This window comes from Modestobacter sp. I12A-02662 (assembly GCF_041028325.1).
In the GTDB taxonomy this organism is placed as follows: domain Bacteria; phylum Actinomycetota; class Actinomycetes; order Mycobacteriales; family Geodermatophilaceae; genus Modestobacter.
The window spans coordinates 1-55,539 of record NZ_JABGDE010000006.1 but is presented as its reverse complement, the minus strand read 5'-3'; the positions used below and the strand labels follow the sequence as shown (position 1 = coordinate 55,539).

Below are 55,539 nucleotides of genomic sequence, written 5' to 3'. Positions count from 1 at the left end.
GGACCGAAGCGGTCGTGCAGATGGGCGAGGAGGTCGAGTGCCTCCGGGGTGAGGACCTCCTCGCCGCGGGGCAGCCGAGGACCGAGGACGTCGATCCGGCCGTGCGGGGGCCGGTGCTCGGGCGGGGCGGCGGCGGGGGGCAGGGAGAGGGTGGGCGGGGTCTCGAGCGTGGTCATGGCGGAGCTCCTTCGGGTGGGGGGGGGGGGAGCGCGGGTCAGTGGAACTGCTCGGACTCGGTGGACCCGACCAGGGCGAGGGTCGAGCTGGCCGGGTTGAGCGCGGTGGCGATGCGGTCGAAGTAGCCGGTGCCGACCTCGCGCTGGTGGCGGGTGGCGGTGTAGCCGTCGGCCTCGGAGGCGAACTCGGCCTCCTGCAGCTCCACGTAGGCGCTCATCTGCCGCTCGGCGTAGCCGCGGGCCAGGGTGAACATCGAGTGGTTGAGCGAGTGGAAGCCGGCCAGGGTGATGAACTGGAACGCGTAGCCCATCGCGGCCAGCTCGCGCTGGAAGCGGGCGATCTGGTCGTCGTCCAGGTGGCTCTTCCAGTTGAACGACGGCGAGCAGTTGTAGGCCAGCTTCTGGTCCGGGAACTCGGCGTGCAGCGCCTCCGCGAAGCGCCGGGCGAGCTCCAGGTCCGGAGTGGCGGACTCGACCCAGATCAGGTCGGCGTAGGGGGCGTAGGCCAGGCCGCGGGCGATGACCGGGTCCAGGCCGTTGCGCACGGTGTAGAAGCCCTCCGCCGTCCGCTCGCCGGTCAGGAAGGGCCGGTCGCGCTCGTCGTGGTCACTGGTCAGCAGCGTCGCGGCGAGGGCGTCGGTCCGGGCGATGACCAGCGACGGGACGCCGGCGACGTCGGCGGCCAGCCGGGCGGCGTTGAGCGTGCGCATGTGCTGGCCGGTGGGCACCAGGACCTTCCCGCCCATGTGGCCGCACTTCTTCTCCGAGGCCAGCTGGTCCTCCCAGTGCACGCCCGCCGCGCCGGCCGCGATCATCGAGCGCATGAGCTCGTAGGCGTTGAGCGGACCGCCGAACCCGGCCTCGGCGTCGGCGACGATCGGCACCAGCCAGTCCCGCTGGTCCCCGCCCTCGGCCGCCTCGACCTGCCCGGCCCGCAGCAGCGCGTTGTTGATGCGGCGGACGACCGACGGCACGGAGTCGACCGGGTAGAGGCTCTGGTCGGGGTAGGTCTGCCCGGCCGTGTTGGCGTCGGCGGCGACCTGCCAGCCGGACAGGTAGATCGCCTTCAGCCCGGCCCGGACCTGCTGCACGGCCTGGTTGCCGGTGAGCGCGCCGAGCGCGGAGACCCACTCCTGCCCGTCGGCGGCCTGGATCAGCTCGAACAACCGCTCCGCCCCCCGCCGGGCGAGCGTGTGCTCCTCCACCACCGGCCCGCGCAGCGCGACGACGTCCTCCGCGGTGTGGTCGCGGCGGATGCCGGCCCAGCGGGGGTCGGTCTGCCAGGCGAACGCCAGGTCGGTGGCGGTCTCGACGGCGTCGCCGGGGCGGGTGGGGTGCGGGCTCATCAGGGCTCCTTGCGGGTCGGGGAACTGCCTTGCTGCGATGAGCCTGCGGGGCGCGGAGTACGGCGAGTAGGGGTTGACCACGAGAACTTGACCGGTTCTTCCCGCACCGCGAAGATCCGCAGATGATCGACAGCTACGACCCACTGGTGGTCGGACGGCGGGTCCGGGAGCTGCGGAGCGCGGCCGGTCTCACCCTCAGCGACCTCGCCGGCCGTCTCGGGCGGGCGCCCTCGCACCTGTCGATGGTGGAGAACGGCAAGCGGGAACTGCGGCTGGGTGAGCTCCACGCGGTGGCCGGGGCGCTCGGCGTGGACGTCGCCGACCTGCTGTCGCAGGCACCGCGGTCACGCCGCGCCCAGCTGGAGATCGCGCTGGAGCGGGCGCAGCGCAGCCCGCTGTTCACCTCACTCGGACTGGCCCCGCTGGCGGTGCGCAAGACGCTGCCCGATCAGGCCATCGAGACGGTCCTCGCCCTGCTCAGCGAGCTGGAGAAGGTGCACGAGCAGCGGGCGGCGACGCCCGAGCAGGCGCGCCGGGCGAACACCGCGCTGCGCGCGGAGATGCGCCGGCGGGGCAACCACCTGGCCGAGCTGGAGACGACCGCCGCCACCCTGCTGGCCGCGGTCGACTACACCGGCGGCCCGCTGTCCCAGCGGGTCGTGGCCGACCTGGCCGGCCACCTGGGGTTCACCATCCACCACGTCGGCGACCTGCCCGCCTCCACCCGCAGCCTCACCGACCTGGAAGGCCGGCGCATCTACCTGCCGCGCCAGTCAGAGGCCGGTCGCGACCCCCGGTCGACCCTGCTGCAGGCGCTGGCGGGCGCCGTCCTCGACCATCGGCCGCCGGAAGACTACGAGTCCTTCCTCCGCCAGCGCGTGGAGAGCAACTACCTCGCCGGAGCCCTGCTCGTCCCGCAGGCGACCGCGGTGCCGCTGCTCAAGGCCGCCAAGGAGCGGCGGGAGCTGTCGGTGGAGGACCTCCGCGACGCCTACGCCGTCACCTACGAGACCGCGGCCCACCGGTTCACCAACCTGGCCACCGAGCACCTGGGCATCCCGGTGCACTTCCTGAAGGTGCACGAGTCCGGCACCATCGCCAAGGCGTACGAGAACGACGACGTGCGGTTCCCGAGTGATCCGCTGGGCACCGTCGAGGGCCAGCTGGTCTGCCGGTACTGGGCCGCCCGGCGGGTCTTCGCGGTGGAGGACCGGTTCAGCCCGTACCACCAGCTCACCGACAAGCCGGGTGGCACCTACTGGTGCACCTCCAGCATCCAGACCACCGGGCGGGGCGCGTTCTCCCTGTCGGTGGGCACGTCGTTCCCCCACGCGAAGTGGTTCCGCGGCATGGACGCCGACCAGCGGTTCACCTCGACTTGCCCCGACGAGAACTGCTGCCGTACGCCACCGGCCGCGCTCGCCCAGCGCTGGGCCGGCCGGGCGCTGCCGAGCCCGCGGCTGAACGCGTCCCTGTTCGCGACGCTGCCCACCACGCCCAGCATGACCTCGGCGTCCCCTCCGGGGGTCGACACCACCGACGCGTACCGCTTCCTCGACCGGCACTCCGGGGGCGGCCGACCCTGACCGCCCGGTCCGCCGCCGCGGAGGCTGCATCCATGAGCCCCGCGACCGGGGTCACACGTAGCACGGATCGGGGAGCCACTCGCCGACGTGGAGGAACCCGCCGGCATCGGTCTGCCACCAGTACTCGACGTAGACCTGGGCGTCGACGTCCCCGAGCCCGAACTCGGGGAACTCGAACGTGTAGGTGGTCCATCCCAGGGCCGGGTACTGGACGCCGCCGCGGAACTCGCTCACGGCGAAGTCCTGCCCGGTGGCGACGTCCCGGAGGAACACCCGGGCGCTGGCGCGTTCCGGGTCGGGCGAGGCCGTCAGCTCGATGGTGTTGGTGATCGCGATGCAGTCCGCGCGGGTGTGGACCTGGATGCCGTTGGGCGTGAGCACGTCCGCGTTCGCGGGGGGAGCGAGGGCCGCGAGTCCGGCAGTGGCGGCCGTGGTGGCCGTGACCAGGCCCAGGACCCTCCGGCGCCGCGCCACCGCGGAGTCGGGGTTGCGGTCGGTCGCAGAGGTGTGGCGGTGGATCATCGTGCTCTCCTCGGGTCCTCCGGGTGGCGCCCGGTCCGCTGCGGCGGGCGCAGTCCCGCTGGCAGAAGCCGTGACCACCGCTCGGGGACTGTCGGATCGCGGGCTGGAGACGGCCAGAGCCTCGTGCACCACGGGTTCCCGGGCCGGATCCGGAACCGGCGGGTCATCACGATCGGTGCGGGTCGGCTCATGGGTCGACGTCGTCCCTCGGTGGCGGTGCCGCAGCTCAGCGGCTCGATCCGCGCTCGTCCTTGTTGTCCCGCCCGCCAGTCACTAGCGTCCGCGGCGCGGGATCAGCGCAGCGACCGGGTCCGGGCGGACCGGTCGTCGTCCGCGGTGGTCGTCCGGAGAGCCTCTCCACCGGCGACCCCCTCGAGCGCACCCGCACCGTGGGAGCACACCGGCGCGCCCGAGCGCGGCGGTGACCAGGGCATCGGCACGTGCCGGTGCCGCGCGCCGGCGGCGGACCCGGACGCCGACGGACACGGAGAGATGGGGACGGATGAGCCAGCACCTCGAGGACCTCGCCGGCGAGCTCGACCAGCGGCTCGCTGCCGCGGACGCGGCCCTGCTGGCCCAGTACCCCGGTGACCGGGGTGGCCGGCAGCCGATCCACACGGTGTACGTCCCCGCCGACCAGTACGGCCCGGACACCGTGCCGACCTGGGGCCGCACGGCGCAGTCGGCGCTGGACGAGCACGCCGGCTCGGCCGCCGACCTGGCGACGGCGACCGGGCTGGCCGGGCCGCTCGTCGAGGAGCTGCTCCCGCGGGTGGCCGCCAAGCTGGCGCGCGAGCCGATCGAGGACCTGCGCGTCGACTTCGAGGACGGCTACGGGCGCCGGCCCGACGAGCAGGAGGACGCCGCCGTCCGGGAGGCAGCGCGAGCGCTGGCCGACGCGGTCCGGGCGGGCACCGCGCCCCCGTTCCACGGTCTCCGCTTCAAGAGCTTCGAGGTGCCGACCCGTCGCCGGGGCCTGCGCACCCTCGACCTGTTCGTGGCCGAGCTCGCCGAGCGCGACGCGCTCACCGACGGGTTCGTGGTCACCCTGCCCAAGGTCACCTCGGTGGACCAGGTCGAGGCGATGGTGGTCGCGTGCGCCCGGATCGAGCAGGCGCGGCAGCTGCCGGCCGGGCGGCTCCGCTTCGAGATCCAGGTGGAGACGCCGCAGGCCATCCTCGGCGGGGACGGCACGGCGCTGATCGCCCGGATGGTGCACGCGGCCGGGAGCCGGTGCACCGGCCTGCACTACGGCACCTACGACTACTCGGCGTCCTGCGGCATCGCCGCGGCGTACCAGAGCATGGAGCACCCGGCCGCCGACCACGCGAAGGCGGTGATGCAGGTGGCCGCCGCGGGCACCGGTGTCGCGCTCAGCGACGGCTCCACCAACGTGCTGCCCGTCGGCGGGCGGGACGCGGTGCACGCGGCCTGGCGGCTGCACGCCCGGCTGGTCCGGCGCTCCCTCGAGCGGGGCTTCTACCAGGGCTGGGACATGCACCCCGCCCAGCTGCCGACCCGCTTCCTGGCGACCTACGCCTTCTACCGCGAGGGCTTCGCCTCCGCGGCCGCCCGGCTGCGCGCCTACACCGGCGGCGGCGACTCCGGGGTCCTCGACGAGCCGGCGACCGCGATCGCCCTCGCCGGGTTCCTGCTGCGCGGGCTGGACTGCGGTGCCCTGGACGAGGGCGAGCTGGTCGACGGGGTCGGCATCGACGTCCCGGCGCTGGCCGAGCTGGCCCGCCGCGCGCGCCCGGCCTGACCGGTCCTCGCCGCCTGCCGCGGACGGGCAGGCCCGCGTAGCGTGCCCGCCATGCGGCTGGCAGCGGAGTTCACGACCGAGCCCTTCGTCGGCGAGGGGACCCCGCCGCCGCACGCCACCGAGACGCTGCGCCTCGTCGAGACGGCCGGACTGACCTGCGAGTTCGGCCCGCTGGGGACAACGGTCTCCGGTGAGGACGACGAGCTCCTGCCGCTGCTCGGCCGGGTCCTCGCCACGGCCCTCGCGCACGGCGCGACCCGGGTCTCCCTGCAGGTGGAGCGCGTCGACGGCTGACCCGGGCCGGTCGATCGCCGAGCTCCCTCCGCCAAGAACTTCAACAAACTGTTGACGTGACGCCGGTCACCTGACAACCTTCTCACTGCGCGGAAAGTTACTTCCGTCACACGAGAGGAGGGTCTGCGTGGATCTGCCCGACTTCAACTCCGCTCCGGCGGAGGAGGTCACTCCGGCGCTCCTGGCCTGCTGCGACGTCCCGTCCTGGGCCACCGCGGTCCGGGACAACCGGCCGTACGCCGACCTCGGCGCACTGCTGGCCACCGCCGACGCGGCAGCCCGGCAGTTCACCCGGGCCGACGTGGACCGCGCCCTGGCCGCGCACCCCCGGATCGGGGAGCGGGCGGTCGGGAACGGCGCCGAGGCGGCCTGGTCGCGGGAGGAGCAGTCCGCGGTCGAGCAGGACGCCGCCGTCCAGCGGGCGCTGGCCGAGGGCAACCGCGCCTACGAGGACCGCTTCGACCGGGTCTTCCTCATCTGCGCCACCGGCCGGTCCGGCGAGGAGGTCCTCGCCTCCCTCCGCAGTCGGCTGGGCAACGACGAGGCGACCGAGGCCGGCGTCGTCGCCGACGAGCTCCGCCGGATCGCCCTGCTCCGCTTGCGCCGGGTGGTCGGGGCATGAGCCTGATCAGCACCCACGTGCTGGACACCATGCTCGGCGAGCCGGCCGCCGGCCTGCTCGTCCGGCTCGAGCAGGTCGTCGGCAGCGAGCCCGCCGTCCTCGCCGCCGGCACCACCGACGACGACGGGCGGGTCCGCTCGCTGGGACCCAACCGCGTCTGCCCCGGCACCTACCGGCTCGTCTTCAACACCGCCGGCTACTTCACCCGCACCGGCCAGCCCTGCTTCTTCCCCGAGGTCAGCCTCGCGTTCCTGGTGGCCGACCCCGAGCAGCACCTCCACGTCCCGGTGCTGCTGAGCCCGTTCGCCTACTCCACCTACCGAGGGAGCTGAACCGTCCATGTCCATCAGCCTGGGCCCCAACCAGTACGGCAAGGCGGAGAACCGCCTCGTCCGCGTCTACCGGGACACCGCGCGCCACGAGATCCGCGACCTCAACGTCTCCTCGGCGTTGCGCGGCCGGTTCGGCGACGCGCACGTCACCGGCGACCAGAAGGACGTCCTGCCCACCGACACGCAGAAGAACACGGTCTTCGCCTTCGCCAAGGAGAAGGGCGTCCGCTCGATCGAGGAGTTCGGGCTCACCCTCGGCGACCACTTCCTGGAGGCGTCGCCGGCCGCCGACGGCGCCCGCATCGAGATCGAGGAGTACGCCTGGCAGCGCATCCCGGTCGACGGGGCCGGGCACGACCACTCCTTCGTCCGCTCCGGTGGGGGAGTGCGGACCACCGTCGTCAACGTCGACGGCCGCGGGGACGACCGGCGGGCGCACGTCGTCTCGGGTCTCACCGACCTGACCCTGCTCAAGTCCACCGGCTCGGAGTTCCACGGCTTCCTCAAGGACAGGTACACGACCCTCCCGGAGACGACCGACCGCATCCTCGCGACGTCCCTGGTCGCGCGCTGGCGCTACGACCACACCGACGTCGACTGGGACAAGTCGTACGACGCCATCAAGGCCCTGCTGCTGCAGCGGTTCGCCGAGATCCACAGCTACGCGTTGCAGCAGACCCTCTACGGCATGGGCCAGGCCGTCCTCCAGCAGCACCCCGAGGTCGCCGAGATCAAGTTTTCCGCACCCAACAAGCACCACTTCCTGGTCGACCTCTCGCCGTTCGGGGTGGAGAACCCCGGTGAGGTGTTCCACGCCGCGGACCGGCCCTACGGGCTGATCGAGGCCACCGTCGTGCGCGACGACGCGTCCGACCCCGGCTCGGCCTGGCACGGCGTGCCGGGCTTCTGCTGAGGAGGCCGAGATGTCGTTGCGCACGAGGTCGGCGGACGGGACGAGCCGCCGGACCACCGGTCGTCCCGAGGACGAGAAGCTGCCGGTCGGACAGCTGCTGGTCTACGGCACCCAGCACATCCTGACCATGTACGGCGGGGTCATCGCGCCCCCGCTCATCGTCGGTGGCGCCGCCGGGCTCTCCGGCACGGACCTGGCGCTGCTGGTGACCGCCGGGTTGTTCATCAGCGGCCTGGCCACCGTCCTGCAGACGATCGGCATCGGCCCGCTCGGCGCCCGGCTGCCGATCGTGCAGGGCATCTCCTTCGCCAGCGTCTCCACGATGGTCGCGATCGCCAGCGAGGGCGGCCTGCGCCCGGTCTTCGGGTCGATCATCGTGGCCGGCCTGATCGGCCTGGTGCTGTCCTCGTTCTTCGCCAAGCTGGTCCGGTTCTTCCCGCCGGTGGTCACCGGCACGATCATCACGGTGATCGGGCTCTCCCTGATGCCGGTGGCCTTCACCTGGGCCCAGGGCGGAGCGGGTGCTGCCGACTTCGGCTCGATGGGCAACATCGGGTTCGCCGGCCTGACCCTGCTGATCATCCTGGTGATCAGCCGGTTCTTCCAGGGCGCGATCTCCCGGCTGTCGATCCTGATCGGAATCGTGATCGGGACGGTGGTCGCCGCCGTGGTCGGCAAGGCGGACTTCTCCGGCGTCGGGGAGGGGTCGTTCGTCGCGCTGCCGCCGTTCATGCACTTCGGCAGCCCCACGTTCGAGATCGGGGCGATCATCTCGATGACCGTCGTGATCGTGGTGATCATGACCGAGACGACGGCGGACATCCTGGCCATCGGCGAGATCGTGGAGACCCCCGTGGACTCCCGCCGGGTCGCCGACGGGCTCCGCGCGGACATGCTCTCCACCACCATCGCGCCGTTCTTCGGCACCTTCCCGGCCAGTGCGTTCGCCCAGAACGTCGGGCTGGTGGCGCTGACCCGGATCAAGAGCCGGTACGTCGTGGCCACCGGTGGTGTCATCCTGGTCCTGCTGGGTCTGCTGCCGGTCGTCGGCCGGGTGGTCGCCGCCATCCCGCTGTCAGTCCTCGGGGGCGCCGGCATCGTCCTGTTCGGCACGGTCGCCGCCAGCGGCATCCGGACGCTGTCCCGCGTCGAGTACGGCGACGGCCTGAACCTGGTCATCGTGGCGACGGCCATCGGCGTCGGCATCATCCCGATCGCCGCCCCGACCTTCTGGGACGCCTTCCCGACCTGGTTCGCGACGATCATGCACTCCGGGATCAGCGCCGCGGCCATCGTGGCGGTCGTGCTGAACCTCGTGTTCAACCACTTCCGGGCGGGGACCAGGCCGGGCGCCTCGGTCATCGCCGCCGTCCCGGACGAGCGCGGCGTCGCCCCTGGCACGCCCGACGCCCCCGGCACCTCGCAGGCACCCGCGACCCGGCCGCGCAGCGAGCACTGAGGGCACCGAGCCCGCTGCCCGCCGGTCCTCCGCGACCCGGCGGGCAGTGGGAGCCTTCGTTCCACCCCGCCGCCCCGGCGGCATCGCACCCCGTCCCCGCGCACCACTCGAGAAGGGCAGCGACATGACCACCATCGCGTTCATCGGGCTCGGCATCATGGGCAGCCCGATGTCGGTCCACCTGGCCAAGGCCGGCCACGACGTCGTCGGCTACAACATCACCCCGAACCGCACCGGGCCGCTGGAGGAGGCCGGCGGCCGGGCCGCCGGCTCGACCGCGGAGGCGGTCGCCAACGCCGACGTCGTCGCCGTCATGGTGCCCGACTCGCCGGACGTGCAGGCGGTGCTCACCGGGGACGGCGGCGTCTTCAGCGCCGCCAAGCCCGGCAGCCTGATCATCGACTTCTCCAGCATCCGGCCCGACGTCACCGCCGAGCTCAACCGGGAGGCCACCGAGCGCGGCTTCCGGATGATCGACGCCCCGGTGTCCGGCGGTGAGGCGGGCGCGGTCAACGCGGCCCTGTCGATCATGGTCGGCGGCACACCGGAGGACTTCGCCGCCGCCAAGCCGTTGCTCGACACCGTCGGCAAGACCGTCGTGCACGTCGGCCCGGCCGGGTCGGGGCAGACGGTCAAGGCGGCCAACCAGCTCATCGTGGCCGCCAACATCCAGGTCCTGGCCGAGGCCGTGGTCTTCCTGGAGGCCTACGGGGTGGACACCACCGCGGCCCTGGAGGTGCTCGGCGGCGGGCTGGCCGGCTCGAAGGTGCTGGACCAGAAGAAGCAGAACATGCTCACCCGCTCGTTCGACCCCGGCTTCCGGATCGACCTGCACCACAAGGACCTCGGCATCGTGACCTCCGCCGCCCGCGAGGCAGGGGTCGTCGTGCCGCTGGGTGCGCTCGTCGGCCAGCTCATGGCCTCGGCCCGCGCCAACGGGGACGGCGGCCTGGACCACTCCGCGCTGCTCCGCGGGGTGGAACGGCTCTCCGGCCAGACGCCCCGCTGACCCCCGACCGACCTCTCGAGAGGAGCACGCCATGCCCCGCATGACTGCCGCCCGAGCCGCCGTCGAGATCCTCCGGCGGGAGGGCGTCACCCACCTGTTCGGCCTCCCCGGCGCGGCGATCAACCCGTTCTACGCCGCGATGCGCGACCAGGGCGAGCTCACCCACGTGCTCGCCCGGCACGTGGAGGGCGCGTCGCACATGGCCGAGGGGTACACCCGGGCCGCCGCCGGCAACATCGGCGTCTGCATCGGGACCTCCGGCCCGGCCGGCACCGACATGATCACCGGGCTGTACTCCGCGTCCGCCGACTCGATCCCGATCCTGTGCATCACCGGGCAGGCGCCGGTGGCCCGGCTGCACAAGGAGGACTTCCAGGCCGTCGACATCAGCGCGATCGCGGCGCCGGTGGCCAAGTGGGCCACCACCGTCCTGGAGCCGGCGCAGGTCCCCGGCGCGTTCCAGAAGGCCTTCCAGCTCATGCGGTCGGGCCGACCGGGACCGGTGCTGATCGACCTGCCGATCGACGTCCAGCTGGCCGAGATCGAGTTCGACCCGGAGACCTACGCTCCGCTGCCGGTGGCGACGCCGCGGGCCACCCGCGCCCAGGCGGAGAAGGCGCTGCGGATGCTGTGCGCCGCCGAGCGGCCGCTCCTGGTGGCCGGCGGCGGGATCGTCAACGCCGACGCCGCAGACCTGCTGGTCGAGTTCGCCGAGCTCACCGGCGTCCCCGTGGTGCCGACGCTGATGGGCTGGGGCACGATCCCCGACGACCACCCGCTGACCGCGGGGATGGTCGGCCTGCAGACCTCGCACCGCTACGGCAACGCCACGATGCTGGAGGCGGACTTCGTCCTCGGCATCGGCAACCGGTGGGCCAACCGGCACACCGGCGGCCTGGACACCTACACCCGCGGGCGCACGTTCGTGCACGTCGACATCGAGCCCACGCAGATCGGCCGGGTCTTCGCGCCCGACTTCGGCATCGTGTCCGACGCCCGGGCCGCCCTGGAGGCCTTCCTCGAGGTGGCCCGGGAGCTGGCCGCGGCCGGGGAGCTGCCGGACCGCGCGGAGTGGGCGGAGTCCTGCCGGCAGCGCAAGCGCACGCTGCAGCGCCGGACCGACTTCGACGCCGTCCCGATCAAGCCGCAGCGGGTCTACCAGGAGATGAACCGGGCGTTCGGGCCGGAGACGGTCTACGTCAGCACGATCGGGCTCTCCCAGATCCAGGCCGCCCAGCTGCTGCACGTGTACCACCCGCGGCACTGGGTCAACGCCGGCCAGGCCGGGCCGCTGGGCTGGACCGTGCCGGCCACCCTGGGGGTCGCGACCGCGCGCCCGGAGGCCACCGTGGTCGCGCTGTCCGGCGACTACGACTTCCAGTTCATGATCGAGGAGCTGGCGGTCGGGGCGCAGTTCCGCATCCCGTACGTGCACGTCCTGGTCAACAACGCCTACCTCGGCCTGATCCGGCAGAGCCAGCGGGGCTTCGACATGGACTACTGCGTGCAGCTGTCCTTCGAGAACCTCAACAGCCCGGAGGTCGGCGCGTACGGGGTCGACCACGTCAAGGTCGTCGAGGGGCTGGGGTGCAAGGCGCTGCGGGTGACCGAGCCCGAGCAGATCCTGCCGGCGCTGGAGCAGGCCAAGAAGCTGATGGCCCAGCACTCGGTGCCGGTCGTCGTCGAGGTGGTCCTGGAGCGGGTCACCAACGTCTCGATGGGCACCGAGATCGACGGCGTGGTCGAGTTCGAGGAGCTCGCCGAGCGGTCCGAGCACGCCCCCACGGCGATCGCCCTGCTGGACTGACTGTGAGCCTGGCCGGGCCGGCCTGGTGGTGACGGGCCGGCACCGGCCCGGCCGGCGGGGTCGGTCCGATCAGGACCTCGACCGCCGGTGGGCGCCGGCGTGCCCCGTCCCGGTCCGGCCGTCCCCGCACCGGGCCGGGGCCCGCCGCGGGAGGCGCCGCGGTCGCGCCGCCTCCCGCGTGGGCCGCGTCGGGAGGGGGCGCTCGAGCGACACCAGCTCGCTCAGACCGGTCAGCTGCAGCGGACGGAGCACCCTCCGGCGACTGCACCGGAGCACCAGCCGGGCGGCCCTGCTCCGGCAACGGCGGTGCGCCGAGGCCAGCGACGCGATCCCGGCCGCTCCCAGGAAGGTCACGCGGTCGAGCTCGACGACGAGCTCGGTGAGCCCGCGCCGGTCGGTCTGGGACTGCAGGCACGCCTCCAGCAGTGGCGCGGTGAAGGCGTCGACCTCACCGGCGACCTCGACGACCACCTGCCCGCAGGAACTCCCGGGCAGGGCGGTCACCGACAGCAGCGGCTCGCGCTGAGCGGCGGGCGGAGGGCGCAGCGCCATGGCACTCCTCGGGACGGCGGGCAGGGTGGTGCTCAGTGCGCCGGCGAGTGGCAGGCCACGCAGCCGGCGGCGAACGGGCGGAACTCCAGCCGCTCCTCCGGGATGGCGGATCCGCAGTGCACGCAGGTCCCGTAGCTGCCCGCGGCGATCCGGCCGAGGGCGGCGTCGATCTCCTCGATCGTGCGCAGCAGCGTGGCGGCCCGGCTCACCGCCACCGGGTCGGGAACGGAGGCCGCGGCCTCGGTCAGGGCCAGCTCACGCTGCCGGAGACACTCCTCGCGCTGGGTCTCGAGCAGGACGCGGAACGGCTCGAACGCCGTCGCGGGGACCGGTGCGGTGGTGCTGACCGTGGACATGGGTGTTCTCCAGGTGTGCCGAGGGCGCGTACCGCCGGGCGGGACGCGTCAGGACGGCCGGAAGGCCGTGCCCCGACCATCGCCCGCCCGGCTGCTGCCGGAACAGGACGGTCACCGGTCAACTGACCCCGATCGATCTTGCCGACGACCGGCAAGGACTCACCCCGGCGTGCCGACGAGGTCGTCCAGCGGGACGTCGGCGTCGGTCAGCCGGGCGGTGTCCACCGACCGGCCGCTGCGGATCAGCCGCTGCAGCGCGTCGGTCACGTCCCAGACGTTGACGTTCATCGCCGCGACGACCCGGCCGCGGGACAGCCAGAACGCGATGAACGCCCGCGACGCCAGCTCCCCGCGCAGCACCACCTGGTCGTAGTCGCCGGCGGCCGCGTGTCCGCTGTACTCCATGCCCAGGTCGTACTGGTCGGTGAAGAAGTACGGCAGCCGGTCGTAGGCGTCGGGCCGGCCGAGCAGCGTCCGCGCCGCCGTCCGCGGCTGGTTCAGCGCGTTGGCCCAGTGCTCGACGCGGACCCGGCGGCCGAGCAGGGGATGGGCCGCGTTGGCGACGTCCCCCACGGCGACGACGTCGCCGTGCGACGTCCGCAGGGCCGCGTCGACGGTGACGCCGTCGTCGACGGCCAGCCCGGCGCCGCGGGCGAGCCCGACCTCCGGGAGGACGCCCACCCCCACCACGATCAGGTCGCCGGCGACCTCGCTGCCGTCGGAGAGTGCCAGGACCCCGGCGGTGCCGCCGGCCGGTCCGGCCGGCCGGACGGCGGTGACGCCGACGCCGACGCGCAGGTCGACGCCGTGCTCCCGGTGCAGGTCGGCGAACACGCCGGCCACCTCGGGCCCCAGGACGCCCAGCGGGACGGCGGCCTGCTCCAGGACGACGACGTCGGCACCCGCCGTGCGGGCGGCGGAGGCGACCTCCAGGCCGATCCACCCCGCACCCACGATGACCACCCGCGCCCCGGGGCGCAGCGCGGCGCGCAGCCGGTCGCTGTCGTCGAGGGTGCGCAGGTACTGGAGGTCCACCAGGTCGGCGCCAGGGACGTCCAGCCGGCGCGGGGACGCCCCCGTCGCCAGTACGAGCTGCCCGAACGGCAGCCGCTCGCCGGTGTCGAGGACCAGTTCCCGGCCGGCCAGGTCGAGGGAGTCGGCCCGCACGCCCAGCCGCAGGTCGACGTCGTGCTGGGCGTACCAGCTCTCCGGCTGGACGAAGACCGACTCGCGGGCTGCCGAGCCGAGGAGGTAGCCCTTGGACAGCGGAGGCCGCTCGTAGGGCAGGTGGCGTTCGGCGCCGACGAGGACGATCCGCTCGGCGAAGCCCTCCTCCCGCAGCGCCACGGCAGTCGTGGCACCCGCCAGGCTGGCTCCGACGACGACGACCGTGTGCGACGACGTGGGCATGACGTCTCCTTCCGAGCCGGGGCGGGGTCTACCAGGCGGCGCCGAGCGTCGCGTGGGCGGTGGCGAGGCCGAGGAACTCGGCCCGGGAGCGGGCGTCCTCGCGCAGCGTCCCGAGCAGGCTGGACGTGACGGTGCTGCTCCCGCCCGCGCGGACGCCGCGCAGCGACATGCAGGAGTGCTCGGCCGCGACGACGACGCCGACACCGCGGGGGCGGAGGTGGGTCTGCAGCCAGCCGGCGACCTGGACGGTCAGCCGCTCCTGCACCTGGGGACGCCGGGCGAACAGCTCCACGACCCGCGCGAGCTTGGACAGCCCGACGATGCGCTCGCCGGGCAGGTAGCCGACGTGCGCGACGCCGGTGAACGGCAGCATGTGGTGCTCGCACAGCGACTGCACCGGGATGGCGCGGGCCAGGACCAGCTCGTCGTAGCCCTCGCCGTTGGCGAACGTCGTCAGGTCGAAGGGGCGCGGGGTGACCATCTCCGCGTAGGCCGCGGCCATCCGCCGCGGGGTGTCCGCCAGGTCGGGCCCGTCGGGCCGGATCCCGAGCGCGTCGAGGAACTCGGCGGCGGCGCGGGCGGCGCGGCGGAGGTCCGGGCCCGGGGTCCCGTGGCGGACCGGCTGCCGCACCGTGCCGCGCAGGACGGCGACGTCGTCCACTCCGGCGGTGGCGGTCATCGCTGCCTCCTTCTAAAGGACGATGAGAGGAACGATAGAAGCTCGGCGCTCTTACGGCAACAGTCTTCTCCGTTAGAATTCGACCGTGGACACCGACAACGACCTGGCCGCGCGGATCGCCGGCGTCAGCGTGCTGGCTGACCCCATCCGGCGGGGGCTGTACCGGTTCGTCGCCGCCCAGGACGAGCCGGTCAGCCGCGACCAGGCGGCCGCCGGGACGGCGCTGCCCCGGCACACGGCCAAGTTCCACCTGGACCGCCTGGTGGAGGAGGGGCTGCTCGACTCCGAGTACCGCCGGCTGTCCGGACGGCGCGGTCCTGGAGCCGGCCGACCGGCGAAGCTCTACCGGCGGTCGGCGCGGGAGCTCGACGTCAGCGTGCCGGAGCGGCGGTACGACGCGGCGGGGCAGGTCCTGGCCGACGCGGTCACCCGGGCCGCCGCCGAGGGGGTCCCGGTGATGGCGGCGGTGGAGGCGGCCGCGGCGGACGCCGGACGCCGGCTGGCCGCGAGCACCGCGGTCGCCGGCGCTGCGGACGGCGCCGACCGGCTGCTCGCCGTCCTGGCCGGGTGCGGCTACGAGCCCCGGGTCGACGGCGGGTCCGTCGTCCTGGCCAACTGCCCGTTCCACGCGCTCGCCCGGGACCACACCGCGCTGGTCTGCGGCATGAACCTGCAGGTGCTGGGCGCCCTGGTGGCGGAGCTGGGGCGCGCCGACCTGCAGGCGGTCCTCGATCCCGCGCCCGGCCGCTGCTGCGTGCGACTGGCGCCCCGCGCCGGGGGATGACCAGCGGAGCGACCCCCTGCCATCCCCGGGGATGCCCGTCCACGCGAGGTGACGGAGGAATTGGGGCGCTGCCTCACCGCCCGCGGCTCTTGCGCGCCGCGCTGTCCCGAGTAACGTACAACCCTGTGGTTGTACATCAGCTGGCTCCGGCGGACGCCGACCGGGTGTTCGCCGCCCTGGCCGACGCGACCCGCCGCGACATCGTCACGCGGGTGCTCCAGCAGGAGGCGTCGGTCTCGGTGCTCGCCCGCAACTACGACATGAGCTTCGCCGCGGTCCAGAAGCACGTGGCGGTGCTCGAGCGGGCGCAGCTGGTGAGCAAGCACCGCCGCGGACGCGAGCAGATCGTCCGCGGCGACGTCGGCACCGTCCGGGCGGCCGCACGGCTGCTCGGGAACCTCGAGGAGCTGTGGCGGGGCCGCATCGACCGCCTCGAGCAGGTCCTCGACGAACTCCCCGGAGGAGATCCGCCATGCCCGTCGTCAGCACCACGCCCGACACCGAGCAGCTGACCTTGACCCTCGTCGCCGAGTTCGCCGCTCCCCCGGAGCGGGTGTGGCAGCTGTGGACGGACCCGCGCCAGCTGGAGCGGTGGTGGGGCCCGCCCGGCTGGCCGGCCACGTTCACCGAGCACGACGTCACGGTCGACGGCAGCTCCCGCTACTTCATGACCGGCCCGAACGGCGAGAAGGCGCACGGTTGGTGGCGCGTCCTCGCGGTCGACGAGCCCCGCTCGCTGGAGTTCGAGGACGGGTTCTCCGACGAGACCGGGGCGCCGTCGCCGGACCTGCCGGTCGTCCAGGGGCGGGTCGAGCTGGCCGAGGCCGCGGGCGGCACCCGGATGACCGTGGTGTCCCGGTTCGCCACCGAGGAGCAGATGGCCCAGCTCGGGGAGATGGGCATGTTCGAGGGGATGAGCGAGGCGATCGGCCAGATCGACGAGCTGCTGCTCTCGAAGGTCTGAGGGCCGGCGGCCGGCCGGTCAGCGCGCGTCGCGCTCCTGGCGGAGCTGCTCCTCCAGCAGGCGCAGCGCGCGCTCCCCGGCCGGCCCCTCCTGCTGCAACCCGGCGACCATCTGCTCGCTCACCGACTCCCCGGCGGGCAGCGGCGGCAGCAGCGGCACCTCCGGGTCCACGACCGCCTCGAGCACGACGGGCCGGTCGGCCGCCAGGGCCTCGTCCCAGGCGGCGCCCACCCGCGCCGGGTCGTCCACCCGGATCCCGCGCAGGCCGAGCAGGTCGGCGTAGCCGGCGTAGGGGAAGTCCGGAAGCTGCTGGCTCGCCCGGAACCGCGGGTCGCCCTCGGTCTCCCGCTGTTCCCAGCTCACCTCGGCCAGGTCCCGGTTGTGCAGCACCAGGACGACGAAGCGCGGGTCGGCCCAGTCCCGCCAGCGGGCGGCCACCGTGATCAGCTCCGCGATGCCGTTCATCTGCATCGCGCCGTCACCGGCGAGCGCGACCACCGGCCGCTCCGGGGCGGCGAGCTTCGCGGCGAGGCCGTACGGCAGGGCCGAGCCCATGCTGGCCAGCGTCGAGGACAGGTGCGCCGGGACGCCGGGCGGCAGGACGAGGTGCCGGGCGTACCAGTAGACGACCGAACCGACGTCGATGCTGACCTGCGCGTCGGCCGGCAGCCGGGAGGACAGCTCGCGGACGACGAGCTCGGGGTTCAGCGGCTCCGCGGGCAGCTGTGCCCGCGCCGCGGCGAGCGCGCGCCAGCGGGTGACCTGCTCCGCCACCCGGTTAGGCCAGGCGACCTCGGTCCGCTCGCGCAGCAACGGCAGCAGCGCGCGCAGCGTCTCCGCGGCGTCGCCGGGGAGCCCGACCTCGACCGGGTACCGGTTGCCCAGCACCGCGGGGTCGAGGTCGACCTGGACGGCGCGGGCCTGGCCGGGGGCCGGGTAGAACTCGGTCCACGGGTCGTTGCTGCCGACCACGAGCAGGGTGTCGCACTCGGCCATCAGGAAGGCGCTCGCGCTGGTGCCCAGATGGCCCATCACCCCGGCGCTGCGCTCCAGTCGCTCGTCGACGAAGGGCTTGCCGAGCAGGCTGGTGGTCACCCCGGCGCCGAGCCGGTCGGCGACCTCCTGCACCAGGTCTCCGGCGTCGCGCGCCCCCTGGCCGACGAGCAGGGCGACCCGTTCCCCGGCGTTCAGCACCTCGGCCGCCTGCCGCAGGTCCTCGTCGTGCGGCCGCACCCGCGGTCGGCGCCACTCCGGCGTGGTAGGGACGACGCCGTGCTCGTGGGGGAGCGGCTCGCCGGCGGGCTCCTCCTGCACGTCGTGCGGCAGGACGACCGCGCACGGCGCCCGGGTGGACAGCGCGGTGCGGAACGCCTGGTCGAGCACCAGCGGGGCGTGCTCGGGGGCGAGCACGGTCTGCACGTAGCCGGTGGCGTTGCCGAACAGCGCCTGCAGGTCCAGGCCCTGCTGGTAGCCCGTCCCCAGCGCGGTGGTCTGCTGCTGGCCGACCAGGGCGACCACCGGGACGTGGTCGAGCTTGGCGTCGTACAGCCCGTTGAGCAGGTGGACGGCGCCGGGGCCCTGGGTGGCGAGGACGACGCCCACCGACCCGGTGTACTTGGCGTGTCCGACGGCCATCAGCGCGGCGTTCTCCTCGTGCCGAGCCTGGACGAACTCGATCTCGTCGCCCGCCCGCCGCAGCGCTCCCAGCACCGGGTTGATGCCGTCGCCGGCGTGGCCGAACAGCCGCCGCACGCCCCAGGCGCGCAGCCGCTGCACCACGAGGTCGGCGACGAGCTGCGGGTCGGACTGGTCAGTGCCGGGCTCGCCCACGCGTACTCCCTGTGCCTGCTCGGGCCGGTCCCGGGCGCCGTCCCCGCCCTACCCGGAGCCGGGCGCACCACGCGGGGGAGGCGTCAGGACGGCGGCAGCACGCGCGGCGCGAACACCTCGTCGATCGGCCGGGGCCCGATGTACTGCCGGCACGAGCACGCCACCCAGGTGTGCCCGGCCCACCGGCCGCGCTTGTTGTAGGTGTCACGGACGACCTCGGCGTGGCAGGTGTTCCGCTCGGGATCGTGCTGGCTGAGCGGGTGCCCGCAGCTGCACACCGCCTGCGGGGTGACCGGACCGGACGGACGCCGACGACCCAGCCGTCCGGCGACGAAACCGACCGCGAGCAGGACGCCACCGACCACCAGGCTCACCGGGTCCACCCGTGCACCACCTCCCGAAGGCCACCCACGGTAGCGCTCCGGGCGGAGGTCCGGCGGAACCGATGATTGGCCGCCTGTGACCCGGGGCACACACAGAGCGTGAGCACGTACGCCGTCGGGTTCGCCCGGCCAGACCGCCGTTCCTGGGCCCAGCCCGTCGACCAGCCGATGTCGTGGCACGCGGTCGAGGCGCACCGACCCGTCGACGAGCTGGACGGCGAGGTCGAGCTGGCGGTCTGCGGCGCCATCGTGCAGGTGTGGGGCAGCCAGAGCTGGGAGCGGGTCGGCACCGGTCGCTCCAGTTGCGCAGAGTGCGTGCGCCGCACCGCGCCGGCGCTCCGGCACGCCGGCTGAGCGCGGGTCAGATCGACTGCGGTGGCTCCGGCGGTGCTGGGCGGCGCGCCGCGCCCCGCCCGGTGATCGCCGAGATGCCGGTGATCTCCCGGCCGACGATCAGCGCCTGCACGTGGTCGGTGCCCTCGAAGGTGTAGATGGCCTCGATGTCGGCGTGGTGCCGGGCGATGTGGTGCTCCAGCAGGATCCCGTCCCCGCCGAACAGGTCGCGGGCGTCGGCGATGACCTGCCGGGCCTTCTTCGCGTTGTTCATCTTGGCCATCGAGGCCATGGCCGCGGTCATCCGGCCCTCGTCGGCGAGCGTCGACAGCCGCCAGCACAGCAGCCGCATGCCGGTGATCTCGGCGAGCATGCGCGCGAGCTTCTCCTGCACCAGCTGGTAGCCGGCGATCGGCTGCCCGAACTGCTCGCGGCGCAGCGTGTGCTGCAGCGCCAGCTCGTACGCGGCCTCGGCGATCCCCAGCGCGCGCCAGGCCACCGTGTAGCGGGTGCGGTCCAGCACGAGCGAGACGTCCCTGAACGACCGGCAGTTCGCCAGCCGGTTCTCCGCCGGCACCCGCACCCCGTCGAGGGTGATCTCGGCCTGCCAGACCGCCCGCAGCGCGGTCTTGCCGGTCATCCGGGCCGCGGTCCAGCCGGCCGACCCCTTCGGGACGACGTAGCCGCCGACGTCGCCCTGCTCGTCGCGGGCCCAGATGAGCACCAGGTCCGCGATCGTGCCGTTGCCGATCCACTTCTTGGCGCCGGTGAGCACGTACTCGTCGCCGTCCCGCCGGGCCCGGGTCTCCAGCGCCACCGCGTCCGAGCCGTGCTGCGGCTCGGTCAACCCGAACGCCCCGATCGTCTCCAGCCGGGCCATCGCCGGCAGCCACCGCTCGCGCTGCTCCTCGCTGCCCAGCATCGCGATCGACTGCATGGCCAGGAAGCTGTGCACCCCGTAGAAGGTGCCCAGGCTGCCGTCGGCGCGGGCCCACTCGGCGGCGACCAGCCCGGCGGCCACGGCGCTCATGCCGGGGGAGCCGTACCCCTGCACGGTGCCGCCGGCGATGCCGAGCTTGGCGATCTTCGGGACCAGCTCGTGCGGGAACTCCGCCCGCTCCCAGAAGTCGTTGATGACCGGGGTGACCTCGCGGGCGCAGAACTCGCGGACCCGGTCGCGGACCTCGATGTCGGCCGGGTCCAGCAGGTCCTCGACGGCGTAGAAGTCGGTGGTGGCGCTGCTCACCGTGCGGACGCTACGCGCGGCAGGTCAGCGTCGTTCCAGGACGCCGCGCAGGTAGCCGGCCTGCCCGGCGTGCTGCAGGTCGTCGGTGATCACGCTGACCAGCCGGACGCCGAGGGTCACCGGCGGGTCCCAGCGGCGGTCCACGACGCGGTCGAGGTCCTCGGCGGTCACGGTCTGCAGGAACTCCGCCGTCCGCCGGTGCACCTCGGCGTGGTACCCGACGAGCAGGTGCGGGTCCTCGACGTGGGTGGCCGCGACGTCGTCCGCGCTGAACCCGTAGCCGGTTGCCGCCGCGTCGAACGGCAGCGCGAAGCGGTCGGCCCACCCGCCCTCGCCGTAGCACTGGGGTCGCCCGGCCACCTCGGCGACGTGGTCGTCCTGGACCCGGGTGAGGTGCCAGACCAGCCAGGCGATGGTGTTGGCGTCCGGGCCGATGCGCGCGGTGAGCAGCCCCGGGTCGATGCTCTCGACGGCTCCGCGCACGGCCTCCTCGACGTTGTCGAAGGCGTTGAGCAGCAGTTCCCGGGACTCCACGGGCGGCGGCCCTCAGCGGCCGGTGACGCTCGGGAGGAGGTCGCTGTCGGCGGGCAGCAGGGTGCTGAGCAGCCGTGCGGTCATCTCCACGGTGGGCAGGTGGCGGGCGAGGCTGCGCGGCTGGGCCCGGGCGGAGACGCCGCACAGGGTGCCGAAGACCTGGCGGTCGTGGGTCACGAGCGGCACGCCGACGTATGCGGCGATGCGCTCGCCGAAGGTGTGCCCGGTGAGCAACCCGTGGTACGAGGGGATGGCGGCGGTGACCGTGGCGACCCGCGGGCCCATGCCCGCGACCATCTTCCGGCAGAAGGACTGGTCCCACGGCACGGTGGCGCCCACGAGCACCTCGTCCCGGGGGTGGGCGTCGATGATGGTCTGCCGCTCGTCCTCGAGGTGGGTGAGCAGCCACACGTCGAGCCCGACCGTGCGGTACAGGAACTCGAGCGTGCTGTGGGCAGCGGTCGGCCAGTCCTGGAACGGAGCGACGTCCTCGACGAGCAACGGGGCGGACATGGTCGAGTTCTAGGGCTCGGCCTTGGGTGGGTCAATGCTCGCCGGAGCGCTGTGACCAAAGCGTTTCGATACCGGGAAGGCTCTTACTCTGCGCAGTCATTTGCTCGCTCAACGCCGCTTTCGGCGACGCGGCGAGGGTCGCGGGTGCCGGCCCCGGCGGTGACGGTGGCGACTGCCCGGCGCATCGGCGCGGCTGACGACTACTGCGGCCTCGCTCTGCATTGCCGTTCCCGCTCAACGGCTGCCGGGCGGAGCTGACTCGATTTCTCGGTCGGCGGTCTCCGTGCACAATTGCGGCGGGTTCTGAATTGCGAGGTCACGGACGACGGGCAGCTGAGCGGTGTATTGCGGGGCGCTGCGATGTCGTCACGAGGGTACGTCGACGAGGGTGGCCGGACACGATGCTGATGACTTTCAGAGCGGCCGTTGCATTCACCGCGGAAAGGTCTCGACAAGGACATCCGTGAACTGGCAGCGGGCCGTCGAGGATGAACACCGGGCAAGGGCCCACTCCCTGCTCAGGGACGAGTCGACGTCTCGCTCCGGGCGGCGCCGTCCGTTCCACCGAGCGGCATCGTGACGCCCGCTCCCGTCGCCGGCCAGCATGCGTCAACCGCCGCGGGCCGCGTTCGCACCCGGCGCTTGCGCTGTGGTCGCTCGTGGGAACTCGGAGGTCGTGCCGAGCTGCACGGCTGCCGCGCCGAGCCATCGACTCGTCCTGCTGCGCCAGGCGATCCCGGCCGGCGTCCAGGGACGAGCGTGTCGAATTCGGCGTCGCCCCACCGTGAGGAACATGTGTCGGGATCCTCTTCCCGGCGTGGGGAGCCCCAATCGGCGGCACCATTCCGGACCGTTCATCGGCCGGTCGGTCGACCTCCGGGTCGGCGGGACCAGCGGCGTATCCGATCACCCTTTGTGCTCTGTCCGCGTCTTACGGTAGCCCGCGCCGACACGAGGTTTCCGTGAGGGTCGTCAGGGGCTGGTCAGCGAGGTCGTGTCGCTATACCTTCCGTCCCGGCTGGCAGTTGCCGTCTTCTACGACCGAGGGGCAATCGTGAGGAAGATCAACGTCGCGACGGGTATCGCGCTCGCGCTTGCTGCGCCGGTCATCGGCGCGGCGCCGGCCCTGGCCGACGAGAGCCGGACCTACGAGGGGACGGTCACCGAGATCGTCGACGGGGACTCGATCCGGGTGAGCGGGATCGCTGGCTCGGTGCGGCTCATCGGGGTCCACGCGCCCCACCCCGGAGGGTGCTACTGGGAGGAGTCGAAGAACTTCGCCGCGGACCAGCTGCTCGGTAGAGGGGTGACCCTGCGGACCGACTCCGTCAACGACCAGTCGGACCACCGGCTGTTCGCCTACGTCTACGTCGATGGCGAGCTGTACAACCAGAAGACGATCCGCCAGGGCTACACCCGAGAGCGCTCCTACGGGCCCGACTACGAGCTCCGCTCGGACTTCCGCGAGGCGCAGCGTCAGGCCAAGGCGGAAGACCTGGGTCGCTGGCACGACTGCTGACGCCTGGCCGTCATCCGTCGAGCCCTGGGTGATCGCCTGCTCGGCGTGCTCCGTCCGGGGCGTCGAAGAGGGTGACGGCGTCCGGCTCGGCGGTGAACGGGTTGGCCCACTCCGACGGCGCCGAGGTGATCGGCTGGGCGTCGGTGACCACCGTGAACGGGGAGCCGGGGTAGACCGCCAGGACCCGGGAGGTCGAGCTGAGGGTCCGGGTGTGCTCGACGACCTCCCCGCGGCGGAGCAGCCGCGTCGTCCGCCGGCCGCGCAGCTCCTCGCCGACCTCGGCGACCCACTCGGCTCCCTCGTGGGTGGTGAAGGAGATCGACCGCACGCGCTCGCGGGGCGGCGCGGGAGCGCAGCCGGCGAACTCGGCGAAGGCGTCGTAGAGCCGCTCGGCCTGCTCGTCGTCGCTGGCGCGGGGGATGAAGAAGGCGACCATGCCGGGGATCCTCGCCGGGGCCACCGACAGGACGCCACCTACCGCTCGGCCAGTCGCCGCCGGAGCAGGGTCTCCTCCCGGCGCAGGTCGGACAGCACCAGCTCCTCGACGGCGCCCTGGGCCTGCTGCTTGATGAACGGTGCGTCCACCTCCGCCACGCCGGTGACCGTGGAGCGCGTGCCGCCGTCGTCGACCGGGACGAGCCGCCGCTCGCCGCGGAGTCGCACCGAGCGGCCGAAGACCTGCGCCCGCACGTCCAGGACGGCGCGGTGACCACCGGCGCCGTCCGCCGACCACGTCTGCCGTTCGAGCACCGAGACCGAGTCGCCGACGAAGCGGGCGAACAGCGGTGGGATGCCGTCCGTCGAGGCCAGCAGCCGCAGCTCGGTGGACGGGCCGGGGCCGACCTGCAGGAACTCCACCGGGGTGCCGAGGTCGGCGGCGCGTTCCCGCAGGAACGTCTCGTCGCTGAGGACGGCGAGCACCGCGTCCGGGTCGGCCGGGAGGTCCGCGCTGGTGTCGATGGGCACGGCCCCATCGTCGGCCCGCCGGACCGGAGCCGCGCGCCGGTCACCCGGACCCCGCCCCCGGCCGAGCGCCATGATGGTCGCCGGGTCCGCATCGTCGTCACCCGGGCCGTGCACGAAGGCCTGGGCGCCGGCAGCATGCCCGTTCCCGCCGCCACGACCGGACCCTGAGCCGGTCCGGCCCCACGCGGCGGCGGGAGGTCAGGCGCCGAGGCCGGCCCACACCGCGTCGGCGTCCGGCATGGCGGCGATCTCGTCGCGGATGCGCCGGGCCGCGGCCCGGAAGGCCGGGTCGCCGGTCACCTCCGTGACCGCGGCCCGGATCGTGGGGACCGCGTAGTCCTCCGGAGCGACCACCACCCCCGCGCCGGCCCGGGCCAGCAGGGCGGCGTTCTGGGGCTGGTCGGTCCCGCGTGGCAGCGCCACCTGGGGCACGCCGTGCACGAGGCCGCCGAGCATCGTGCCCGACCCGCTGTGGGAGACCAGCAGGTCGGCCCGCTCGAGCACGGCAGCCTGCGGGACGAACTCCGCGACCACGGCGTTGTCCGGGACCGGTCCGAGCTCGCCCGGGGCGAGCCGGCGCCCGGTCGTGGCGACCACGACACCGTCGTACTCCGCCAGGGCCGCGAGCCCGGTCGCGAGGTCGGCGCCGGCGGCGTTCTTGACCGTGCCGAGGGTGAAGTAGGCGACCGGCCGGTCGCCCGCGAGGACGTCGGCCACCTCCGGCGGCACCGGGCCGGGCTCACCTGCGCTCGGCCGGAGCGGGAGCGCGCCCGGCCACGGCGGCGGGCCGTCGGGCTGCAGCGAGGGCGGGCAGAGGTCGAGGGCCCGCTCCGTCGAGAGCTGCGCCCACAGTCCGGGCTCGCCGATCGCGGCCCCCGCGGGGTCGATGAGCTCGGGGTAAGACGGGAACATCGGGCCGATGCCGTGCACGACGCCGGGCACGTCGAGCTGTCGGCAGAGCAGCGGCGCCGCCGTCTCGAGGACCTCGTGGACGACGAGGTCGGGGCGCCACGCCTGCGCCATGGCGATCAGGTCGGTGAGCCGGGCGAGGGCCGGCGTGCCGAACAGCGCCACCACCCCGTCCATCATCTTCTGCTGCACGGGCGTGCCCGGGTCGGCCCAGGCCCGCTCGTGTGCCGACCAGATCTCCGCCCAGGCCGGTCCGACGGCGTGGACGTCGAGCCCCCGGGCGGTCAGCGGGCCGACCAGTTCCGGGCCGGTGGCGATCCGTACGTCGTGGCCGGCGCGCTGGGCCGCCCGGATCAGCGGCAGCGTCGGGAGGACGTGGCCGTACGCCGGGCACGAGGTGAAGAGCACCCTCGCCATGCCGGTCAGGGTGGCAGGTCGGACGCCTGCCGTCGACGCAGCCGCGCGCGACCGCGGCGCGACCCGGCGGTGGGGCGGGTGGGGCTCGAACCCACGCTGATCCGCAACAGCAGCGGCTGTACGACCGGGATGCCGAGGACACGTCAGGCGCAGCCGGTCGGCACGGTGGTCACTCTCCTCGGCACATCCAATCGAGGCGTGTCGTAGAAGGAGAAGGCCGCGTCCGCGGTCGAGATCACGCCGATGAAGTGCTGGGGACCGTTGGCGCTGTGCACCACGCGGAGTGCGATGCCATCGGGGTCCACGAACTCGATCCAGGCGCCGTCCGCGTGTTGACCGCTGGTGGACGCCACCCCGAGCTCGGCTGCCCTGGCACGCACCCGCTCGGCTGCCTCCGCGTCGACGGCTTCGACGATGATGGGGTGCTCGCCACGCAGGTCTGCGTGTCCCGCAGTGGCGTCTCGTCGGCGCAGAGCGACCATGTAGTGCGCCGCGAAGTCCGCGAGGGCACATCCGGTGACCGTGTTCTCGTCCCCGAACTCGCGGACCAGCTCGAGATCCAGCAGGTCGCAGTACCACGCCGCGCTCACCGCGAGGTCCGTGACGGGGATGGACACCACGACGATGCCGGTGAGGTCGCGGGTGATGGCATGCGTCGTCGGGACGACTCCGCCGAGGCTGGTCATGTGCTGCTCCTGGGGGGTTCTCCGCCGGTCGTCCGGCGATGTCTCGACGCTAGGAGCCGTACCGGGCGACGATGAATGCGCGACGGTCCTGGCTTCTTCATCCGTCGTCTCCGGTGGAGGGGTCTCCGGTGGAGGGGATGTGGGTGGACGTCCTGAGTTCGGTTCTGCGCGAGCTCCGCCTCGAGAGCGCCAGCTACCGTCGGCTGGAGCTGCGTGCGCCGTGGCGGCTCCGCTTCGACGGCGGCTTGCGCGGCGTGCACGTCCTGGTTCGCGGCGCCTGCAGCATCACGTTGGACGAGGGGCCCCCGCGGCTGCTGGAGGCGGGCGACCTCGTCGTGCTCCCGCGCGCGGGCGCTCACCAGATGAGCTCCGTCGGCGACGAACGAGGACCAGCAACCTCCGCCCTCGACCTCGCACGGCGCACGACCGGGTCGGAGCTGCAGGCGGGTGGCGGAGGGGCGGGGACGACCGTCCTGTGCGGCGCGTTCTTCCTCGGTGACGAAGGGCATCCCGCCATCGCCGGGTTGCCCCGCTTCATCCACGTTCCCGCGCAGGGGGGACAGTCGCCACCGTGGCTCGCCGGTCTGACCGGCGCCCTCGCCGCGGAGACCGTCGACGGTGGGCCCGGCAGCGACGTGGTGATGGCGCGACTGTCCGACGCGCTGGTCACCCGCGCCCTGCGGTACCACGTCGAGGAGGGGGGCGACCGCGGCTGGCTCCGGGGTCTGCACGATCCGTGGGTCGCTCGCGCACTGACCGCGCTGCACGAGGACCTCGCGGCACCGTGGACCGTCGCCTCACTGGCCGTCACCTCGGGTCTGTCGCGCTCGGCGTTCGCTGCGCGGTTCGCCGACACGATGGGCCAGAGCCCCATGCAGTACCTCACCCACTGCCGCATGCGCCGGGCGATGACGCTGCTCAGGACGGAGCGGATGACCCTGGCCAGTGTGGCGGCCCGCATCGGCTACGGGTCCGAGGCCGCCTTGTCCGCCGCCTTCGTCCGGTACACCGGCGTCCCACCAGGCACCTACCGGCGGTCCCTCCCAGCCATCGAGACCGACGTCCCGCAAGCCCAGTCGAGCCACTGACCCGCCTTGCCAGCGAGGCGGCTGCATTCCGATACGGGGACGTCTTCCCGACCAGTCATGCGCCGCTGACACCCGCCGACGGCTCGTTCGCCGGGCCGCTCTGCGACGCACGAGGAGGCGCGGCCCGCCACTGCGCCCGCCACTCGGGAGCCTCCCACCCCTCCGCGACGTAGATCGTCTCGCGTGCCACCTTGCCGTCTCGGAACTCGTAGATGGCAGGGCCGTAGAGCCACGGCCCGTTCTCGTAGCGGGCCCTGATCTCGACCACCCAGTGGTCCCCTTCACCCTGCAGACGAACGATCTCCAGCGTGACGTCGGTCGGGTAGTTCCGCCGCCACTCACGGAAGTTCTCCACGCCCTCGAACCGCTCCCCGGACTGCGGGAACTCCAGAACCGCGTCCTCGAGGTAGATCTCGCTGGCACGGTCCTCGTCGCCGGCCGAGCTGCAGTCGATGTAGTGCTGTAGCGCTGCCCGGACGGACCCCTCGTCCATCGTCTCCACGCCCCTCGGAATGCGCGTCGCAGGTCGACCGATGACGGCGCCCGACGCCACCAGCGCCGCCCGGATCGTAGAACCGATGTCTGCCTTGCAAGTGCTGGCTGGCCGGGCCGCTCGCTGTAGACGTGATCGGGCACGGTGCGTTCCGCTGATGACCGTGCCGGCGGCGCGGCGCCCTGGTCCGCAGGTCCCTTCACCGGGATCCGCGGCGGTGCCACCCTGGTCCCGTGCCCGGCTCCGCAGCCGAACGGCTGGCTCGGCTGGCCGACGGCTACCTGGTCACTCAGCTGCTGCACGTCGCGATCGCCCTCGGCGTGCCGGAGGCGCTCGCCGGAGGGCCGCGCAGCGCCGAGGACCTGGCCGGTGAGCTGGGCGCCGTCCCCGGGCCGCTGCGCCGGGTGCTCCGCGGCCTGGCCGCCGAGGAGGTCCTCGTGGAGGACGGCGACGGCCGGTTCTCCCTCGGTGGTCCCGGGCGGCTGCTCCTGCCCGGCGTCCCGTCGTCGCTGCGCGGTGTGGTGACCGCCCGCGCCGACATCTACTACCGCGCGGCCGTCGGCCTGCTCGACGCCGTCCGCACCGGCGGCACCCCGTTCGAGCTGGTGCACGGGCAGGCATTCTTCGCGTTCCTGTCCGCAGCGCCCGAGCGGTTGGCCGTCTTCCAGGCGTCGATGGCCGACCGCTCCGCCCGCGAGGCCGGGGCGGTGGTGGATGCCTACGACATGCGCCGCTTCGCCTCCGTGGTGGACGTCGGCGGCGGCAGCGGCACCCTGCTGTGGGCGGTGCGTGACCGGGCACCGCACGCCGAGCTCACGCTGTTCGACCTGCCGGAGGTCGTCGACGGCAGCGACCTCCCCGCGGTCGCCGGGGACTTCTTCGCACACGTACCCGGCGGTGCCGACGCCTACCTGCTCTCCCGCGTGCTGCACGACTGGGACGACGCCGACGCGCTGCGGGTGCTGCGGTCGTGCCGCGCGGCGATGCGGCCGGACTCGGTGCTGCTCGTCGTCGAGGCGCTGGTCCCGGAACGGGCGGTCGACGACCCCGCGGTGGTGCGCATGGACCTGCACATGCTGGTGCTGCTGCACGGTCGCGAGCGGACCGCGGCGGAGTACGTCGCCCTCCTCGATGCCGCGGGGCTACGGCTCACCGCCGACGTCCCGACGGGTGCCGGGGTGCACGTGCTCGAGGCGCGGCCCGGCTAGGCCGGGCCGGCCGATGGTGCTGCACACACCGGCTCGGTGCGTCCTCGAGGTCGACGCCTCAGCACCGTGATCCCGCGCAGGTCAGTGATGCGGTCCCGTAGCAGGCCGCTGACCTGTGCCGACATCGGTGGGGCGGGTGGGGCTCGAACCCACGACCCAGGGATTATGAGGTATCTCAGTGCCCTTCGCTGACCTGCATGATCATCGGCGACTTGCCATCTGAGCTGCGGTTTCATCGTTGGGTGCCGATGGCCGTCGATGAGCCGAAGCGGCCCTTTTGTGGGCACCGTGTGGGCACGGTGTGGGCACGGCGGGTACGCATACCAGACTTCATAGTTGGCCAGGGGTGGTGGTGGACGGTCCGCGCTGAGCGTCTTGGGGACTGGATGGGGACTGGCGGCAGGGATCTCCCGGGGCGGGACAAGCTCCTAATACCGGGTCGGCCAATCGCCCCGCAGCCGCTCCACAAACGAGTTAGCGTTCCGGTGGCAGCGCGTCGCCGGAAGGGCGCTGCGCGTCCCTTCGGGATGGGCCTCCGGCCCACCCTTCCCCCGGCGCGCTGCCGCCGGATGGGGCTGGTTGTGAGGATCGGCCAGGAGTGTGGCCTGGCCAGGCCGCCGTCCGCTGTTGGTGCGCGGCATCCGCGACGGTCGCAAACTCACTCGGGTGGCGGCGCGCCGCCACCGAAGGCCCGTCTGAGGGTCGCCGCTCGATTGGAAGCCAAGGTGTCCCAGAAGGCGGCCTCAGGGACACGTGTTGTGCGGCGACATCCTTGAGGCGGCCTGCGACAGGGGGTGTCACTAGGAGACGACACGGCCAATTGCTCCATAGCAACGGTGGCCTGAGCACCCAGGGTGAGCCGATTCGGGGAGTGTTCTGCGACCAGCGCCCTTTCCGCCTTCTACATGTGAGGCGACCGGCATGTCGGGCACTCGGAGGCTTGGACTCCCCCGCCACGGTTCCCCGCCGGGGGAGGGTGCGATGACTGCGGAGCCTGCGGGCGCTGATGACCATACGCCCACCTGGCTGACGCGCCATCCCGTTTGGACCACACTGCTCGCGCTCGCCGCCATCGCGACACCCGTCTCTGTCCTCCTCGAACTCCCCAGCAAAGTCGTCTCCGCCGTCTCGGCGTTCTCCGGCACGGATACCGAGCCAGCGATCACGGGCACCTGGCCCCTAGCCCGGGGCTTTCTCGCCGAGCCGTGATCGTTCGGCTCCAGACGTAGGAAAGGTGCCCCTGACCTGCAAGGATCGAGATTGTCTAGGTCTTGATCCGAGCGGGAACCGGAGCACCTTTCTGGCGAAGAAGACTACCGGGCCGTACCCGGTGCTCACAGTCGATGGCGGCGGGTCGAGCGTCGTGCCGCATGCCGGGGCGACGCTGCTGTTGCGCACCGCGCAGACCGTCGGCCTCACGGCCGGGCTGTCGAAGGTGCTGACGCCCTGGCGCAAGCCGCTGGCGATCCATGACCCGGCCAAGATCGTGCTGGATCTGGCGGTCAGCTTGGCCATGGGCGGGGACTGTCTGGCCGACATCACCCAGCTCCGTGCCTGCCCGGAGGTGTTCGGACTGGTCGCCTCGGACCCGACCGTGTCGCGGTGCATCGACGCCCTGGCCGCTGACGCCCCGGCTGCGCTGGCGGCGATCAACAATGCGCGCGCGACCGCCCGTGCGCGGGCATGGTCACTGGCCGGTGAGCACGTCCCCGATCACGCCGCGGATGCTTCGTCGCCGGTGGTGATCGACGTTGACGCCACCCTGGTCACGGCGCACTCGGAGAAGGAGACGGACGACAAGCGATCGATTTGCCTCCAGCGTCGCGCGGGGCCTTTTGATTTTCGGCCGAGTTTTCCAGCGGGATCAGCGGATCGGACCACTAGCCAGGCTTGTCGAATACGCCCTGGATGAACACCGTGCGCCCGGCGTCGGTGTTGCGCCCGGAGTTACTCATCTTGACGGCTGCCTGTTCTCCCAGCACGAGATGCATTCCAAGCGGAGGAGGGGGGGCGCTGGAGCCGCTCGCACCCGACGCTTGCGCGTTCGCCTGCTGTGCCTTGCGCGCCGCCACGATGTCGGCGGTAATGTCGCGCCAGGTGCGCTCCAGGAGACCTGCACCGCGGATCAACCCGCGGAGGGATTCCGCATCGGCCAGATGGCTCTGGTTGGGGCGGCTCGCCCATGGGACCGGAAGCTGGATCGGCTCGCCGTTCCCCGCGCAGATTTCCTGGCAGACGAACAGCCCGCCCGGCCTGAGTACCCGGGCGATTCCGGAATACAGGCGGCGCTTGTCCCGGATGTTCATCTGCATTTGTATCGTCCACACCACGTCGAAGCTGGACGCGGCGAACGGAAGCTCCAGGGCATCACCCGCCTGAAAGCGGGTGCGATCGGACAACCGCGTCATCCGAGAAAGGGCGTTGGCCACCCCGCAGAATTCAGGCGAGAGATCGATGCCTGTCACGTCGCAACCCAAAGTTGCGGCGAGGTAACGCGCCGGGCCGCCCAACCCGCTGCCCACGTCGAGCACTCGCGATCCTGGCGGAATCTTTGCAAGCTCCACCAATGCGCGCGTGGCCGAACGTCCCGCGGAGTGAAACTCGTCGGCCGGCGCGAGATCTTCGTGCGTGACCGAGTCCAGGTCCTTGCCGAGAGCTTGCAACCCCGCCACGATTCGCGGCAGAAGTCCACCCGGCTCGTAGTGACGAAGCATTTCCTCGTGCGACTCGCCCATGGACGCAAATCCTCCGCGGATTTCGGGGAGCCGTCAACGCCGGGGTCCACGAACATGCGGCCGCGCTCCTGCAGCTTCCATAGCGCGTAGGCAACCGCTTCCCCGTCCTCGGCGGAGACAAGCACGCCGTTGCGGCGGATCTCCGGCTTCATCGGGCCGTAATCGTCGAATACGTGGCTCATGACGCCGGTGCCGCGGGTCATCGTCAGGAAGTCGGACTGGAAGCCGATGAGCCCCGGGCCGGGATGGTCGAGCCGCACGCGGCCCTTGCCGTCGGGCTGCATGTCCTGGAGGTCGCCGCGGCGGCTGCCCCGCTTCCATTAACCCGGGGTATTCTCGCCGAGCCGTGATCGTTCGGCTCCAGACGTAGGAAAGGTGCCCCTGACCTGCAAGGATCGAGATTGTCTAGGTCTTGATCCGAGCGGGAACCGGAGCACCTTTCTGGCGAAGAAGACTACCGGGCCGTACCCGGTGCTCACAGTCGATGGCGGCGGGTCGAGCGTCGTGCCGCATGCCGGGGCGACGCTGCTGTTGCGCACCGCGCAGACCGTCGGCCTCACGGCCGGGCTGTCGAAGGTGCTGACGCCCTGGCGCAAGCCGCTGGCGATCCATGACCCGGCCAAGATCGTGCTGGATCTGGCGGTCAGCTTGGCCATGGGCGGGGACTGTCTGGCCGACATCACCCAGCTCCGTGCCTGCCCGGAGGTGTTCGGACTGGTCGCCTCGGACCCGACCGTGTCGCGGTGCATCGACGCCCTGGCCGCTGACGCCCCGGCTGCGCTGGCGGCGATCAACAATGCGCGCGCGACCGCCCGTGCGCGGGCATGGTCACTGGCCGGTGAGCACGTCCCCGATCACGCCGCGGATGCTTCGTCGCCGGTGGTGATCGACGTTGACGCCACCCTGGTCACGGCCAACCCCGCGTCAACCGTCTCGTGAACGACCTGAAGAAGCGGCGGGTCGACCTGCCGACGAGCGTCCTCGTGAACCTCCGGGAGTTAGACCCTCTGGAGCACCTCGACGAGCGTGGCGACCCGCCGTTGCTCCGTCTCGACGGTGGCGACCAGCTCTACATCGTCGATGGGCAGCACCGAGTCGAGGCGCTCAAGCGGCTCATCGAGGAGGACGAGGAGAAGTGGAGCCAGTACGAGGTCCCCTTCGTCTCGATGCTCGGTGCCAGCGAGCGCGAAGAGATCCGGCAGTTCTACGTCGTCAACTCGACGGCGAAGAGCGTCCGCACCGACTTGGCGTACGACCTGCTGAAGCAGCGAGCCGAGTCCGAGCCGGGCGTCATGGATAGCCTGACGGAGACCAACGAGACGTGGAAGGTACGCGGTCAGCAGATCGTCGAAGACCTCGAGAAGATGTCTCCGCTGTGGCGGGGCCGTGTCCGGTTCCCGGGCGACGCTGCCGCGGGCACCGTTATCGGATCGTCCGGGCTCGTCGGCTCTCTTCAGCCTCTCCTCAACACGCCGTACTTCGGTGCGCTGACGACGGTGAACCAGGTCAAGATCCTCGAGGCCTACTGGCAGGGCATACAGAAGATCCTCCCCGAGGCCTTCGGCGACCCGACGGAGTACGCGCTACAAAAGAGCGTTGGCGTGCAGGTCCTGCACACGCTGCTGCTCACCGTCCTGGAGCACGTCCGCGCGAGCGGGCGGTCCGTGATCGAACCGGAGCCGTATGCCGACGTCGTCGAGGAGGCCCTCCTCAAGCTTGAGGGGGACAACCGCAGTGGCGCCGTCGTGCGCGGTTCCGACTTCTGGCTGGCCGGTGCCGAGGGCGGCGCCGGCACCTACTCAAGCAACGCCGGCCGCCGGGTGCTGACGGCGAAGATTCGCAACCTGCGCCCCGAGATTGACGTCGAGTAGTCCTCGTGTCAGCGAGCGGCCCCCACCGGCATCGGTGGGGGCCGCTTTCTTGCTTCTGTCGGCTCCGCACCCGCGTGTTCGTCGTCGCAGAACCGGTCTGGGCCGGCTAGCGCACTTCCAGTCGGTGGCGGGGGACCAGGGGCAAGACGATGACCATGCTCAACTGTCCGCTGCCGCGCGGTTGGTTTGGGCGAAGACGCATCGCGATTCACAGACGCATGAGGTTCGCGACCGGATGTCGCCCAGCGGATGCTCGGTCACGCCTCCGCGGCGATGACCCTCGACGTCTACTCCGGGCTCTTCGACGACGACCTCGGGGCCCTCGCCGACCGCATGGATCTCGCCCACGAGGCGTCCGTAACGAGGCGTCACGGTGCGTGGTGTGGGCATCGTGTGGGCACGGGACCCCATCGTCAAGATCGACGATCACGCTGCGGGCCGCTGACCTGCATCTATGTCGGTGGGGCGGGTGGGGCTCGAACCCACGACCCAGGGATTATGAGTCCCATGCTCTGACCGGCTGAGCTACCGCCCCAGGGCGTAACGCTATCGGCTGGCCGTGCCCGATCCGGGACCGGGCGGCCCGGGCAGCGGGCTGGACGGATGCCGCCCGGATCGTCCAGACGGATCGTCGATCGTCGAGGTGACCGGCGCGTCCGGGGCGCCTCGCTGGACACCATCCGTCACAAGCGTCCCATCAGCACCGGGCCGCACTGGCGCGTCCGCGAAGTGATCGGGCAGACTGACGACGGCTCTGGGGAGGGCCGCCGCACCACCCGCCGCAGTACACAGCACGCCCATCACGACAGGTCCGTTGGGGAAGGCGAGACCAGTCGAGTCGATGGAGGTGCACCGTGCAGCGACGGTCAACACAGGGTGTCGTCTTCGTGCATGCGTGCCCGAAGGCGCTCTGCCAGCACGTCGAGTGGGCGCTCGAGCGCGTCGTCGGCGGGCCGGTGTCCTTGTCGTGGGCTGACCAGCCCGCGGCCCACGGGTCCTACCGTGCCGAGGTCGCCTGGACGGGCGCGCCCGGCACCGGGGCCCGGCTCGTCGCTGCCCTCAAGCAGTGGCCGATGCTGCGCTTCGAGGTGACCGAGGAGGCCAGTCACGGCAACGACGGCGAGCGCATGTCCTACGTGCCCGGGCACGGGGTGCACCGCTCGCCGGTGAGCGCCAACGGCGACCTGATCGTCACCGAGCAGCAGCTCCGCCACCTGGCCGCCACGTCCACCTCGGTCGAGGCGTTCCGCCACGGCGTCGACGCGCTGCTCGGCGCTGCCTGGGACGCCGATCTCGAGGTCTACCGCCACGCCGGCGACACCTCGCCGGTCACCTGGCTGCACCAGGTGGTCTGAGGCCCCGTCCCGAGGCTCGCCCCGAGCTTGCGAGGGGTGAGGGGGACGGGGTCCTTCCACCTCGTCGTGTGGTCGGGACCCCCGCGGCACACCGCGAGGGAGGCGACCACACCACGAGGACGGCGGAACGGCCCGGCACCCCACGGGGTGCCGGGCCGCCGTGCGTCAGAGCGGGATGTTGCCGTGCGCTCCGCGCCCGCTCGGTGCCGCGGCCAGCGCGGCCACCAGCCGGCGCTTGGTCTCACCCGGGTCGACGACGTCGTCCACGACCCCGATCTCCCGCGCCCGGTTCACCCCGCCGGCGATCCGCTCGTGCTCGGCGGCCAGCTGCGCGTGCAGCGCCTCGCGCTCCCCGGGCGGGACGGCGGCGAGCTTCTTGCGGTGCAGGATGCCGACGGCGGCCTTCGCCCCCATGACGGCGACCTCGGCACCCGGCCAGGCGAACACCGCGGTGGCCCCCAGCGACCGGGCGTTCATCGCGATGTACGCCCCGCCGTAGGACTTGCGGGTCACCAGCGTCACCCGCGGCACCACGGCCTCGGCGAACGCGTGCAGCAGCTTCGCGCCGCGCCGGACCACGCCGTCCCACTCCTGCCCGACTCCGGGCAGGTAGCCGGGGACGTCCACGACGACCACCAGCGGCACGCCGAACGCGTCGCACATCCGGACGAACCGGGACGCCTTCTCCGCCGATGCGGAGTCCAGGCAGCCGCCCAGCCGCAGCGGGTTGTTCGCGATCACGCCCACGGTGCGTCCGGCCAGCCGGCCCAGCGCGGTCACGATGTTCGGCGCGAACCGGGGCTGCAGCTCCACCGACGGACCGTCCAGCAGGGCCGCCACCAGCGGCTTCACGTCGTAGGCGCGGTTGTTCTTCTCCGGCAGCAGCGCCCGCAGGTCGACCGGCGCCTCGTCGCGGGCCGGTGCGAACGAGCCCTGGGCCGCGAGCAGGCTCACCGTCGTGCGGGCCGTCTCGAGCGCCTCCGCCTCGCTGTCGGTCACCACGTGGACCACGCCGGACCGGCGGCCGTGGGTGTCCGGCCCGCCGAGGCTCTCCATGTCGACGGCCTCGCCGGTCACCGAGCGCACCACGTCCGGGCCGGTGACGAACACCCGGCCGGCCGGGCCCATGATCACGATGTCGGTGAGCGCCGGGCCGTAGGCCGCGCCGCCGGCGGCCGGCCCGAGGACGACGGAAACCTGCGGCACCCGCCCGGAGGCCCGCACCATCGCGGCGAAGACCTCGCCGACCGCGTGCAGCGCGGTGACGCCCTCAGCCAGCCGTGCGCCGCCGGAGTGCCAGATGCCGATCACCGGCAGCCGCTCCCGGAGCGCCGCGTCGATCGCGTCGACGATGTGCCGGCACCCGTCGATGCCCATCGCCCCGCCCATGATCGTGGCGTCGGTGCAGTAGGCGATCGCGGGGGAGCCGGCCACCGTGCCGCGGGCCGCCAGCAGGCCCGAGGTGTCCCGCGGGGCGAGCAGCTGCAGCGAGCCCTGGTCGAAGAACCGGGCCAGCCGGTCCTCGGGGTCGCGGGGGTCGACCGTGGCGACGGCGGGGGGCGCGGTGGAGAGCGTGGTCACGAGGAGCTCCTCACGAGGACGTGCCGGACGGGGAGCGGGAGGTGGCCGCGCTGCAGGGGGCCGCCGCGAGCTTGCGAGTGGCGGGGGGCAGCGGGGTCCTTCGTCATGCCGTCGTGAAGACCAGGGCCATGTTGTGCCCGCCGAAGCCGAAGGAGTCGTTCAGCGCGGCGGAGAAGGTCGCCTTGCGGGGCTCGCGCCGCACGATGTCCAGGGACTGCACCGCGGGGTCGTCGTCCGGGTCGTCGAGGTTCGCGGTGGCCGGGACGACCTGGTCGCGGAGCGCGAGGATCGTGAACACCGACTCCAGGGCCCCGGCGGCGCCGAGCAGGTGCCCGGTCTGGCTCTTGGTGGCGGTGACCAGCGGGTGCTCGCCGATGCCGTGCCGGATCGCGTTGGCCTCGGCCGTGTCGCCGATCGGCGTCGAGGTGGCGTGCGCGTTCACGTGACCGATGTCGGCGGCGGTGAGCCCGGCGTCGCGCACGGCCGCGGCGATGGCCCGGCCCGCGCCCTCGCCCTCGGGGTGCGGGGCGACCAGGTCGAAGCCGTCGGCGGTCGCGCCGGCCCCGGCCAGGCGGGCGTACACCGTCGCGCCCCGGGCGGCGGCGGCGTCGGCGCGCTCCAGCACCAGGGCGGCGGCGCCCTCGGCGAGCACGAAGCCGTCGCGGCCCTTGTCGAAGGGGCGGGAGGCGCGCTCGGGCTCGTCGTTGCGGGTGCTCATGGCGCGCATCGCGGCGAACCCGGCCATCGGCAGCGGGTGGACGCACGCCTCGGCGCCGCCGACGACCACCATGTCCGCGCGGTCGAAGCGGAGCAGGTCCAGACCCCACCGGATCGCCTCGGCGCCGGACGCGCAGGCGCTGACCGGGGCGTGCACGCCGGCCTTGGCGCCGACGGCCAGACCGACCGCGGCCGCCGGGCCGTTGGGCATGAGCATCGGGATGGTGAACGGGGAGACCCGCTTGGGCCCCTTCTGCTCCAGGATGTCGTCCTGGTCGAGCAGGGTCACCGCGCCGCCGATGCCGGTGCCGAAGACCACGGCGATCCGCAGCGGGTCGACCCCGGAGTCCGCGCCCCCGGCGTCCCGCCAGGCCTCCTCGGCGGCGATCACGGCGACCTGCTGGCTTCGGTCCAGCCGGCGGGCGCGCACCCGGTCCAGCTGCTGCACCGGGTCGTTGGCCAGCCGGGCGACCAGCTGGGCGGGGAACTCCTGCGCCCAGTCGTCGGTGAGCCGGCTGACCCCCGACCGGCCGGCCAGCAGTGCCTCCCAGGTGGAGGCGACGTCACCACCGAGCGGCGTGGTGGCGCCGAGCCCGGTGACGACGACGTCGGCGGTGGGCGTGCTCATGACTTCCTCCTGGGACTGACTGGCCGGACGGCCGGGGTGAGCGACTGGAACGGCCCCGCTGCAGGGTCCCGCTGCGAGCGTGCGAGCAGTGGGGGGCAGCGGGGTCCTTCTACTACTGGTTCTTCTCGATGTAGGAGATCGCGTCCCCGACGGTCTTGATGTTGCCCAGCTCGTCGTCGGGGATGGCCACGCCGAACTTGTCCTCGACGGCGGTGGCGATCTCGACCATCGACAGGGAGTCGACGTCCAGGTCGTCGGTGAACGACTTCTCCGGGGTGGCGTCGGCAGGGGTGACGCCGGCGACCTCCTCCAGGATCTCGGCGACGCCTGCCTGGATCTCCTGGGTGCTGCTCACGCGTGGGGTCCTCTCTCTCGGATGGTGGCGCGGCCGGGGACCGCGCCGTCGTCCGGGACGGGTGTCCCGGCTCGGTTCAGAGGTCTATCAGGGGAGGCGGATGACCTGCCCGGCGAAGGTCAGTCCAGCGCCGTACCCGAGCACCAGGGCCAGGTCGCCGGACTTGGCCTCACCGGACTCCAGCAACGCGGTCAGCGCCAGCGGGACGGAGGCGGCGGAGGTGTTGCCGGCCTGCATGACGTCCTTGGCGACGACGACGTCGTCCCGGAACCCGAGCTTCTTGGTCATCGACTCGATGATCCGCAGGTTGGCCTGGTGCGGCGCGAACACGTCGATGTCCGCCGGCCCGACGCCGGCCTTCTCCATCGCCTCGACCAGCGTCGCGGTCAGCCGGGTGGTGGCCCAGCGGTAGACCGCCTGGCCGGCCATGCTCATCGTGGAACGGCCGGCGGCGATCTCGATGGCGCTGTACTGGTCGCCGTCGCTGCCCCAGGCGACCGGACCGATGCCCGGCTCGTCGGAGGCGCCGAGCACGACCGCCCCCGCGCCGTCCGCGAAGATCACCGCGGTGGAGCGGTCGGTCATGTCGATGACGTCGGTGAGCCGCTCCACCCCGAGGACCAGCGCGTTGTGCGCACTGCCGCTGCGGATGGCGTCGTTGGCGACCGCGAGGGCGTAGCAGAACCCGGCGCAGCCGGCGTTGAGGTCGAACGCGCCCGGGCGGGGGATGCCCAGGCGGTGGGCGACCTGCGGGCCGATGCCCGGGATCGGCACCCGGAGGCTGGCGCTGGACAGCACCACCATGTCCACCTGGTCTGCGGCCAGGCCGCTGGAGGCCATCGCCTTGCCCCCGGCCGCGACGGCCATCTCCACCAGCGACTCGTCCTCCGACGCCCAGCGGCGTTCGGCGATGCCGACGCGCGTGCGGATCCACTCGTCGTTGGTGTCCATCACGGTCTCGAGCTCGGCGTTGGTGACGCGCCGCCGCGGGCGGTAGCCGCCGATGCCGAGGATCTGCGCGCCGGGCGCGCCCTGGCGCAGCTGGATCGATGTCACTCCGAGACCTCCGGGTAGAGACGAGCTAGGGGATCGCCGGCGTCGACGCGGTCGCCCTCGGCGACCAGCCACTCGGCGAGGACGCCGTCGTAGCCGGCCGAGACGCGGACCTCCTCGCGGCGGCCGTGCACGGTGCCGAGCGGGGTGCCGGCCGGGAGACGGGTGCCCTCGGCGATGTCCGCCGGGCTGACGGTGCCGCGGGCGGGGGAGACGACGACCCGCCAGTCGGGCTGGTGCTCGGCCTCGGCGCGGCCGCGTTCGGCCGCGATGAGCTCGCGGGCCCGGTCGAGGTCGGCGGGGCCGGTGAGGGCGAGCACCTCGATGTCGGCGCCCTTCCACTCCCGCTTGGCCAGGCCGGACAGCGCGCCGGCCGGGGGCAGCTCGAGGGCGGCGGTGACGCCGAGGTCGCGCAGCGTGGACAGGCAGGCGTCGAAGCGGACCGGGCTGGTGACCTGGGTGACCAGCCGGGACAGCGTCTCGGCGCCGCTGGGGACGGCGGCCCCGTCGGCGTTGGACAGCAGCAGCCGGCTCGGGTCGGCCGGGGTGAGACCCCCGACGAGGGCCTCCAGCTCCGCCCGGGCCGGGGCCATGTAGGCGGTGTGGAAGGCGCCGGCCACCGACAGCGGCATGATCCGCGCCTTGGTCGGCGGCTCGGCCTTGAGCGCGGCCAGCGCGTCGAGGGAACCGGCGGCGACGACCTGCCCGCCGCCGTTCGTGTTCGCCGGGGTCAGGCCGAACCGCTCGATCGCGGCCAGCACCTCGTCGGGCTCGCCGCCGAGGACGGCGGACATCCCGGTGGGGGTGAGGGCGCAGGCGCGGGCCATCGCCCGGCCGCGGACGGCGGTCAGCGCGATCGCCGCCTCGATGGACAGCACGCCGGCCAGCGCGGCGGCGGTCAGCTCGCCGACGCTGTGGCCGGTGATCACGACGTCCCGGCCGGACTGCGGCGTGTGCGGGACGGGGCCCGGCAGGCCGCCGAGCTCACGGGCGACGAACAGGCTCATCGCGACGACCAGCGGCTGGGTGACCGCGGTGTCCTTGATGGCCTCGGCGTCGCCGGTCGTGCCGAGCTCGAGGAGGTCGGCGTCGGCGATCGCGCCGGCCCAGCGGAAGAAGGACTCGGCGCCGGGGAGCTCCAGCCACGGGGTGAGCATCCCCGGCTTCTGAGCACCCTGTCCGGGGGCGAGGACGGCCAGCACGTGTTCACCGTGCCAGTCCGGCCGCTCCGGCGCGGTGGTGGTGGCCACGAAGAACACGGTCGGGCTTTTGGAGGGTTCCTACAAGTTGGGGGTCGTCAACCCCACGTCAACCCGTGTGTCGGTGTGCAAAGCCACAATGCGCGTTCAGTGCCACAGCGAGCGGTCGCCGTCCAGCCCGGTCAGTGCGAGGGCCAGCTGCAGCGTCCAGGCACCCCGCGGATCGGTCGCGGAGCAGCCGGTGAGCTCGGTGGCGCGCTTGAGCCGGTAGCGCACGGTGTTGGTGTGCACGAACAGCGCCCGGGCGCTGGCCTCCAGGTTGCCGCCGTTGCCCAGCACCGTGCGCACCGTCTCGACCAGCCCGCCGCCGGCGTTGTGCAGGGGCAGGGCGACCCGCTCGGCCAGCGCCGCGCGGGCCACCGGGTCGCCGTCCAGCGCGCGCTCGGGGAGCAGGTCCTCCGCCTGGACCGGCCGCGGCGCGTCCGGCCAGGCCGGGGCCGCGTGGAGCCCGGCCAGCGCGGCGGTGGCCGACTCCCCGGCGTGGGCGAGCGAGTCGACCTGCGGGCCGACGACGACGGGGCCCGGGCCGAACTCCCGGCACACCCGGCCGGCGACGGCGGGGAGCGCGTCGACCCCGCCGAGGACGACGACGAGCTTGTCGGCGTGCACACCCACCAGCACCTCGCTGCGCATCGAGTGGGCGGCCCGGCGGACGGCGGCGCGGGAGTCCGGCTCACCCGGCGGCGCCGACCCCACCAGCACGACCACCGGACCGGTGGTGGCCCAGCCCAGCGCGGCCATCCGCCCGGGGAGCTCCTCGGAGCGGTCCCCGCGCACCAGGGCGTCGACGACCAGCGCCTCCAGCCGGGCGTCCCAGGCGCCGCGGTCCTCGGCGAAGCTGGCGTACACGTGCGCGGTGGCGAAGGCGACCTCGCGGCTGAACTGCAGCACGGTCAGGCGCAGCGAGTCGGCGTCCCCCGGCTCGGCGACCTGCTCGACCCGGTCCTCCACGACCTCGACGGTCACCTTGATCAGGTCGACGGTCTGCTTGAGCGGAACGGCCCGGACCAGCTCGCGCGGGGCGGCGCCGAACACCTCCCCGGTCAGCCGCGGGGGCCGGCCGGGGTGGCGGCACCAGTCGACCAGCGAGGCGATGCCGGCCTGGGCCACGAGGGTCACCCAGGAGCGCTGGTCGGCGGGCATCAGCCGGAACCAGGGCAGCTCGTCGTCCATCCGGGCGACGGCCTGGGTGGCCAGCGCACCGGAGGCGCGCTCCAGCCGGCGCAGCGTCGCCTCCGACGGGCCCGTGCCGACCTCCACGCCCTCAGCGTGTCACGGGGCCGGGCGTCGGGGATCGTGGGCGGGTGCGCACCACCCGAACGGGCCGCCCGGCCGCCGTCCGCCCGGCGCTCGTCGTGGCGCTGGCGGCCCTGGCGCTGGTGGCGCTGCTGGGGACGGCGGTGAGCACGGGGGTGACGCCCCTGCTGGACGCCGACCGGTCCCTCAGCGACGCGCTCTACGCCGGCGACGACCGGTCCGGGGTCGCCGAGACGGTGCTGCAGGTGCTCACGGCGCCGGGGCTGACGGTGTTCCGCGCCGCGGTCCTCATCCCGGTGCTGGTCTGGCTCGCGCTGCGCCGGGCGTGGTGGACGGCGGCCTGGGTGCTCGCCGCCGCGGCGCTGGTCGCCCCGATCACCGCACTGCTCAAGGAGCTGACCGGCCGGGTCCGCCCGCAGTTCGCCGAGGGCGGGGTGCGGTACGAGACGCTGAGCTTCCCCAGCGGGCACTCCTCGGGCGTGGCCGCGCTGGTCACCATCGTCCTGGTGCTCGCCTGGCCGCGGCTCACCGGCGGGGCCCGGCGGGTCTCGGTCGCCGGCGGGGTGACGCTGGTGCTCGTGGTGGGGCTGACCCGGGTCCTGCTGGGGGTGCACTACCCGTCGGACGTCGTCGGCGGCTGGGCGCTGGGGCTGGGGTGGACGCTGCTGGTCGTGCTCGCCCTCGGCGGCCTGCCCGGCGGCCGCGCGGCCCTGCCGTCCCGCGAGCGAGTGGAGGTCGTGCGGTGAGGGGAGGACCGGACTCGCGGGTGCTGCTCGCGCCGGACGACGGGTCGCTCGGGCCGCTGCTGCGGCTGGCCGACGACCGGCTCGGTCCCGGCGCGGGCTACGGGCGGCACGCCCACGCCGACGTCGACGTGGTCGCGGTGCTGCTCGCCGGATCGCTGCGGCACGCCTGGGGGGCCGAGGCGGTGCTGGCGCCCGGCGACGTGGCGGTGCTGCGGGCGGGACGCGGACTCGAGCACGACGAGGTCGCGGGGGGTGGTGGCGCGCACGTCGTCCAGGCCTACCTGCGGGCGGCCCGGCCGGGGGAGGAGCCGGCGCACGACGTCGTCGTCCGGCCGACCGGCTGGGTCGACCTCGGCCGTGCGGACGCCCGGCTCTGGGTCGGGGCGGCCGGACCGGACGTCCCGGCCGGGCTCCGGGTCGTCGCGCGCAACGGGCAGGTCACCGTGGAGCCGGGGGACGGCCCGGTCGCCGGCCCGGCGACCGTCTGCGTGTGGGAGCTGGACACCGCACGCCCCGACTGGGCCTGGTGAGTGACCGGCGGTCCTGAGCCCTGCTACAGACTGGGCGGCATGTCCGCCGACGCACCCGTTGACACCTCCCTCCTCGCCGCCGCCCGGGCCGACGCCGACCGCACCGTGGCGCTGCGCCGTCGGCTGCACCGCCGCCCGGAGATCGGGCTGCAGCTGCCGGAGACCCAGGCCGCCGTGCTGGCGGCGCTCGCCGACCTCCCGCTCGAGGTGACCACCGGCACCAGCACCACCTCGGTGGTCGCCGTGCTGCGCGGGGCCCGGCCGGGGCCGACCCACCTGCTGCGCGCGGACATGGACGCGCTGCCGCTGCAGGAGGACACCGGCCTGCCGTTCGCCTCCGAGGTGCCTGGCGTGATGCACGCCTGCGGGCACGACACCCACGTGGCGATGCTCGTCGGGGCGGCCCGGCTGCTCGCCGAGCGTCGCCACCAGCTCGCCGGCCAGGTCGTCCTCATGGTGCAGCCGGGGGAGGAGGGCCACCACGGTGCCCGGTACATGCTCGAGGAGGGCCTGCTCGACGTCGTCCCGGACGCCCCGGTGAGCGGCGCGTTCGCGCTGCACATCACCACGATGTTCCCGACCGGCACGATCAACCTGCGACCGGGCCCGATGATGGCCGCCGGCGACATCTTCAGGATCACGCTGCGCGGCCGCGGCGGGCACGCCTCCACCCCTCACCTGGCCGCCGATCCGGTGCCGGTGGCCGCCGAGGTCGTGCTCGCCCTGCAGTCGATGGTGACCCGCCGGGTCGGCGTCTTCGACCCGGCGGTGGTGACCGTCGGCCAGATCACCGCGGGGACGACGAACAACATCATCCCCGAGACGGCGTACCTGGAGGGCACCATCCGGACCCTCTCGGCGCGCCAGCGGGCCGAGACGATGGACTCCGTCGAGCGGGTCGCCACGCACGTCGCCGCCGCGCACGAACTCACCGTGGAGTTTGCCCGGGTGCCGGGCTACCCGGTGACGGTCAACGACGCCGCGGTCGCGGCGAAGGTCAGCGCGACCGCCGCGGCGCTGCTCGGCGGGCAGGCGAGCGCGCACATGGCCGAGCCGCTGATGGGCGCCGAGGACTTCTCCTACGTGCTCGAGCGGGTGCCCGGGGCGATGGCCTTCCTCGGCGCATGCCCGCCGGAGCTCCAACCGGGCACCGCGCCGGGCAACCACTCCAACCACGTGGTGTTCGACGAGGACGCGCTCCCGGTCGGCGTGGCGATGTACGCACAGATGGCGCTCAACGCCCTCGCCGGCTGAGCGCGGGACCGCTCGCACGAACGACCGTCCCCCCGCACCAGTGTTGGTGCGGGGGGACAGTCGTCGATCAGGTCACCTGGTTCAAGCCCCCGCAGGGGCGGGCCTCAGGTGGCCGGGTGGTCGTCCGTCCGCTCCTCCTTGGGCGCCTTCTGCTCGTCGCCGATCTGGTACTTCTCGACCGCCTGCCGGACGACGTCACGCTCCACCTCGCCGCGCTGGGCCAGGGCGGACAGCGTGCGGACGACGACCGACTCGGCGTCGACCTTGAAGTGCCGGCGCAGCGCCGGGCGGGTGTCGGAGAGCCCGAACCCGTCGGTGCCGAGCGTGGCGAGACCACCCGGCACGAACGGCGCGATGAGGTCGGGGACGGCCTTCATCCAGTCCGACACCGCGACGACCGGGCCCGGGGTGTCGGCCAGCTGCTGGGTCACGTACGGAACCTTCGGCTCCTCGGCCGGGTGGAGGAGGTTCCACTCCTCCGCCTCGACCGCCTCGCGCCGCAGCTCCGTCCAGGAGGTCACCGACCACACGTCGGCCGAGACGCCCCAGTCGTCGGCCAGCAGCTCCTGCGCCCGCAGCGCCCAGGGCACCGCGACACCGGACGCCAGGATCTGCGCCTTGGTGCCGTCGGGTACCTGCGGGCCCTCCGCGAACCGGTAGATGCCGGCCAGCAGGCCGCGCACGTCCAGCCCCTCCGGCTCCGCCGGCTGCACGTAGGGCTCGTTGTAGACGGTGAGGTAGTAGAAGACGTCGGGGCTCCGGTGCCCGCCGAGCGGGGCGCCCGGGTCCTCGCCGTACATCCGCCGCAGGGCGTCCTGGGTGATGTGCGCGACCTCGTAGGAGAACGCCGGGTCGTAGGTCACCACGCCGGGGTTGGTGTAGGCCAGCAGCAGGGAGTGGCCGTCCTCGTGCTGCAGACCCTCACCGTTCAGCGTCGTCCGGCCGGCCGTGGCCCCGAGCAGGAAGCCCCGGGTCTGCTGGTCGGCAGCCGCCCAGAACGAGTCGCCGGTCCGCTGGAACCCGAACATCGAGTAGAAGATGTAGATCGGGATCATCGGCTCGCCGTGCGTGGCGTACGAGGTGCCCGCGGCGGTGAACGACGCCGCGGACCCGGCCTCGTTGATTCCCTCGTGCAGGATCTGACCCTGCTCGGACTCCTTGTAGGCCAGCATCAGCTCGCGGTCGACCGACGTGTAGTTCTGGCCGTGCGGGTTGTAGATCTTCTGGCTCGGGAAGAGCGAGTCCATCCCGAAGGTGCGGGCCTCGTCGGGGATGATCGGCACGAAGCGCGGGCCGAGCTCCTTGTCCTTGGACAGCTCCTTGTAGAGGCGGACGAATGCCATCGTCGTCGCCACCTCCTGCTTGCCCGAGCCGCGCTTGAGGACGTCGAAGGCCTTGTCGTCGGGCGCCTTGAGCGGCTTGGCCGTCACCCGGCGCTGCGGGATCGAGCCGCCGAGCTGACGGCGCCGCTCGAGCATGTACTGCATCTCGTCGGAGTCGTCGGCCGGCTTGTAGTACGGCGGCAGCGTCTTGTCCAGCTGCTCGTCGGAGATCGGGATCTGCAGCCGGTCGCGGAAGCCCACCAGGTCCTCGGCGGTCAGCTTCTTCATCTGGTGCGTGGAGTTGCGGCCCTCGAAGTGGCTGCCCAGCGTGTAGCCCTTGATCGTCTTCGCGAGGATGACCGTGGGCTGGCCCTTGTGCTCCATCGCGGCCTTGTAGGCGGCGTAGACCTTGCGGTAGTCGTGCCCACCGCGGGCGAGGTCCCAGACCTCCTTGTCGCTCATCCCCTCGACGAGCTTGCGGGTCCGCGGGTCGCGCCCGAAGAAGTGCTCGCGGACGAACGCGCCGTCCTCGGCCTTGTAGGTCTGGTAGTCACCGTCCGGCGTCTGGTTCATCAGGTTGACCAGGGCGCCGTCCCGGTCGGCGGCCAGCAGCTTGTCCCAGCCACGGCCCCAGATCACCTTGATGACGTTCCAGCCGGCGCCGCGGAAGAACGACTCCAACTCCTGGATGATCTTGCCGTTGCCGCGCACCGGACCGTCGAGCCGCTGCAGGTTGCAGTTGATGACGAAGGTGAGGTTGTCCAGCTCCTCGCGCGCGGCCAGGCCGATCGGGCCGAGCGACTCGGGCTCGTCGGTCTCGCCGTCGCCGAGGAAGGCCCACACGTGCTGGTCCGAGGTGTCGGCGATGCCGCGGTCGTGCAGGTAGCGGTTGAACCGCGCCTGATAGATCGCGTTCATCGGGCCCAGGCCCATGGAGACGGTGGGGAACTCCCAGAACTCCGGCATCAACCGCGGGTGCGGGTAGGACGACAGCCCGCCCCCGGGGTGGCTGACCTCCTGGCGGAACCCGTCGAGCTGATGCTCGTCGAGCCGGCCCTCGAGGTAGGCGCGGGCGTAGATGCCGGGGGAGGCGTGGCCCTGGAAGTAGATCTGGTCCCCGCCGCCGGGGTGGTCCTTGCCGCGGAAGAAGTGGTTGAAGCCGACCTCGTACAGCGTCGCCGAGGACGCGTAGGAGGAGATGTGGCCGCCGACGCCGATCCCCGGGCGCTGTGCCCGGTGGACCATGATCGCGGCGTTCCACCGGGTGTAGGCGCGGATCCGTCGCTCGACGTCCTCGTCACCGGGGAACCACGGCTCCCGCTCCGGCGGGATCGTGTTGATGTAGTCCGTGCTCCGCAACGCCGGCACGCCGACCTGCTGCTCGCGGCTGCGCTCGAGCATCCGGAGCATCAGGTACCGCGCGCGGCCTCGACCGGCGTGGCCGACGACCGCGTCGAGGGACTCCAGCCACTCCTGGGTCTCGTCGGGGTCGGTGTCAGGGAGTTGGCTGGGCAACCCGTCGGTGATGACCGCTCGAGGGTTGCCGGTCGTGCGGGCGGGGTCGCCGTCCGCCTGCTGCGGTGCGCTCATGACTCCATGTTCTCCTGTCCGGCATCTCCCCGTCACCCGACGGGCGTATCTCTACCCTCTCAAGCCTGCCCGGACGTGGGTGTCGCCCGTTCCGAGGAGCTTGCGCCAGGTGCTCCATGGCCTACGCTCCGCTGGAACGGTGGCCCCGTCCCGGCCGGTCCGAGCAGGCACCGCGGCCGCGGGCGGGGCACGATCCGTGCAGATCTGCTGTTCCCGGGGACGTCCCGGGGGCGGAGGGCACCACCAGGGCATCACCACCAGGGCATTCGAGCACACGGAGGAACAGCAGGGATGAGCGTCGACTCGGGCACCAGCATGGCTGCCCGGCTGGGGATCAAGCCGGGCATGGTCGTGCAGGAGCTCGGCTGGGACGAGGACGCCGACGAGGACCTGCGCGACTCGATCGTCGAGCTGTCCGGCGGGGAGATGGTCGACGAGGAGTCCGACGAGGTCGCCGACGTCGTCCTGCTGTGGTGGCGGGAGGACGACGGGGACCTCTTCGACGCCCTGACCGATGCCATCACCTCACTCGCCGAGGACGGCGTCGTGTGGCTGCTGGTGCCCAAGTCCGGCCGACCCGGGCACGTGTCGCCCGGTGACGTCACCGAGGTGGCCCCCACCGCGGGGCTGTCGCAGACCTCCAGCATCTCCGCGGCCAAGGACTGGTCGGGCATCCGGCTGGTCACCCCGAAGGCCGCGCGCTCCCGTCGCTGAGAAAGGGCCACCCCTCCCCCCACGCCTCGCAAAGCTCGGCGCGGGCCCCTGAGGGGTGGCCGTTCCAGCCCGTCACCTGTGCGGCAGCATGGGGGCATGAGCCTCTCCGTCGGCGACGTCGCGCCCGAGTTCAGCCTCCCCGACCAGGACAAGCAGGTCGTCTCCCTCGCGGAACTGCGGGGGGCGCCCGTGCTGGTCGTCTTCTACCCGTTCGCCTTCTCCGGGAAGTGCACCGGTGAGCTGTGCCAGCTGCGCGACGAGCTGAGCACGTACACCGACGCCGGCGTGCAGGTCGTGGCGGTCTCCACCGACCCGGTGTTCAGCCTCAAGGCCTTCCGCGAGCAGGAGGGGCTGACCTTCCCGCTGCTGTCGGACTTCTGGCCGCACGGGGCGACCGCGCAGGCGTACGGCGTGTTCAACGAGAAGGCGGGCATGGCGCTGCGCGGCACGTTCCTGGTGGACGCCGAGGGTCGCATCGCCTTCGCCGAGGTCAACCAGGCCGGCGACGCCCGCGAGCAGTCGGGCTGGAAGGACGCCGTCGGGCAGCTGGCCGCCTGAAGGAGGACCCCCTGCCCCCGACGCTCGCACGCTCGCGTCGGGACCCGGCAGGGGGCCACGTCCGGGGCCACCTACTCTGGGCGGCCCGGGGCGCGTAGCTCAGCGGGAGAGCTCTCGCCTTACAAGCGAGCGGTCGCAGGTTCGATCCCTGCCGCGCCCACGTCCCCGCACTCCACCCGCCAGGCCGGGGGTCGTTCCCCTGCTGGTCGGGCGGGTGACCGCGATCGGCTCGACCGGGTGTCAGGCGTTGGCGCTCCGGTCGGCACGCTGGTCGGATCCGGCCGGGAGCGGGCCGAGCATGTCGATGCCGTGTCGCGCGCCGATCGCCAGGACGGCGTCCATGCTCGGGCTGTCGGCGGCGGCCGGCGCGGCCACCGCGCGCAGGAAGCCCTCCATGGGCGCTCCCGGTGCATGGACGACGAAGGCGACCGCGTCGGCAGACGATTCGTTGCGAACCGTGTGCGGCGTGCCACCGGCCAGCGGGACGACATCGCCGGCGGCCGCGGTCGACCGGCGCAGCGGGGCGTCGGAACCACCGGTGTAGAAGGTGAACTCACCGGCGAGCACGTAGTAGACCTCGCCGGGGGCGTGCCGGTGCAGCACCGGCGGGCCACCGCCCGGCGGCATGCGGACCTGCACGGCGAACAGCGCGCCGCCGGTCTCCGCGGTGGTCGCCAGGACCGTGACCTCGTCGGTCCCGAGCTGCAGGCATTCTGGCGTGGCAGAATCGACAGGGAACATGTCCATCAAGTTAGACAGGCGGCCTGTCCATGTCAAGACGGATCCCCACCTCCGCCGGCCGCGAGCGTCAGACCAACCTCGGCGTCGCGCTCCGCGAGGCGTTCGTCGCGGTCAACGACCTGGTGCTGGCTCGGCTCGCCGAGCAGGGCCACGCTGTGGTCCGCCCTGCCCACAGCGCCGTCTTCCAGTACCTCGACGACACCGGCACGACGGTCAGCCTGCTCGCCGAGCGGGCCCAGATGACCAAGCAGGCCATGGCCGAACTGGTCGCCCACCTGGAGACGCACGGGTACGTCACCCGCACGCCGGACCCGGCGGACAGGCGGGCGAAACTCGTCCTGCCCACCGAGCGCGGCCGCGAGGTGGTGGCGATCGCCCAGGGTCTCGTCCCCGAGCTGGAGGCGCGCATCACCCACGGCCTGAGCGCGGAGCGGGTGCGCCGCCTGCGCGAGGACCTCGAGAACATCCAGCGCGCAGCCGTTGCGGAACTCCGCCGGGAGCAGCCCACGGGCTGAGCACCGACGACCGCAGCCGGATGGCGGGTCGGCGACGTCCTCCGGCCCTCAGTCCTCGCTGCCGCGGACGCCGGACCGCCGGCCGGGCGTGGTCTCGCGTACCAGCCGGCGGGCGGCGTCCACCTCCCGGGCGACCGGCGCCAGCACCCCGTCAGCGTGGATCTCCGCGTCGTCGGGCGCCCGGTGCTCCCGCAGGTCCCGCTCCAGCTGCCGCAGCGCCTTGCGCAGCACCGCGACCTGGGCCGGTTCCGGGGAGGGGGCTCCGGACCGCGTCTCGATCACCGCCTCGGTGACGGCGTCCGACGCCCGCTCGAGCTGCACGATCACCGGCCACCAGGCCGCCGCTCGGGTGCTGATCGGCGGCGGCTCGGCCAGCCGCCGCTGCAGCTGGGTCTGCACCTCGGTCAGCGCCCGGTAAGTCGCCCGGCGGGCCCGCCGGCGCTCCACCGGGCTGCCGGTGAACGCCGCGTCGACGAACCGGTCCAGGGCGAGCGCGGCGTCGCGCAGCGCGTCGTCCAGCGGAGCGCGCCAGGTCTGCGGCCACAGCAGGTAGCCGACGACCAGCACGATGCCGCAGCCGATGAGCGTGTCGACCAGCCGCGCGCCGACCAGCCCGGCGCCGCTGGGGGTGGCGAGGTCGATCAGCAGGATGATCAGCGGTGTCTGGAAGACCGAGAACAGCCCGAAGTTGGCCTTGCGCGCCCACGGCAGCGCCCCGGCGGCCAGCGCCAACGGCAGCAGCACCCAGGGGCCCCGGGGGAGCACGGTCAGCACCAGCGAGCCGATGAGGACCCCCAGCAGCGTGCCCAGACCCCGCTGCACGGCCCGGGTGAACACCGAGCCGAAGTCCGGCTTGAGCACGATCGCCACGGTCAGCAGCACCCAGTAGGCCCGCTCGATGGGCAGCAGCTGCCGGGCGACCTCGGCGGCGATCATGCAGAGCGTCAGCCGGACGACGAACGCCCGGGAGTCCGCGTTGCCGACCGTCCGGTCCACCAGGTCCCGGGCGCGCAGCCGCCAGTCGACGTCCGGGCCGCTGGCCGCGGCCTGGGCGCGCTCCTCCGGGTCGCCGACCACGTTCCACACCAGCCGGATGCCGTGCCGTACCGCGCGGCGCTGGCTCGGGCCGTCCTCCACCGGCGGCGGCCGCTCGCCCTGCAGTGGGAGCCGGCTGGTGATCGCAGTGGCCAGTGCCGCGACGGCAGACAGGTCCCGGGAGTCGGCGGGCACCTCGGCCCGGGCGCTGGCCACCACGGCCTCCACGAGGGGAGCGGCGGCGTTGAGCACCCCGGCCAGCTCGGCGAGCTCCTTGCTGCGGCCCGCCGACCGGCTCCGGGAGTGGATGACCCGGTCGTACCCGGTGTTGAGCGCCTCGGTGAGCTGCCGCCGGGCCTCCTCGGCCTGGTCGGTGCCGATCACGGCGAGCAGGTCGCCGATCCGGATGAACACCGTGGCGACGGCTGCCCGGTCGGGGTCCTCGGGCTCGGTGCGCGCCTGCACCAGGACGGCGAGGGTCGCCCAGGCCGCGCCGGCGAGGAACCACCCGACCTCCGCGGCGGCCGGCAGCGGCGTCTGCAGCCCGGAGGAGATGACCGTGTACACGAGCAGCTGCAGGCCGCCGAGGGACAGCGCCGCGCTGATCGAGCTGAGCAGCGCGGACACGGCGGAGACCGCGGCGAGCAGGACCACGGGCAGCCACCCGCCGCCGGTCATCGCCTGCCCGATGACCAGCCCGAGCCCGCCGAGCAGGGAGGCGGCCGCGACCCGGCGCAGCCGCGTCCGCAGCGGGCCCGACTGCGGCGCGAGCGTGGTGGCCAGCGACCCCATCGTGCCGAACACGCCGGCCCCGAGGGCCGTGCCATCCAGGCCGCCGGTCGCCAGGGCCACCGCCAGGGGAGCGGGGACGACGACGGCGAACCGGATTACGTCGCCCCACGGGACCGGGGGCCGGCTGGTCCGCACCAGCTCCTCCAGCCAGGCCGGCGCGTGCAGCCCCCTGTCCACCCCAGCAGCCTGTCACCCCCTCGCGGCGCGTCGCGACGGCTCGTCGCACACTGGACGTCGTGCCGCGTCCCCCCGTCGCCTCGTGACGGCCCTCGCCGACCGGGTCGCGAGCGAGCAGGAGGAGACCGCGCGGGGCGGCTGGCTGCGCCGCCTGCTCGGCTACTGCCTGCGCCACCGCGGGGACCTGGTCGGGGCGTTCGCCGCCGCGCTGGTCGGCTCGGTGATCGCCGCCGGGGTGCCGCTGCTGGTCCGCGCGGTCGTGGACCGGGTGGTCGCCGGGGCGCGGGACGGCGGCCCGGTCGACGTCACGCCGTTCCTGGTGGCGCTGGTGGCGGCCGGGGCGCTGCGGTTCGCCGCGGGCTTCGTGCGGCGGTTCCTGGCCGGGCGGCTGTCGCTGGACGTGCAGATGGACCTGCGCAACGACGTCCACGCGGCGCTCGGGCGGCTCGACGGGCCGGGGCAGGACCGGTTGCAGACCGGGCAGACGGTCAGTCGCGCGATCAGCGACGTCACCCTCGTCCAGGGGCTGCTCGCCTTCCTGCCCAACCTGACCGGCAACGCGCTGCTGTTCCTCGTCTCCCTCGGCGTCATGGCCTGGCTGTCGCCGCTGCTCACCGTGGTTGCGATCGCGGTGGGCCCGGCGCTGTGGTGGCTGGGGCTCCGCTCGCGGCGCGACCTGTTCCCGGCGAACTGGGCGGCCCAGCAGCAGGCCGGCGTCGTCGCCGGGGACGTCGAGGCGGCCGTCACGGGCGTGCGGGTGGTCAAGGGCTTCGGGCAGGAGGAGCGCGAGCTGGACCGGGTGGACGCCGGGGCGCGGCGGCTGTTCGGCGCCCGGCTGCGCGTCGTCGCCTTCACCTCGCGCTACAACCCGCTGCTGCAGGCGGTCCCGGCGCTCGGCCAGGTCGGGGTGCTCGCCCTGGGCGGATGGCTCGCGCTCCGCGGCTCGATCTCGCTCGGCACGTTCCTCGCCTTCTCCGCCTACCTGGCCGCGCTCGTCTCGCCGGTGCGCCAGCTCGCGGCCGTGCTGACCATCGGGCAGCAGGCCCGCGCGGGCGTGGAACGCGTGCTGGAGGTGATCGACGCCCGGCCGGACCTGGTCCCGGGCACCCGCTCGCTGCCGGCCGGGCCGCTGACGGTCGAGCTGGACGGCGTCACCTTCGGCCACCGCCCCGACCGGCCGGTGCTCACCGGGGTGTCCCTGCGGGTCCGGCCGGGGGAGACCCTCGCGCTGGTGGGCACCTCGGGCTCGGGCAAGTCCAGCGTGGTCGCGCTGCTGCCCCGTTTCTACGACCCGTCCGCGGGCGCCGTGCGCATCGGGGGCTGCGACGTCCGCGACCTGGACACCGGCTCGCTGCGGCGCGCGCTCGGCGTCGTGTTCGAGGACAGCTTCTTGTTCTCCGACACCGTGCGGGCCAACATCGCCCTCGGCCGACCCGACGCCACCGACGCCGAGGTGCGCGCCGCGGCCCGGGCGGCCCAGGCCGAAGGCTTCATCGCCGAGCTGCCCGAGGGCTACGACACCGTCGTCGGCGAGCAGGGGCTCACCCTCTCCGGCGGGCAGCGGCAGCGGGTCGCGCTGGCCCGGGCGCTGCTGACCGACCCGCGGGTGCTGGTCCTCGACGACGCCACCTCGGCGGTGGACGCCGCCGTCGAGGCGCGGATCCACGCCGCGCTGCGCGAGGAGGTGCGCGGCCGGACGACGCTGCTGGTGGCGCACCGCCGCTCCACGCTGGCGCTCGCCGACCGGGTGGCCGTGCTCGACGCCGGCCGGGTGGTCGACGTCGGCACCGTGGTGGAGCTGGAGGCACGGTCCCCGCTGTTCCGCGCGCTGCTGTCGGGGACGGTCGACGACGGCGGCGGCGTGCCGTCGCCCGCGCCGCCCGGCGGGGTGACGCCGTCCGCGTGGCCGGACCCCGAGCCGCAGCCGGCGGACGACGCGGCGCTGCGCACCGCGACCGCCTCCATCGGCGGCCGCGGCGCGACCCTGGCCGCGGCCGCCCCGACGGAGTCGCTGCGGGCGCTCGTCGACCGGCTGCCGCCGCCCGTGGACGAGCCGGACGTCCCTGCCGCCCGGGCCCGCGCCGCCGATCCGCACTTCTCCCTGCGGGGGCTGCTCCGCCCCTTCCGGTGGACGCTCGCGGGAGCGCTGGTCCTCGTCGCGCTGGACACGGCCGCGCAGCTGGCGATCCCCGCGCTGGTCCGGAAGGGCGTCGACGACGGCATCGCGTCGGCGTCCCTGCCCCTGCTGCTCGGCGTCTCCGGGATCGCGCTGGCCGTGGTGCTCGCCGACTGGTCGGTCGCCCGGGCCGCCGCGTGGCTGACCGGGCGGACCGGGGAGCGGCTGCTCTACACGCTGCGGGTGAAGACGTTCGCCCAGCTGCAGCGGCTCGGCCTGGACTACTACGAACGCGAGCTCGGCGGCCGGATCATGACCCGGATGACCACCGACGTCGACGCGCTGTCGGCGTTCCTGCAGACCGGGCTCACCACCGCGGTGGTCAGCTTGCTCACCCTCGTCGGGGTGCTGGTGGCGCTGTTCCTGTTCGACGTCGAGCTCGCGCTCGTGCTGGTCGCCACGCTGCCGGTGCTCGTCGTCGCCACGGTGTGGTTCCGGTCCCGGTCGGTGCCGGCCTACACCGAGGCCCGCGAACGGGTGAGCGCGGTCAACGCCCGGTTGCAGGAGGACGTCGCCGGCGTCCGCGTGGTCCAGGCGTTCGACCGCACGGCGCACTCGGACGCCGTCTTCCAGCAGCACGCGCAGCGCTACCGGGACGTGCGGCTGCGGGCCCAGCGGTACATCGCGACGTACTTCCCGTTCGTCGAGTTCCTCTCCGAGGTCGCGGCGGCCGCGGTGCTCGCCGTCGGGGCCGCGCGGCTGACCTCGGGGAGCATCACCGCCGGCGTCCTCATCGCCTTCGTCCTCTACGTCGACACGTTCTTCTCCCCGGTGCAGCAGCTGTCGCAGGTGTTCGACAGCTACCAGCAGGCGTCGGTCGGGCTGCGGCGGCTGCGCGGCCTGCTGCGCACCCCGACGTCCACCCCGCCGGCCGTCGACCCCCGTCCGGTCGGCCGGCTCCGCGGCGAGGTGCGGCTGGCCGACGTCACGTTCGCCTACACCGGCGCGCGGAGCCCCGCCCTGCGAGACGTGTCGCTGACGGTCGCGCCCGGTGAGACGGTGGCGCTGGTGGGCGAGACCGGTGCGGGCAAGTCGACGGTGGTGAAGCTGGTCGCCCGCTTCTACGACCCGACGTCCGGAGCGGTGTGCGTGGACGGCACGGACCTCCGTTCGCTGGACCTGGCGCAGTACCGCTCGCGGCTCGGCGTCGTGCCGCAGGAGGCGTACCTGTTCGAGGGCACGGTGCGCGACGCGATCGCCTACGGCCGGCCCGCCGCCTCGGACGCGGAGGTGGAGGCGGCGGCGCGGGCGGTGGGCGCGCACGAGATGGTCGCGGCGCTGCCGCTGGGCTACCGCACGCGCGTGGGGGAGCGGGGCCGGTCGCTGTCGGCGGGTCAGCGGCAGCTGCTCGCGCTGGCCCGCGCGGAGCTCGTGGACCCCGACGTCCTGCTGTTCGACGAGGCGACCGCGTCGCTGGACCTGGCCACCGAGGCCGCGGTGACCCGGGCGGCCGACGCGGTGGCCCGGCGGCGGTCGACGCTCGTCGTCGCGCACCGGCTGACCACCGCGGCCCGTGCCGACCGGGTCGTCGTGCTGGACCACGGCCGGGTCGTGGAGGTGGGGCGGCACGAGGAGCTGCTCGCCGCGGGCGGGGCCTACGCGGCGCTGTGGGCGGCGTTCACCGCCGACGAGGAGTCCGACCCCGTCATGGGGTGACGCGGCTCAGATCCCGGCGCGGTCAGTCCAGGCGCCAGGTCGTCAGGGCACCGCCCCGAGGGCGTGGCGAAGATGGCGAGAACGGCGACGCACACGGCCGCGAAGGTGACCGGATCAGGCCGGCAGGCCAGGGTGACCGATCCGTCGCCCGGCCCCTGCCGCTCGGGGTCGACCGCGCCGTCCTCAGCGCCGGACGACGTGCGGCGGCCTGGCCACGCAGAACT

Annotated in this window: 53 protein-coding genes, 2 tRNA genes and 3 pseudogenes (1 of these 58 only partly in view); 29 read left to right on the top strand and 29 right to left on the bottom strand. The window is 73.4% G+C overall.

The window, feature by feature from the left end; all coding sequences use genetic code 11:
* Positions 1-176 carry the beginning of a malate synthase A gene (gene aceB, locus HL189_RS09780; protein WP_369133507.1) on the bottom strand. The gene continues 1,480 nt to the left of window position 1, outside the view, so 176 of the gene's 1,656 nt are visible here — the first part of the coding sequence; the start codon lies at positions 174-176; its stop codon lies beyond the left edge, outside the window.
* Between the two features lie 38 nt (positions 177-214).
* Complete coding sequence (gene aceA / locus HL189_RS09775; protein ID WP_369133506.1) at positions 215-1,522, bottom strand: isocitrate lyase; 1,308 nt, start codon at positions 1,520-1,522, stop codon at positions 215-217.
* Positions 1,523-1,644: 122 nt separating this feature from the next.
* Here aceA and HL189_RS09770 point away from each other — a divergent pair, with 122 nt between their 5' ends.
* Entirely contained in the window at positions 1,645-3,108 is a 1,464-nt protein-coding gene (locus HL189_RS09770) for a helix-turn-helix domain-containing protein (protein WP_369133505.1), read from the top strand.
* A 51-nt stretch (positions 3,109-3,159) separates the two neighbouring features.
* Here HL189_RS09770 and HL189_RS09765 read toward each other — a convergent pair whose 3' ends face one another.
* The gene (locus tag HL189_RS09765; RefSeq protein WP_369133504.1) at positions 3,160-3,630 is read right to left on the bottom strand and encodes a hypothetical protein; all 471 of its coding nucleotides are present in this window, start codon (positions 3,628-3,630) and stop codon (positions 3,160-3,162) included.
* Positions 3,631-4,132: 502 nt separating this feature from the next.
* On the opposite strand from HL189_RS09765, the gene HL189_RS09760 reads away from it, so the two are divergent.
* From HL189_RS09760 to gcl, 8 genes are all read left to right on the top strand, one after another.
* Positions 4,133-5,392 carry an aldolase gene (locus tag HL189_RS09760; RefSeq protein WP_369133503.1) on the top strand — a complete coding sequence of 420 codons (1,260 nt, stop codon included), beginning with the start codon at positions 4,133-4,135 and terminating at the stop codon, positions 5,390-5,392.
* 51 nt (positions 5,393-5,443) lie between these two features.
* On the top strand, positions 5,444-5,686 hold the full coding sequence (locus tag HL189_RS09755; protein ID WP_369133502.1) for a thiamine-binding protein: 243 nt from the start codon (positions 5,444-5,446) through the stop codon (positions 5,684-5,686).
* Positions 5,687-5,813: 127 nt separating this feature from the next.
* Complete coding sequence (gene uraD / locus HL189_RS09750) at positions 5,814-6,308, top strand: 2-oxo-4-hydroxy-4-carboxy-5-ureidoimidazoline decarboxylase (protein ID WP_369133501.1); 495 nt, start codon at positions 5,814-5,816, stop codon at positions 6,306-6,308.
* Entirely contained in the window at positions 6,305-6,640 is a 336-nt protein-coding gene (gene uraH / locus HL189_RS09745; RefSeq protein WP_369133500.1) for a hydroxyisourate hydrolase, read from the top strand. Before uraD ends, uraH begins: the two co-directional genes overlap by 4 nt.
* A 7-nt stretch (positions 6,641-6,647) precedes the next feature.
* Positions 6,648-7,553, top strand: coding sequence for a factor-independent urate hydroxylase (gene pucL / locus HL189_RS09740; RefSeq protein WP_369133499.1), 906 nt, complete (start codon positions 6,648-6,650; stop codon positions 7,551-7,553).
* Between the two features lie 10 nt (positions 7,554-7,563).
* Positions 7,564-9,012, top strand: a complete 1,449-nt coding sequence (locus HL189_RS09735; RefSeq protein ID WP_369133498.1) for a nucleobase:cation symporter-2 family protein — start codon at positions 7,564-7,566, stop codon at positions 9,010-9,012.
* A gap of 124 nt (positions 9,013-9,136) precedes the next feature.
* Entirely contained in the window at positions 9,137-10,021 is an 885-nt protein-coding gene (locus HL189_RS09730) for a 2-hydroxy-3-oxopropionate reductase (RefSeq protein ID WP_369133497.1), read from the top strand.
* A 31-nt stretch (positions 10,022-10,052) separates the two neighbouring features.
* Positions 10,053-11,828, top strand: a complete 1,776-nt coding sequence (gene gcl, locus HL189_RS09725) for a glyoxylate carboligase (protein ID WP_369133496.1) — start codon at positions 10,053-10,055, stop codon at positions 11,826-11,828.
* Positions 11,829-11,897: 69 nt separating this feature from the next.
* On the opposite strand, the gene HL189_RS09720 is transcribed toward gcl, so the two are convergent.
* The 4 genes from HL189_RS09720 to folE all read right to left on the bottom strand — a co-directional run bounded on the left by HL189_RS09720 (position 11,898) and on the right by folE (position 14,825).
* Positions 11,898-12,380 carry an anti-sigma factor antagonist gene (locus HL189_RS09720; protein ID WP_369133495.1) on the bottom strand — a complete coding sequence of 161 codons (483 nt, stop codon included), beginning with the start codon at positions 12,378-12,380 and terminating at the stop codon, positions 11,898-11,900.
* Positions 12,381-12,412: 32 nt separating this feature from the next.
* Positions 12,413-12,736, bottom strand: a complete 324-nt coding sequence (locus tag HL189_RS09715) for a TraR/DksA family transcriptional regulator (RefSeq protein WP_369133494.1) — start codon at positions 12,734-12,736, stop codon at positions 12,413-12,415.
* Positions 12,737-12,895: 159 nt separating this feature from the next.
* Positions 12,896-14,146, bottom strand: a complete 1,251-nt coding sequence (locus HL189_RS09710; RefSeq protein ID WP_369133493.1) for an NAD(P)/FAD-dependent oxidoreductase — start codon at positions 14,144-14,146, stop codon at positions 12,896-12,898.
* Between the two features lie 28 nt (positions 14,147-14,174).
* Entirely contained in the window at positions 14,175-14,825 is a 651-nt protein-coding gene (folE, locus tag HL189_RS09705) for a GTP cyclohydrolase I FolE (protein WP_369133492.1), read from the bottom strand.
* An 85-nt stretch (positions 14,826-14,910) separates the two neighbouring features.
* Between folE and HL189_RS09700 the strand changes: the two genes are divergently transcribed.
* The 3 genes from HL189_RS09700 (at position 14,911) to HL189_RS09690 (ending at position 16,573) form a co-directional block, all read left to right on the top strand.
* On the top strand, positions 14,911-15,609 hold the full coding sequence (locus HL189_RS09700; protein ID WP_369133491.1) for a helix-turn-helix transcriptional regulator: 699 nt from the start codon (positions 14,911-14,913) through the stop codon (positions 15,607-15,609).
* 125 nt (positions 15,610-15,734) lie between these two features.
* On the top strand, positions 15,735-16,121 hold the full coding sequence (locus HL189_RS09695; protein ID WP_369133490.1) for an ArsR/SmtB family transcription factor: 387 nt from the start codon (positions 15,735-15,737) through the stop codon (positions 16,119-16,121).
* A complete protein-coding gene (locus HL189_RS09690) occupies positions 16,082-16,573 on the top strand; it encodes an SRPBCC domain-containing protein (RefSeq protein WP_369133489.1) in 492 nt (163 codons plus the stop codon). Before HL189_RS09695 ends, HL189_RS09690 begins: the two co-directional genes overlap by 40 nt.
* An 18-nt stretch (positions 16,574-16,591) precedes the next feature.
* On the opposite strand, the gene HL189_RS09685 is transcribed toward HL189_RS09690, so the two are convergent.
* Positions 16,592-18,403 (bottom strand): thiamine pyrophosphate-requiring protein, encoded by a 1,812-nt coding sequence (locus HL189_RS09685; RefSeq protein WP_369133488.1) that lies wholly within the window; start codon positions 18,401-18,403, stop codon positions 16,592-16,594.
* Between the two features lie 83 nt (positions 18,404-18,486).
* A complete protein-coding gene (locus tag HL189_RS09680) occupies positions 18,487-18,786 on the bottom strand; it encodes a hypothetical protein (RefSeq protein ID WP_369133487.1) in 300 nt (99 codons plus the stop codon).
* Positions 18,787-18,885: 99 nt separating this feature from the next.
* Between HL189_RS09680 and HL189_RS09675 the strand changes: the two genes are divergently transcribed.
* On the top strand, positions 18,886-19,140 hold the full coding sequence (locus HL189_RS09675; protein WP_369133486.1) for a hypothetical protein: 255 nt from the start codon (positions 18,886-18,888) through the stop codon (positions 19,138-19,140).
* A gap of 7 nt (positions 19,141-19,147) precedes the next feature.
* Here the strand turns inward: HL189_RS09675 and HL189_RS09670 are convergent, their stop codons facing one another.
* Genes HL189_RS09670 through HL189_RS09660 form a run of 3 tightly spaced genes read right to left on the bottom strand, consistent with a single transcriptional unit; the run spans position 19,148 to position 21,412 of the window.
* A complete protein-coding gene (locus HL189_RS09670) occupies positions 19,148-20,365 on the bottom strand; it encodes an acyl-CoA dehydrogenase family protein (protein ID WP_369133485.1) in 1,218 nt (405 codons plus the stop codon).
* Between the two features lie 24 nt (positions 20,366-20,389).
* On the bottom strand, positions 20,390-20,899 hold the full coding sequence (locus HL189_RS09665; RefSeq protein WP_369133484.1) for a DinB family protein: 510 nt from the start codon (positions 20,897-20,899) through the stop codon (positions 20,390-20,392).
* A gap of 12 nt (positions 20,900-20,911) precedes the next feature.
* A complete protein-coding gene (locus HL189_RS09660; RefSeq protein WP_369133483.1) occupies positions 20,912-21,412 on the bottom strand; it encodes a GAF domain-containing protein in 501 nt (166 codons plus the stop codon).
* A gap of 1,054 nt (positions 21,413-22,466) precedes the next feature.
* Here HL189_RS09660 and HL189_RS09655 point away from each other — a divergent pair.
* The gene (locus HL189_RS09655; RefSeq protein WP_369133482.1) at positions 22,467-22,931 is read left to right on the top strand and encodes a thermonuclease family protein; all 465 of its coding nucleotides are present in this window, start codon (positions 22,467-22,469) and stop codon (positions 22,929-22,931) included.
* Between the two features lie 10 nt (positions 22,932-22,941).
* Here HL189_RS09655 and HL189_RS09650 read toward each other — a convergent pair whose 3' ends face one another.
* From HL189_RS09650 to HL189_RS09635, 4 genes are all read right to left on the bottom strand, one after another.
* Positions 22,942-23,367 carry a hypothetical protein gene (locus tag HL189_RS09650; protein WP_369133481.1) on the bottom strand — a complete coding sequence of 142 codons (426 nt, stop codon included), beginning with the start codon at positions 23,365-23,367 and terminating at the stop codon, positions 22,942-22,944.
* 38 nt (positions 23,368-23,405) lie between these two features.
* Positions 23,406-23,897, bottom strand: coding sequence for a DUF2505 domain-containing protein (locus tag HL189_RS09645; protein WP_369133480.1), 492 nt, complete (start codon positions 23,895-23,897; stop codon positions 23,406-23,408).
* Positions 23,898-24,095: 198 nt separating this feature from the next.
* Positions 24,096-25,223 carry a glycosyltransferase gene (locus HL189_RS09640; RefSeq protein ID WP_369133479.1) on the bottom strand — a complete coding sequence of 376 codons (1,128 nt, stop codon included), beginning with the start codon at positions 25,221-25,223 and terminating at the stop codon, positions 24,096-24,098.
* A 143-nt stretch (positions 25,224-25,366) separates the two neighbouring features.
* On the bottom strand, positions 25,367-25,909 hold the full coding sequence (locus HL189_RS09635) for a VOC family protein (protein ID WP_369133478.1): 543 nt from the start codon (positions 25,907-25,909) through the stop codon (positions 25,367-25,369).
* 143 nt (positions 25,910-26,052) lie between these two features.
* On the opposite strand from HL189_RS09635, the gene HL189_RS09630 reads away from it, so the two are divergent.
* Positions 26,053-26,997 carry an AraC family transcriptional regulator gene (locus HL189_RS09630; RefSeq protein WP_369133477.1) on the top strand — a complete coding sequence of 315 codons (945 nt, stop codon included), beginning with the start codon at positions 26,053-26,055 and terminating at the stop codon, positions 26,995-26,997.
* 55 nt (positions 26,998-27,052) lie between these two features.
* Here the strand turns inward: HL189_RS09630 and HL189_RS09625 are convergent, their stop codons facing one another.
* Positions 27,053-27,490: a nuclear transport factor 2 family protein gene (locus HL189_RS09625; protein ID WP_369133789.1), complete on the bottom strand. Its 438-nt coding sequence runs from the start codon at positions 27,488-27,490 to the stop codon at positions 27,053-27,055.
* A gap of 233 nt (positions 27,491-27,723) precedes the next feature.
* Between HL189_RS09625 and HL189_RS09620 the strand changes: the two genes are divergently transcribed.
* The 3 genes and pseudogenes from HL189_RS09620 to HL189_RS09610 form a co-directional block, all read left to right on the top strand.
* A complete protein-coding gene (locus HL189_RS09620; RefSeq protein WP_369133476.1) occupies positions 27,724-28,698 on the top strand; it encodes a methyltransferase in 975 nt (324 codons plus the stop codon).
* Positions 28,699-29,679: 981 nt separating this feature from the next.
* Positions 29,680-29,907 carry a hypothetical protein gene (locus tag HL189_RS09615; protein ID WP_369133475.1) on the top strand — a complete coding sequence of 76 codons (228 nt, stop codon included), beginning with the start codon at positions 29,680-29,682 and terminating at the stop codon, positions 29,905-29,907.
* A gap of 91 nt (positions 29,908-29,998) precedes the next feature.
* Positions 29,999-30,487: pseudogene (locus HL189_RS09610) on the top strand (transposase); the annotation flags it as partial.
* Between the two features lie 91 nt (positions 30,488-30,578).
* Here the strand turns inward: HL189_RS09610 and HL189_RS09605 are convergent.
* Positions 30,579-31,433 carry a cyclopropane-fatty-acyl-phospholipid synthase family protein gene (locus tag HL189_RS09605; RefSeq protein ID WP_369133474.1) on the bottom strand — a complete coding sequence of 285 codons (855 nt, stop codon included), beginning with the start codon at positions 31,431-31,433 and terminating at the stop codon, positions 30,579-30,581.
* A 47-nt stretch (positions 31,434-31,480) separates the two neighbouring features.
* Positions 31,481-31,729 (bottom strand): annotated as a pseudogene (locus HL189_RS09600) (translational GTPase TypA); the annotation flags it as partial.
* Between the two features lie 145 nt (positions 31,730-31,874).
* On the opposite strand from HL189_RS09600, the pseudogene HL189_RS09595 reads away from it, so the two are divergent.
* Both HL189_RS09595 and HL189_RS09590 read left to right on the top strand, forming a co-directional pair.
* Positions 31,875-32,351, top strand: a pseudogene (locus tag HL189_RS09595) (transposase); the annotation flags it as partial.
* Positions 32,352-32,368: 17 nt separating this feature from the next.
* Positions 32,369-33,304, top strand: coding sequence for a DGQHR domain-containing protein (locus HL189_RS09590; RefSeq protein WP_369133473.1), 936 nt, complete (start codon positions 32,369-32,371; stop codon positions 33,302-33,304).
* Between the two features lie 461 nt (positions 33,305-33,765).
* Here the strand turns inward: HL189_RS09590 and HL189_RS09585 are convergent.
* Positions 33,766-33,839: transfer RNA gene (locus tag HL189_RS09585), tRNA-Ile, on the bottom strand.
* Between the two features lie 352 nt (positions 33,840-34,191).
* On the opposite strand from HL189_RS09585, the gene HL189_RS09580 reads away from it, so the two are divergent.
* Complete coding sequence (locus tag HL189_RS09580) at positions 34,192-34,659, top strand: DUF3145 domain-containing protein (protein ID WP_369133472.1); 468 nt, start codon at positions 34,192-34,194, stop codon at positions 34,657-34,659.
* Between the two features lie 165 nt (positions 34,660-34,824).
* On the opposite strand, the gene HL189_RS09575 is transcribed toward HL189_RS09580, so the two are convergent.
* The 6 genes from HL189_RS09575 to HL189_RS09550 all read right to left on the bottom strand — a co-directional run bounded on the left by HL189_RS09575 (position 34,825) and on the right by HL189_RS09550 (position 41,512).
* A complete protein-coding gene (locus tag HL189_RS09575; protein WP_369133471.1) occupies positions 34,825-36,240 on the bottom strand; it encodes an acyl-CoA carboxylase subunit beta in 1,416 nt (471 codons plus the stop codon).
* A 103-nt stretch (positions 36,241-36,343) separates the two neighbouring features.
* Positions 36,344-37,585 carry a beta-ketoacyl synthase gene (locus HL189_RS09570; RefSeq protein WP_369133470.1) on the bottom strand — a complete coding sequence of 414 codons (1,242 nt, stop codon included), beginning with the start codon at positions 37,583-37,585 and terminating at the stop codon, positions 36,344-36,346.
* 112 nt (positions 37,586-37,697) lie between these two features.
* Complete coding sequence (locus HL189_RS09565; RefSeq protein WP_369133469.1) at positions 37,698-37,940, bottom strand: acyl carrier protein; 243 nt, start codon at positions 37,938-37,940, stop codon at positions 37,698-37,700.
* A gap of 87 nt (positions 37,941-38,027) precedes the next feature.
* On the bottom strand, positions 38,028-38,996 hold the full coding sequence (locus HL189_RS09560; protein ID WP_369133468.1) for a beta-ketoacyl-ACP synthase III: 969 nt from the start codon (positions 38,994-38,996) through the stop codon (positions 38,028-38,030).
* Positions 38,993-40,243: an acyltransferase domain-containing protein gene (locus HL189_RS09555; RefSeq protein ID WP_369133467.1), complete on the bottom strand. Its 1,251-nt coding sequence runs from the start codon at positions 40,241-40,243 to the stop codon at positions 38,993-38,995. The genes HL189_RS09560 and HL189_RS09555 overlap by 4 nt, the downstream gene beginning before the upstream one ends.
* A gap of 96 nt (positions 40,244-40,339) precedes the next feature.
* Complete coding sequence (locus HL189_RS09550) at positions 40,340-41,512, bottom strand: PucR family transcriptional regulator (RefSeq protein ID WP_369133466.1); 1,173 nt, start codon at positions 41,510-41,512, stop codon at positions 40,340-40,342.
* A 44-nt stretch (positions 41,513-41,556) separates the two neighbouring features.
* On the opposite strand from HL189_RS09550, the gene HL189_RS09545 reads away from it, so the two are divergent.
* The 3 genes from HL189_RS09545 to HL189_RS09535 are packed head-to-tail and all read left to right on the top strand — an operon-like array spanning position 41,557 to position 44,039.
* Positions 41,557-42,255, top strand: a complete 699-nt coding sequence (locus tag HL189_RS09545; RefSeq protein ID WP_369133465.1) for a phosphatase PAP2 family protein — start codon at positions 41,557-41,559, stop codon at positions 42,253-42,255.
* Complete coding sequence (locus HL189_RS09540) at positions 42,252-42,785, top strand: pirin family protein (protein WP_369133464.1); 534 nt, start codon at positions 42,252-42,254, stop codon at positions 42,783-42,785. The genes HL189_RS09545 and HL189_RS09540 overlap by 4 nt, the downstream gene beginning before the upstream one ends.
* Positions 42,786-42,824: 39 nt before the next feature.
* Positions 42,825-44,039, top strand: a complete 1,215-nt coding sequence (locus HL189_RS09535) for a M20 family metallopeptidase (protein WP_369133463.1) — start codon at positions 42,825-42,827, stop codon at positions 44,037-44,039.
* Between the two features lie 104 nt (positions 44,040-44,143).
* On the opposite strand, the gene aceE is transcribed toward HL189_RS09535, so the two are convergent.
* Entirely contained in the window at positions 44,144-46,951 is a 2,808-nt protein-coding gene (aceE, locus tag HL189_RS09530; RefSeq protein WP_369133462.1) for a pyruvate dehydrogenase (acetyl-transferring), homodimeric type, read from the bottom strand.
* A gap of 291 nt (positions 46,952-47,242) precedes the next feature.
* Between aceE and HL189_RS09525 the strand changes: the two genes are divergently transcribed.
* The 3 genes from HL189_RS09525 (at position 47,243) to HL189_RS09515 (ending at position 48,383) form a co-directional block, all read left to right on the top strand.
* On the top strand, positions 47,243-47,665 hold the full coding sequence (locus HL189_RS09525) for a DUF3052 domain-containing protein (RefSeq protein WP_369133461.1): 423 nt from the start codon (positions 47,243-47,245) through the stop codon (positions 47,663-47,665).
* Positions 47,666-47,761: 96 nt separating this feature from the next.
* Positions 47,762-48,223, top strand: a complete 462-nt coding sequence (locus tag HL189_RS09520; RefSeq protein ID WP_369133460.1) for a peroxiredoxin — start codon at positions 47,762-47,764, stop codon at positions 48,221-48,223.
* An 88-nt stretch (positions 48,224-48,311) separates the two neighbouring features.
* A tRNA-Val gene (locus tag HL189_RS09515) sits at positions 48,312-48,383 on the top strand.
* Between the two features lie 80 nt (positions 48,384-48,463).
* Here HL189_RS09515 and HL189_RS09510 read toward each other — a convergent pair.
* Positions 48,464-48,964 carry a cupin domain-containing protein gene (locus HL189_RS09510; protein WP_369133459.1) on the bottom strand — a complete coding sequence of 167 codons (501 nt, stop codon included), beginning with the start codon at positions 48,962-48,964 and terminating at the stop codon, positions 48,464-48,466.
* Between the two features lie 29 nt (positions 48,965-48,993).
* Here HL189_RS09510 and HL189_RS09505 point away from each other — a divergent pair, with 29 nt between their 5' ends.
* Positions 48,994-49,479: a MarR family winged helix-turn-helix transcriptional regulator gene (locus HL189_RS09505; protein WP_369133458.1), complete on the top strand. Its 486-nt coding sequence runs from the start codon at positions 48,994-48,996 to the stop codon at positions 49,477-49,479.
* 48 nt (positions 49,480-49,527) lie between these two features.
* Here the strand turns inward: HL189_RS09505 and HL189_RS09500 are convergent, their stop codons facing one another.
* Positions 49,528-51,483: an FUSC family protein gene (locus HL189_RS09500; protein ID WP_369133457.1), complete on the bottom strand. Its 1,956-nt coding sequence runs from the start codon at positions 51,481-51,483 to the stop codon at positions 49,528-49,530.
* Positions 51,484-51,565: 82 nt separating this feature from the next.
* On the opposite strand from HL189_RS09500, the gene HL189_RS09495 reads away from it, so the two are divergent.
* Complete coding sequence (locus HL189_RS09495; RefSeq protein WP_369133456.1) at positions 51,566-55,315, top strand: ABC transporter ATP-binding protein; 3,750 nt, start codon at positions 51,566-51,568, stop codon at positions 55,313-55,315.
* Positions 55,316-55,539: the final 224 nt, after the last annotated feature.

What these genes read in the sequence shown, in the direction of transcription:
- aceA (WP_369133506.1), bottom strand. Translation starts at nt 1,522, where the DNA reads ATGAGCCCGCACCCCACCCGCCCCGGCGACGCCGTCGAGACCGCCACC.
- HL189_RS09770 (WP_369133505.1), top strand. Translation starts at nt 1,645, where the DNA reads ATGATCGACAGCTACGACCCACTGGTGGTCGGACGGCGGGTCCGGGAG.
- HL189_RS09765 (WP_369133504.1), bottom strand. Translation starts at nt 3,630, where the DNA reads ATGATCCACCGCCACACCTCTGCGACCGACCGCAACCCCGACTCCGCG.
- HL189_RS09760 (WP_369133503.1), top strand. Translation starts at nt 4,133, where the DNA reads ATGAGCCAGCACCTCGAGGACCTCGCCGGCGAGCTCGACCAGCGGCTC.
- HL189_RS09755 (WP_369133502.1), top strand. Translation starts at nt 5,444, where the DNA reads ATGCGGCTGGCAGCGGAGTTCACGACCGAGCCCTTCGTCGGCGAGGGG.
- uraH (WP_369133500.1), top strand. Translation starts at nt 6,305, where the DNA reads ATGAGCCTGATCAGCACCCACGTGCTGGACACCATGCTCGGCGAGCCG.
- pucL (WP_369133499.1), top strand. Translation starts at nt 6,648, where the DNA reads ATGTCCATCAGCCTGGGCCCCAACCAGTACGGCAAGGCGGAGAACCGC.
- HL189_RS09735 (WP_369133498.1), top strand. Translation starts at nt 7,564, where the DNA reads ATGTCGTTGCGCACGAGGTCGGCGGACGGGACGAGCCGCCGGACCACC.
- HL189_RS09730 (WP_369133497.1), top strand. Translation starts at nt 9,137, where the DNA reads ATGACCACCATCGCGTTCATCGGGCTCGGCATCATGGGCAGCCCGATG.
- gcl (WP_369133496.1), top strand. Translation starts at nt 10,053, where the DNA reads ATGCCCCGCATGACTGCCGCCCGAGCCGCCGTCGAGATCCTCCGGCGG.
- HL189_RS09720 (WP_369133495.1), bottom strand. Translation starts at nt 12,380, where the DNA reads ATGGCGCTGCGCCCTCCGCCCGCCGCTCAGCGCGAGCCGCTGCTGTCG.
- HL189_RS09715 (WP_369133494.1), bottom strand. Translation starts at nt 12,736, where the DNA reads ATGTCCACGGTCAGCACCACCGCACCGGTCCCCGCGACGGCGTTCGAG.
- HL189_RS09710 (WP_369133493.1), bottom strand. Translation starts at nt 14,146, where the DNA reads ATGCCCACGTCGTCGCACACGGTCGTCGTCGTCGGAGCCAGCCTGGCG.
- folE (WP_369133492.1), bottom strand. Translation starts at nt 14,825, where the DNA reads ATGACCGCCACCGCCGGAGTGGACGACGTCGCCGTCCTGCGCGGCACG.
- HL189_RS09690 (WP_369133489.1), top strand. Translation starts at nt 16,082, where the DNA reads ATGCCCGTCGTCAGCACCACGCCCGACACCGAGCAGCTGACCTTGACC.
- HL189_RS09660 (WP_369133483.1), bottom strand. Translation starts at nt 21,412, where the DNA reads ATGTCCGCCCCGTTGCTCGTCGAGGACGTCGCTCCGTTCCAGGACTGG.
- HL189_RS09650 (WP_369133481.1), bottom strand. Translation starts at nt 23,367, where the DNA reads ATGGTCGCCTTCTTCATCCCCCGCGCCAGCGACGACGAGCAGGCCGAG.
- HL189_RS09640 (WP_369133479.1), bottom strand. Translation starts at nt 25,223, where the DNA reads ATGGCGAGGGTGCTCTTCACCTCGTGCCCGGCGTACGGCCACGTCCTC.
- HL189_RS09635 (WP_369133478.1), bottom strand. Translation starts at nt 25,909, where the DNA reads ATGACCAGCCTCGGCGGAGTCGTCCCGACGACGCATGCCATCACCCGC.
- HL189_RS09625 (WP_369133789.1), bottom strand. Translation starts at nt 27,490, where the DNA reads ATGGACGAGGGGTCCGTCCGGGCAGCGCTACAGCACTACATCGACTGC.
- HL189_RS09615 (WP_369133475.1), top strand. Translation starts at nt 29,680, where the DNA reads ATGACTGCGGAGCCTGCGGGCGCTGATGACCATACGCCCACCTGGCTG.
- HL189_RS09605 (WP_369133474.1), bottom strand. Translation starts at nt 31,433, where the DNA reads ATGGGCGAGTCGCACGAGGAAATGCTTCGTCACTACGAGCCGGGTGGA.
- HL189_RS09570 (WP_369133470.1), bottom strand. Translation starts at nt 37,585, where the DNA reads ATGAGCACGCCCACCGCCGACGTCGTCGTCACCGGGCTCGGCGCCACC.
- HL189_RS09535 (WP_369133463.1), top strand. Translation starts at nt 42,825, where the DNA reads ATGTCCGCCGACGCACCCGTTGACACCTCCCTCCTCGCCGCCGCCCGG.
- aceE (WP_369133462.1), bottom strand. Translation starts at nt 46,951, where the DNA reads ATGAGCGCACCGCAGCAGGCGGACGGCGACCCCGCCCGCACGACCGGC.
- HL189_RS09525 (WP_369133461.1), top strand. Translation starts at nt 47,243, where the DNA reads ATGAGCGTCGACTCGGGCACCAGCATGGCTGCCCGGCTGGGGATCAAG.
- HL189_RS09520 (WP_369133460.1), top strand. Translation starts at nt 47,762, where the DNA reads ATGAGCCTCTCCGTCGGCGACGTCGCGCCCGAGTTCAGCCTCCCCGAC.
- HL189_RS09510 (WP_369133459.1), bottom strand. Translation starts at nt 48,964, where the DNA reads ATGTTCCCTGTCGATTCTGCCACGCCAGAATGCCTGCAGCTCGGGACC.
- HL189_RS09505 (WP_369133458.1), top strand. Translation starts at nt 48,994, where the DNA reads ATGTCAAGACGGATCCCCACCTCCGCCGGCCGCGAGCGTCAGACCAAC.